Genomic DNA, 42,064 nt, shown 5'->3' on the forward strand with positions numbered 1-42,064 from the left:
TCAGTTCATTGAAGGAGGCGCTGGTTAATGCCACGCCGTTAAAGGTCTGTTCGCTCTCGACCCCAAGCAACCAGCCTGCGCAATGGAGCGTTTCCGGCAGCATCTGCAGCTGGTCCGGCGTCACGGTCATCACCTGAGTGGGTTGCAGATTCAGCGTATGCAGCACGTCGCGCATCAGCGGTTCGTGCAGGCCGGGCGGTGTGTCAGCCACGATAATCAGCTGCGTGTCCGGCGCCAGCGTGACCGCAATTTCGCCCTGAAGCACGCGCGGGCGGCGCAGCTGGTACTGCGTAATTCCCATTTGCTGTAAAAGCCAGTCGCGCCTGGACGTCATGGTGTTACCTGTTCTGCTGCCTGAATGCGACGCTATGCTAGCAAACCCATCGAACATGCGCCAACAAACCACTATAATCGCCGCTCAGATCTTACAGGAGCCCTACATGTCTGCTTTTACCCCGGCCAGCGAAGTCATTCTGCGCCACAGTGATGAATTTACCGCCCGCCACGTTTTGTTTGCTGGCGATCTGCAGGATGACCTGCCCGCTCAGCTGGAGACCGCCTCTTCGCGCGTTCATACCCAGCAATATCATCACTGGCAAAACCTGAGCCACCGCATGGGCGAACAGGCGCGTTATGGACTGGTTGCGCAGGCGGAGGATGTGCAGGGCTGCGATACGCTGGTCTATTTCTGGACCAAGAACAAACCCGAAGTGCAGTTCCAGCTGCAGAACCTGCTGTCGCTGCTGCCGGTGGGCTGCGATCTCTTTGTGGTGGGTGAAAACCGCAGCGGCGTGCGCAGCGCTGAAGGGATGCTGGAAGAGTGGGTCACGCTGGAGAAGATCGACAGCGCACGCCGCTGTGGCCTTTACCACGGTCGCCTCGACAAACAGCCTGAGTTTGATGCCAGCACCTTTGGTCATACTTATCAGCTCAACGATCTGACCATTCATACTCTGCCTGGCGTCTTCAGCCGTGACGGTCTGGATAGCGGCAGTGCGCTGTTGCTGTCGACCTTTACCGCACATACCAAAGGTAAAGTGCTGGATATCGGTTGCGGTGCGGGTGTGCTTGCCGCGTCGCTGCCGGCGCGTTCGCCAAAAGTGCGTCTGTGGCTGTGCGACGTCCACGCCGCGGCGATTGAAGCGAGTAAAGCGACGCTGGCTGCCAACGGACTGGAAGGCGAAGTGTTCGCCAGCAATGTCTTCTCTGATGTGACCGGTCGCTTCGACATGATCATCTCAAATCCGCCGTTCCATGAAGGCACCCAGACCAGTCTGGATGCAGCACAAACGCTGATTCGCGGCGCGGTGAAGCACCTCAACACCGGCGGCGAACTGCGTATCGTGGCTAACACCTTCCTGCCCTATCCACAGGTGCTGGATGAAGCGTTCGGCAGCCATGAAGTCATCGCACAAACCGGTCGCTTTAAAGTGTATCGCGCCGTCTATGGTCGCGGAGCTAAAACGCGCTAAGGGCTTTTCCCGCCGTTAACCGCGTTGCCGGGCTGAAAACGTCGTTTTTTGCAGCGATCGTTTCAGCCCGACGAAATAGTTGTTGACGCAAAGAGTAAAATCTCTAGAATGCGCCTCCGTGGTTGTAACATTCTCAGGATGTTACGGGTATGCGAAGGTGGCGGAATTGGTAGACGCGCTAGCTTCAGGTGTTAGTGTCTTAACGGACGTGAGGGTTCAAGTCCCTCTCTTCGCACCAAAATCACAAGTTTCATATCGCGAGCACTGCGCGAAGGTGGCGGAATTGGTAGACGCGCTAGCTTCAGGTGTTAGTGTCTTAACGGACGTGAGGGTTCAAGTCCCTCTCTTCGCACCATTGCGGTGATATGAACAGACAACACGATGCGAAGGTGGCGGAATTGGTAGACGCGCTAGCTTCAGGTGTTAGTGTCTTAACGGACGTGAGGGTTCAAGTCCCTCTCTTCGCACCAACGTTGTCATCTTCCTGCTGTAATCCTGTTCTGTCCATCCTGCACTCATTTTATCTCGCGGTTTCCTGCACTCAATTCAGATGAAAATTCACCGATACCGCCGCCAGTCCGCCCGCTAATGCCAGGCATGATGGCAGCAGCAGATAGTGGCGTAAGCGCTGATTAAACAGCATCACAATCGTCATCAGTAGCGCAACAATCATCACCAGCCGCCACTGACTGAAGCTCGGCCCCCACAAGGCAAATAATGGCATGGCGGCACACGGCAGCAGCACGCCCCAGGCACTGTCCAGTTTCTTCCCCATCACCCAGCTAAATCCCCACAGGCCGCAGGCGGCAATGATAGCCATCCCCATGATCCACACCTCAAATGATAAGCATTCCCATTATCATATGACACTTTTGTGCCTTATGCAGCCTGTTTTCGTCAGGTCCGGTCCGGAAGATGACAGACCAGTTGGAAAATGCTAGATTGCGGCCGATAACACTTTTAATAACAGCAATAATTTGCTCACTGTCCGGTAAAACTTTTGCCGACTTGCGCTTTGATATTTCAGGGCCGTAACGAGTATTTATAATGAAATTACACACTTATGAAGAGCTGAAACACAGCAAATATCGACTTTCGCTCATGCTTTTGTTGTTCCTTAACGCTGTTATCTCGCTATTTTGCCTGACGCCGATAAAGCAGAATGAAATGACGTTACCGGTAATATTGATTGCCATCTTTAGCAGCGTCATTTTATGCCTTTGCTTAATTCGCCCTAAAGTACAATTACCGCTATTAAATCCGGTCGCGTTTATACTGGGCGCACTATGGGCCTGGCACATTAACTATCGCTTTAATCAGATCTTTTATTTTGATGGCGGTTTTCTGATTATCAGTTTGCTCAGCGTCTTTTTTATCAGCGCCATTGCCCTCAGCGATCATCTGCTGGCATTTTGCCTGCATATCACGCCGCCGGTGTTAACCGTGTTGCTGCTGGATAAGGGTGAACATCTGCCGCTGATCCTGCTCAACATCGCGTTGCCGCTGATTGGTTTCTCGCTCCAGCATCTGATGCGCCGCCGTGTCGATAACTTCACCCTGCGCCTGATGCACCAGTTGTATCAGGAGAAAGAAGCCTTTAGCGACCTCAGTATGCTCGATCCACTTACCGGCTTGTATAATCGCCGCGGGTTGAAAAACCGGCTCGACAATATTCTGGAAAACCATGCGGGCAGTCATTATGTGCTGCTGCTGGATATCGATCATTTCAAAGCCTACAACGACAATTATGGTCATGCGATGGGCGACCAGGCGCTGGCGCGGGTCTCTGTAGCGATTCGTGATGCGGTGCGTTCGCGTGATGTGGTGACCCGCTATGGTGGCGAAGAGTTTCTGGTATTAATGACCAACGTTAACAGTTCTATTGCGATGAAACTGGCGGAGCGTATTCGTCAGTATGTAGTTGATTTAGAAATCCCTCATCGCTTTAACGAAAAAGTATCAACCCATGTCACTATCAGCGCCGGTATTGCGCCTATTTACGATAATGAATTTGACCAGGCGGTGGCGAATGCGGACCGCGCATTATATGTGGCAAAAAATCAGGGAAGAAATACGATTCTGGCCTGGGAAGATTTACCTAAAGCTCAACATCTGCCATCCACTGAACGGGCGTAATAGTTTGCACCTGAGCCGACTATTATCGTGTCGGCGCAGCGCCCTGCCATTTTTCATTCTATTAGTTCTTATTCCTGACTTAATTTTTACAGATTGTGATCGGCCGTCGTGTGCTGTTGTTTTGCACAGCTTGTAGAGTCAATCAATAACGATTATCATTTGCTTTCTTATCTCCCTTTTTCGCGACCCGATATGGCAACCGTAACCGCACAGGAAAATCGCTTTAGCACGCAGTCGATGATCTTCCGGCAAAACGATCGTCCTCTGGCGGAAAGTTTGCAGCAGCGGCTACTGCAGCAGCCCGACTACCTGCAGCAGTCGATTAAGCTCGATCAGCCTGCCCCACCCGATTGCCTGACGCTCGCCGAATGGTCACAAACCGCCGCCTTCACCTCACTGATTCAGCGTTACAGCGACTCTCTCTATCGCGATCATCCTGATGCCGTGCGGGAAGCAAAACCGGTGCTGTCACTGTGGGCACAGTGGTATTTTGGCCTGTTACTGCCGCCGCTGATGATGGCCTTACTGCAGGAGTCGCGCGCACTCGACTGCTCACCCGGGCAGGTCCGGGTTGAGTTTCAGCAGGGTCATCCCGCCGCGTTCTGGATTGCGGTGCAGGAGGATGACGATGCGCACTATCTCAATGGGCAGCAGCGTCTCGATCGGCTGATTCAGCAGCATCTTATTCCGGTCGTCAATAGCATCACCCGCCACGGCGACATCAATGCCAGACTAATCTGGAACAACATGGGTTTCTCGTTCCAGTGGTTCCTCGGTGAGCTGAAAAGTCAGATTGGCGAACAGCAGGTGGCGCAGCTGGAACAGGCGCTGTTCTTCAACCAGCGGCTGCTGGATGGCAGTGATAATCCGCTCTACCGCACCATGATCCCCCGCAACGGCGAACTGGTCCGTCGCAGCTGCTGCCAGCGTTATCGCATTCCCGATGTGGCGCAGTGTGGCAACTGCACATTAAGCAGCAGCTGATCGCGACGCATTCTGTCACTGAATCTCCGCTAATCCCGTTTACAGGCCCGAAAGCTTGTGGCAATTTCTACGCCTTCGATCAGCCTGGAGAAAAAGATGAGCCTGGAGTCAGTACGCCAGTTCTTTGCCGAACATGCCCCTGAAATAGAAATTATTGAGTTGGCCGAAAGTACCGCGACGGTTGAACTGGCCGCCCGTGCCCACGGCGTCACACCGGGTCAGATCGCCAAGACCCTGTCGTTAAAGGTGAAAGATGAAGTGGTGCTAATCGTGACCCGTGGTGACGCCCGGCTGGATAACCGCAAACTGAAAGCGGCGCTGGGCGCAAAAGCGCGGATGCTCAGCGTCGATGAGGTGATTAACTGGACCGGCCATCCGGTCGGTGGCGTCTGCCCGTTCGGGCTGGAAAATCCGCTGACCGTTTATTGCGATGTGTCGCTGCGCAATTTTGACGAGGTGCTGCCCGCAGCAGGCGCCATCCATAGCGCCGTGCGTATCAGCCCGCAACAGATAGCCGATCTGACTGCCGCCCGATGGGTCGACGTCTGCGAGGCGCGTTAATCGGGCTGTCGGGCCACCGCGCCGGAAATTTCGATGCCGCGTGTTTCACGGCCGAACGCCACTAACAGGCAGATCAGCACCGCCACCGTACCCGCCACCATCGCCATGCCGAGTCCATAATTGCCGCCGTGTGCTTCTGCAATGCGCGATTGCAGTGTGGCGTTGACGGAGGCAATCAGATTCCCCAGCTGATAAACAAAGCCAGGCAACACGGCGCGCGCGTTAGCCGGTACCAGCTCGGTCAGGTAGGTCGGCACCACGCCCCACGCGCCCTGCACCATAAACTGCATCAGAAAAGCGCCGATGCCTATCGCCCATGAGCCACTGGAAAAAGCCCACAGCGGCAAAATCGGCAGCGTCAGCAGTGACGCCAGCATAATCGCCTTTTTGCGTCCGATGCGCTCCGACAGTGAACCAAAGCAGATGCCGCCCAGCATCGCCGCGATGTTATAACTGATAGCGATAAGGCTGACGGTATGGGCATCAAACTGGTGCTGCACTTTGAGAAACGTAGGATAGAGATCCTGGGTGCCGTGACTAAAAAAGTTAAAGCAGGCCATCAGCAGCACCATATAAAGACAGATTCGCCAGTGCTGCCGGATAATGGGCATCAGCGCTGGGCTGGTTTTACTTTGCCGTGCCGCCAGCCAGACCGGCGATTCCGGCACCTTAAAGTAGATAAACGGCAGCAGCAGAATCGGCACCGCGCCAATCAGGAACATTCCCCGCCAGCCAACGGAAGCGAAGAACAGGCCAAAGACGATCGACGCCAGCAGATAGCCACAGGGATAACCCGCCTGGAAAATACCGGACATCAGCCCGCGAGAGCGATCCGGAATGGTCTCCATCGCCAGTGAGGAGGCCACGCCCCAGATACCGCCCATCGCCACGCCGTAGATCACCCGGAATGCCAGAAACGCGCCAAAGGTGGGTGACCAGGCGGAGAGCAGTTCAAACAGCGAAAACAGCACGATATTCAGCATCAGAATTGGCTTGCGCCCATAGCGCTCAGCCAGACGACCAAACAGCAGCGCCCCGATCGGCCGTACCGCCAGGGTCAGCATAATCGCCAGCGAAACTTCCGAAACCGACGTATGAAAATAGCGCGCCAGATCGCTGAGCACAAAAACCAGAATGAAAAAGTCGAAAGCATCCAGCGTCCAGCTGGCAAAACTGGCAAAGGCCACGTTTCGCTGGGTTGGGGTCCAGTTAAGCATGTCACTATCCTGTCTGAGCGGCTTCGGCACAGTGGCCGGAAAGGGGTGAGCGCAACCCACAGCATGGTTGCGAATTTGTTAACCACTTGTATATATCATGTCAGAAAGGTTAGCGTGCTACGCAATTGTCAGCCGCTGCTTCAGGCTGTAAATAAGCGTGTCAGAAAGGGGAGTAGCGAAGAGTCGGGGCGGATTTCGCCCCGGTTTTTCAGGCTGTCAGGCGATGAAAAGCCTGTTCGATGATCGATAACAGCTGCGTGTTATCAACGCGATGCAGCACATGAACTAACGCACCACAGTTCGCCGGGATGCCGGTCGTCACGCGCAGCGGCTGACGATAACGCCAGCTTTTCCCGCGCGTCGGTCCGGCCCGTAGTTCGATATCGACCCGGTAATCGATGCCGGATGCCACCCGCTGATTCAGCAGCCAGGCGATGACCAGCGCATCATGAATCCAGCAGCCGGCCAGATGACGGGTCTGTATCGAATAGTCGATCCACGGCCGCAGCGTGTCGCGCACAAAGTGGGTCAGCGGATGATCAACCGCGGTCAGGCGGGTCAAATCCTGCTGAGTCAGCAAGGTCTGGGTCGTGACATCCATCGGCACCAGCGTCAGCGTCGCGCCGCTGTGCAACACCTGATGCGCCGCTTCCGGATCCAGACCAAAGTTGGTGTCTTTGATGTAATCATCCAGTGCGAATACCCCGCCCATGATCACAATCTCCGCCACCGATTCCGCCATCGCCGGATAACGCTGCATCGCCAGCGCCACATTGGTCAGCGGACCAATCGCCACCAGCGTAATCTCGCCCGGATTGTCGCAAATCAGTTTACCGATGGCGTCAGCCGCCTCACCCGCATCCGCCGGTAAATCGGCCGGCTGAGGCACATCCTGCCACAGCGCGCGGAGACCAGACGCGTTAACCCGTTCATCCAGCACCTCACGCCACGGCGCCGGATCTTCCTGTAAGGCCTGCGGCGCGCCCTGAACTACCGGAATGGCCAATCCCAGCCGGGTGAGCAAATCTTTGGCGACTCGCGTCCCCACCTCGCAGGGCGTATTACCCGCCACGGTCGTGATCAACTCCAGCGACAGTGCAGGAGAGGCCAGAGCCAGCGCAATTGCCAGCCCGTCATCGGTGTTAGCACCGGCGATGCCGTTGCCCGGATCGCAGTCAATAATGATTCTTTTCATGGATTTGTCAGGTTAACTCTGGCTTTGCGGCTTACAGCCGCAGGATTCACCGATTTCAAGATAGTGTGGAAACTCTTCCAGCTGTGCTTTGTCATGCTCCTCTTTCAGCATACGGATAGCGCAACGCGCCATCTCACGCAGCGGCTGACGCACAGTGGTTAATGTCGGAACGTGAAAAGCGGCGTGTTCAGTGCCATTGAAACAGACCAGCGCCACCTCCTGCGGGACGCGGATCTGATGTTCCGAGAAGGCGCGCAGCGCGCCAATGGCCTGACCTTCATTACTGGTAAACAGCGCACGCGGTACGCAACGGCGTGCAATCATGGTCTGAGCCGCGGCGTAACCGCCCTGACGGCTATAGCTGGCCGGAAAGATCAGTGATTCATCAATCGGCAGGCCGCGATCCCGCATCGCGTCACGCCAGCCCTGAATACGATCCTGCGCATTGAGCATCTCTGTCGGGCCGCTGATCATTCCCACCTGCTGATAACCGTGGCTCAACAGGTGTGACGTCACCTGCCAGGCAGCCTGACGCTCATTGACCCGCAGCATACTGACGCCCGGCTGCGGCTCTACCCGTTCCAGCATCACCAGCGGCGTACCGCTGGCTTTGATCATCTCAATGTAGGGATGGCGATCAACACTGTTATAAAACAGCCCATCCACCTGTCGGTTCAGCAACCCCTGAATCAACTCCAGCTCGCGCTTGCGGTCGTCGCCCGCATCGCCCAGCAGCATCACATGACCGTGATTCAGTGACTCCTGTAACAGCACGTGGGCCATCGAAGCCACAAACGGGTTGCTGATATTGGGAACCACCAGACCAAAGGTTTTGGTATTCCCGGAGGCCAGCGCGCGCGCTGCGGCATTGGGCCGGTATCCGGTCGCCTGAATCGCAGCCAGCACCCGCTGACGTGTCGCATCGGCAACCGGACGTGGACCGTTATTAATCACATAACTGACCACCGCCACCGAGGTGCCTGCCGCTTTCGCGACCTCACTGCGGGTGACTTTTCCTGTTAACGACTTAGCCACATCCCTTTCCTCCATAAACAAAGCAGGCCGTATTACACGGCCTGCTGCACTTTTTTGTCCCGGCTATATCGCATCATCGGGCAGATTGAGATCCCGCCCTCGCGTCTCCGGGGCCACAAAGGTGGTGAAGAACCCGATGGCGGCCATCGCCGAGAAGTAGACCGCAATCGGCCACCAGTGGCCGCTGTAGGAGAGCATCGCCGCCGCGACAAGCGGCGCCGTACCACCAGAGAGAATCGAACCCAGCTCTTTGGCAAACGCCATTTTCGTGTAGCGATGATGGACACCGAACATCTCTACGCCCCACGCCGCCTGCACGCCATAAATACCCAGTGACGCCAGCGCCATCCCCACCACAATGACCGGAATGATCAATGCCGGTTCGCGGCTATCCAGCAGCGTAAAGGCAGGCCAGGCATAGACCATCAGCAGCAGGCAGAACACGCGGTAGACCACCCGGCGGCCAAAACGGTCCGATAGCCAGCCCGCACAGGGGATAATGATAAAGCCTAGCAGCGACGCCAGAAAAACGGCGGTGGTCGGCACTGATTTATCCACCATCAACACTTTAGCGACGTAGCCAACAATGAATCCCTGCGCCAGATAAGAAGGGCCATTTTCGCCGATACGCAGGCCGACCATGGTCCAGAAGGCGCGGGTGCGCTGAAAGAAAGGACGCGAGTCAACCGCGGGCTGGGTTGCCATCATGCCCGCACGCTCCGCCGCCATCTGCGCTTTTTTACGCTCAAAGACTGGCGTTTCACGCAGGTTACGTCGAATCCACAGTGCGACCAGCGCAATCAGGGCGCTGCTGAGAAACGGGATACGCCAGCCCCACTCCAGCAGGCTTTGCTGATCCATCTGCACCACCACCAGCCAGACCAGCGAGGCCAGCAGCGTCCCGCTGTTAGACCCGAGCGCAATGACCGACGAAACCAGGCCGCGGCGTTCAACCGGCGCATATTCGCCCAGCATTACCGTACCGCCAGAGAGTTCGGCTCCCGCACCAAAGCCCTGAGTGAAGCGCAGCAGCACCAGACAGGCAGGTGCCCAGACGCCAATCGACGCATAGCTGGGGATTAAACCGATAAAGGTGGTGGAGACACCCATCAGGATGATAGTGGCAATCATCACCACTTTGCGCCCTTTGCGGTCACCGAGCCAGCCGAAGAACAGAGCTCCAATCGGTCGGGCAATAAAGCCGACTGACCAGGTGGCGAAGCTGGAGAGCAGCGCCATGGCCGGGGTCGATTCCGGGAAGAAAACGTCACCAAAAATAATGCCGGCGGCAAGGCCGTAGAGCGCGAAATCCGCGTACTCCATCGCCGTGCCTAACCAGCATGAGAAAGTGGCGCGCCAGAAATCTTTGCGGCCTGAGGGGGTATTAAACCGCTCGTCGGCGGCTGAAGTGGAAGGCAGTGATGCCTGCTGCTTAACGGTGCTGTGTGCCGTCATAACCCGGTCCCTGTATGAGTATGCAGATCGAAAAACGCCCGTCCATGGGTCGGTTCCCTGATTGTTAGCGGAACATCCCAACGGCGACGTTCGGTTGACTAACCATGATGAAAGGTTAAGGGATTCCCTGGTGTTGGAATCGTTCTCCTCGCTCGTTTTCGCCGATCTTTTTTGACCGGTCGCTTTAATGGAGCGAATGTAACTTCACAATCAATGGTGCCTGCCGTGCATCGTGCACCGTGAGCAATCACTGGGGACGTAGTGTATCTACGCGCGTAGATAAATCAATAGATCTTCAGGTAACGCGTTAGATAAATTTCATTATTACATTGCGTCACCAGCGATTTTTATCACCAATTCAGCCTGTTACACGACTTCTCCTGCACAAAAAAAATACACTGCACTCTGTAAATTAGCATTTTCTCTTATCATTAAGCTAAATCGATAAGCGATACCTTTCATCGCGATCTGTTATCGCACAGCGCTGTTACCCCCTTATGACAGCCTGAGCATTCTCCTAAAAAAGAGGCGGGGATTGGCAAACGCAGGCAATGCTTTACCCTGAGGTGAAGAGAGGAAAGGAGGGTTATGACGATTATTTTAATGCGGCACGGTAAGCCAGACCACCCGCCTGGCCCCCGGCACAACGTGCAGGCGCTGGCGGAGTGGTGCGAAGCCTACGATCTGTCACAGGTCAGCGACGGTCCACCGCCGCGTAGCCTCTCCATTGCGCGTCAGGCAACGGTAGTGGTTTGCAGCCCGTTGCCCCGTGCCCGCTCATCACTGAGCCAGCTCGGTTTGCAACCGCATGAGGTCGATGCGCTATTCAGTGAGGTCGCGGTACCGCTGTTACCTGGCAGTCAGCTCCAGTTACCGACGCTGCTCTGGCTGGCGCTGCTGCGGGTATTGTGGCTGTGCGGCTATGCCGGTCAGTCGGAATCGCTGCGGCACGCACGCCATCGCGCCTCGCTGGCCGCCGATCGCTTAATAGAACATGCCCGACAGGGAACAGTGCTGCTGCTGGGGCACGGCATCATGAATAAAATGATCGCCCGCGAGCTGCGCAAACGCGGCTGGCAGGCGGAAAAACATGCCAGCAGCCGTCACTGGAGCTCGGCGATTTATCATCGGCCGTTTATCTGATCGCGCGAAAAGTAGCTTAACACTTCACAACCGGTCCCCACCCGCGGCGTGGCAATCACCTTCCGCTGTGCCAGATCAATCACGCTTAGCGTGCCATCGCCCTGATTAGCGATCAGCAACAGCTGCTTGTCAGGGCTGAAGCAGCCATCCATCGGCGTGTTGCCGACCGCAATATCGCCGAGCGGATTCAGCAGGTCGTCAAACAGGGTAATGACCGGCTCCCCCTCACCTATCGCTACCAACAGCTCGCCATCGGCGCTGAACCGCACCACCTGACATGCACGCTGATGACCCGGCAGCGCCAGTCGCTGACGAATCCGGTGACTCTGCCGATCAATAACGTAGAGCAGCGGCGCATCGGCGGCACTCGCCACCAGGTAAGGATGTTTGGGTGACGCGGCGATACCGGCAATCGGCCCTGGCAGCAGAATAGTATCGATGATCCGCCCTTCCGCTTCGCACAGATCGACCACCGTGATGGTCGCGTCCTCTTCGTTATCAGTAAATAACTTGCGACCGCTGGGTGACAGCGTCAGGCGATGCGCATTATGGGAAGGGATCGGAATCACTTTTTCCAGCTGGTCAGTGATCGGATCGATCACCGCCACCGCGGCACTCTCCTCACAGCAGAGATAAACTTTGCCGTCGCGGCCCAGCTGACCACTGTGCGGCGCCCGCAGCGGCGACAGGTCAATGAAGCCGCTAATCTCCCGCCGCTGTAAATCAATAATCGCCACTTTATGACCCGGATGCGGATTGTTACCGTGAACGCCATCGCCATAAATCGGCACATAGGCTTTGCCCCATGCCGTTAACATCACCAGTTCGTGCGGCCGCGGCGGAAAGGCGTTAAGTTCCCGCTGCACCGCAAATGTCTCCGGGTTAAGAAACAGGACGCGGTTACCCTGTTTGTCCACCGCCAGTAAACCGTGAGATTCACTCTGCATGCGCACTCCTTTCTCAGTAAGACCTTCTTAAGCGTAGACAATCGTCGACGCACGACACGATGTTAGCGATTGATGAGCGGAGCTAACGCGGCCATTTAAGCGCAATCCGGCAGCGGCAAGGCAACCTGGCCACGGCACAGGCTATTCCTCTGCGGCGTGATTCAGAATTTCCTTATAAAGCGATTAAAGCGAGGCGAAATAAAAGATTAAGGCTGATTAACGTATTATATTTATCGGCTGGCCGGTTTATTTCCGTATTATCCGAAAGTCGAAAAAAGAAATAGCTTATGTGTAAATAATGTTTTATTAAAAAGGTGCAGTGCAATTTAAAACAGCCGTGAGGAAACTATCGCGCGCTTTTACACTGCGCCACCATCAGGGAAACCCTTTAATAATTCCCGCACTCATTGAAACTGCAGCCAGGCTGCAACGCCCCGCTATGTCATTAATTATCGGGCGCGCTTTCTGCAATATGACGGGAAAATAAAAACAACAGGTGCACCATGAGTTTACATCGCCAACGCCCTGCGCATAAGATCTGGCGCAACTGGAAAAGAATATCATTCAGTAGTCAGATGTTATGGAATAAAAAGCGACACGGCCTCTTTAGCGCACCGGAATATGATCCGGAGCAGGAAGAGAATGTGGTGCTGATATCGCAGCAGAAAAGCCTGCCGGAGATTCCGAAGATTGTCTGGATGTACTGGCATAACGATCAGCTGCCCACCTCAATGGCGCTGAACATCAGTAAAATCCGTCGGGATAATCCCGATCACCAGGTTTATCTGATTACCCGGCATACCCTGTCGCAATGGCTGCCCGATCTCGACTTTATCACTGCCGATCTGACGCTGGCCCATAAAAGTGAAATTATTCGTCTTGAACTGATTCACCGCTACGGCGGCATCGGCATTGATTGCAGTACCCTGCTGTTTGAAGATCTTGCCTGGGTGCATCGTGTTCACCAGGAGCGATCGATGGATGTGATCGGCTATTACCGCGAACAATGGACCCTGAACTTTCTCGCGCCGGTGATTGAAAGCTGGTTTGTCGCCGCGGCGCCACAAAACCTGTTTATCCGCGAGTGGCTGAAGCAGCTGGCGCCGGTTAAAAATGTCGGCATCCAGAACTATTTTCAGGATCTGAAAAAGCGCGATGATTTCCCGATGATTGTGCAGAATATGGATAATCCATCGCGTCAGTTGCTGTCGCTGGCACAGCAGGTGGCGATGCGCGAATACCGTCGCGCCAATCTCTATCTGCGTAAAGGGGAAGCCAATGCTTACTTTTACCAGCGCCTTCACGCCGACAGCAGCAGCGCCTTCGCCCATTCCGTGCTGTTTCAGCAACGGCCGCAATCACCACCGCCGATCATTAAATTAACCGGGAACGAGCGGCTGCATCTCGACTTTAATCTGCGGCTGGGATTGTATAATCGCCGCAGCCTGATGGGTGAGATGATGCAGCAGACCGCACCGACGCTGGCACTGCCGCTAACCGTCAAAGCGCGCGCGTAACCAGTGGGTAAAGGTGGTGACGGCACGTGGCACCTGTGCCGCCCAGGGCCGCACAATCCACAGGCGGGCGGCGAACGCCTCGACCGCCTGCCATTCTGGCAGCACCTGTTGCAGTGCACCGTCCGCCAGCGCCGCCCTGGCGCTGAAGTCGGGCAGCATCGCAATGCCTAAACCCTGCAGCGCCGCATCACGGATCGACTCACTGTTATTGGTGGCAAAACAGCCCTGAATCTGCACCTGAATCCGTTCATCACCGCCGCCGCTCACAAAGCTCCAGCGTGGCGCTTCCACCCCGCGTGGATAGTACAGGCAGTTATGCCGGGCCAGATCCTGTGGCATAACCGGCAGCCCGTGCGCAGCCAGATAGGCCGGTGAGGCCACCAGTAGCGTACGTGTATCACACAGCGGCAGTGCCACGTGGGTTTCTGGCAGCCTGTCACTGTGGCGTATCGCCAGATCAAACCCTTCACTGCTCAGCGACACAATACGGTCAGTGACGTCCAGCTGCAGGCGAACCTGCGGATAGTCATGCAGAAACTCGCCAATAAGCGGCACCAGCTGCTGACGGGCAAAGGCTACCGGCGCGGTGACCCGCACCAGACCACGCACCGGACCGGCGGTATCACGCACGCTGAAAAAGCTCTGTTCGATGCGGGCAAACGGTTCGCGCAGCTCCTCCACCAGCTTTTCACCCGCTGAGGTCAGCCGCATGCTGCGGGTGGTGCGCTGAACCAGCAATACGCCCGCCATCTGCTCCAGCTCTTTGATTTTCTGACTCATCGCCGCTTTGCTAACGTCGAGACGCTCTGCGGCACGGGTAAAACTGCCCTGCTCCGCCAGCACCGTCAGCCAGTGCAGATGATCCCATAGCGTATCGGTCTTCATCTCTTTCATTTACATTGTTCAATATAATGAATAATCAGTTCAGGCTACGCGCTTTTTCACGGCAGATAAAGGGGTCACTATAGTCGTAACAGACACGCTTTTTTACCGCGAGGAACCGCCAATGCCACTGCTGCAATTTGATGTTATTCAGGGTCGTTCAGAATCAGAACTGCGCACGCTGCTGGATGCGGCACACCGTGCCGTACTCACCGCTTTTCAGGTGCCTGAGCGCGATCGCTACCAGATTATTCAGGAAAACAAGCGGTATCAGATGGTGTTTCAGGATACCGGGCTGGGATTCAGCCGCAGCGATAATCTGGTGATGGTGCGGGTCTACACCAGCCCGCGCAGCAGCGAACAGAAACAGTATTTTATGGCCGAACTGGCGCGTGAACTGCGGGAGAACTGCGGCGTACAGGGCAACGATTTGATGATCAGCTTTATTACCAATGACAAAGGCGACTGGAGCTTTGCCGATGGCGAAGCACAATACCTGAACGGCAAACTCTGAAATTGCGGTCCACTTTGCTTCACTGACGGTGCGCGCCAGCCGCCGTCAGGGCTGATCCCCCTCTGATACCCGCTTTCACCAATATGATCCTCACCGCACAAATCTGGCTGGATATGTTGCAGCCGGATTACAGCCAATATAGATTGTCGAAAAACCATCCCCCCGAAGGTGGCCGGCAATTCTGAAGTGCCGCGTACTCATATCAAGAGAGGATTTGCCGTTGTCCGAATTAGCGTCACTTGGGCTGTTTCTGGCCGCCATTGCTATCTATTCCTGTAAAGCCGGGCGTAACAAATTTTGGTTCTTCGTGGTGTTAATCCTGCTGGTGTTGTTTGTGGTGCTGAATGCGACGCTCTATGCCAGCAACTATTTCACCGGCGATGGCATCAATGATGCGGTGCTCTATACCCTGACCAACAGCCTGACCGGTGCGGGCGTCAGTAAATACGTGGTGCCCGGCATCGGGCTGATCATCGTGCTGTTTTTGCTGTTCTGCCTGCTGTCGTGGATATTGCGACGGCGTGAACGGCCGCATCATATCGGCTGGTCGCTGCTGGCGGTCGCCTGCGCGCTGGGTTCAGTGCAGACCACGCCTGCGTTTCGTCAGGTAACGTCGCTGATCGTGTCGCATACCCAGCTGGCTGATTCCGATTTTGACGCCTTTTATAGAGTGCCGCGTAACCGCATTGCGCAGCCTCACCTCAACGTGGTCTATATCTACGGCGAAAGTCTGGAACGCACCTATTTTGACCAGCACGCCTTTCCCGGCCTGGCACCGGAACTCAGCCGCCTGAAAGAGCAGAGTATCGATTTCAGCCAGACCGAGCAGCTGCCAGGCACCGACTACACCATCGCGGGTATGGTTGCCTCAATGTGCGGCATTCCGCTGTTTGCGCCGTTTGACGGCAATGCCTCAGCCTCGCTCTCCAGCTTCTACCCGCAGAACGTCTGCCTGGGTGACATCCTGAAAAATTCCGGTTATCAGAACTGGTTTATTCAGGGCGCTGACCTGCGTTTCGCCGGTAAAGATGTGTTCCTGAAATCGCACGGCTTCGATCCGGCCAACCTGTATGGCGCGCAGGAGCTGAAAAGCCGCGTTGCCGATCCGACCTATCGCAATAACTGGGGTTACTACGACGATACGGTAATGGATGAGGTGTTTGAAAAGTATCAGGAACTGTCACAATCCAATAAACCTTTTGCGCTGTTCACCCTGACGGTCGATACCCATCATCCCGACGGCTTTATCTCCCGTAGTTGTGAACGCAAGAGCTACAGCTTTGAGGGTAAACCGAACCAGTCATTTAGCGCGGTCGCCTGTTCGCAGGAGCACATCGCGCGGCTGATTGAGCGGATCAAAGCCTCGCCGTGGTTTAAACAGACGGTGATTGTGGTCACCTCCGACCACCTGGCGATGAATAACACCGCCCATCAGTACCTGATTAAGCAGCCGCGCCACGATCTCTTTATGGTGATCCGCGGCGATAAACCGCAGGCGGAAGTGATTGATGCGCGCCGCAGTACGCTGGATAACGGCGCGACGCTGCTGGATATTCTCGGTGGCGATAACGCGATTGGCCTGGGGCGCAGCAGCCTGAGCAGTATCTCGCTCTCGACCCAGTTTGAAGAGATGAAAACCAAAGTGGTGAGCTGGAAGCCCGACATTATCCAGCTGTGGAATTTCCCGAAGATGATGGACAGCTTTACCGTTGATCAGACGAAGAATACCTTCAGCTTCTCGGGCACCACCTTTAAATTACCGATCCTGTTCCGCATCAGCGATAAGCACGTGGAGCCGATGCCGGAAGGCGAATATTCAGCGCCGCTGCGCTATCAGCTGGCCGATTTCACCTCGACTGATAAGTTTCTCTGGGTCGATCGCTGTTTCAAAATGGCGCGCCTGTGGCAGCCGTCGCTGGCGCTGTCAGGTGATTTTTGTGTGGCCATGGGCCAGCTTGGCGCAACACCCACGGTGACGCTTATCGATCAGCCACAGTGGAAAGGCAAAGTGAAATTCCCGACCGCAGCCACCAGCGATGCGGCTTATCAGCGTAATCTGGCGCAGATCCGCATCGAGGATAATGACATTCGTTACAGCGCCGACAGCTTCAGGCTCGACGTGCCGGGTGCACCACAGAGCATCAAACGTTTTAGCGGCATCTCGCGCCCGGAAAGCTGGGGCCGCTGGTCCAACGCCAATCTGGCACCGGAAGTGAAGATTGAGTACGTCGACCCGTTACCCGCGAAGTTTGACCTGGTGATTACCGCGCGCGCCTACGGGGCTAATGCCCATCGCCAGATCCCGGTGCGGGTCGGGGATCAGCAGCAGCTGTTGTCGCTGGGTGAAACCTTGTCGACCCATACGCTGCATTTTGACAACCCGACCGCCACGCATGAGCTGATCATTGCGCCGCCGGAGCCGCAGCTGAGTAATATCGGCAACATTACCGGTCAGGACCCGCGCAAACTGGGTATTGGCATGGTGGAAATCAGGATCGTGCCGCAGTCGTAGCCTCTGCTTTTTCTGATCTCCGCTGCGGCGTCACGCAGCGGAGATCATCCCGCCCTCAACGTAAAAGTTTGCGAGATCGCTCGCAACCCAATTCACGTTACTTGTTGAACTAATTGATATTTTCATGCAAGGCGCGCAAAATAACACCCGCTTTGTGGCGCCCTTTGCTGGACCTGTCATCATGCCGCTATCACCGTATTGCCGAAGGAGAGGCAACCATGACCCGCGCTATGATGAATACCCACAAAGCCTTCAAAGCCCTGCAGCGGGCAGGGATCGACGACCAGCAGGCGGAGGTGATGGTGGAGATCTTTACGGAGTTGCAGCAAGGGAAGCCGGGCGAGCAGAATGATAAACAACTCAGCCGGGTTGAACGCAAAGTTGATCAGGTGGATACGCGCACCGGCAACGTTGAAAAAAAAGTTGTTCAGCTGGATGAGCGCGTTGGCCAGGTTGAGAAAAAAATCGATCAGATGGATAAGCGCCTCGGTCAGATTGAACGCAAAGTCGATCAGGTCGATGAACGTCTCGGCCAGGTTGAGCGCAAAGTCGGTCAGATCGATGAGCGTCTCGGGCAGGTCGAACGTAAAGTCGATCAGCTTGATAAGCGTCTCGGGCAGGTCGAACGTAAAGTCGACCAGATCGATGAGCGTCTCGGGCACGTTGAAAGGAAGGTCGATAAGCTGGGCATCCGGCTTAATCAGCTTGAAGTCAAAGTCGATAAACTGGATGCAGGCCTCATCAGCCTGGCCCGGACGACAGAGACGCTCAGGGATGAAATGGTGACCGTTAAAAACGACATGCGCTGGATTAAACGACTGTTTATGGTGATGACCACCACCCTGCTGGTGGCGGCCATTAAGACCCTGTTTATCTGACTATCTGGCAACCGGTCAGGGCCGCTCGCGCAATGTTTCCAGCTTCTCGCGCTGCTGACCCCCGGCAGTAAAGTTGTCGCTGGCCAGCCAGCGCTGCAGGCCCTTTTTCACCTGCGGCCATTCGCCGTCAATAATCGACAACCAGCGGGTATCGCGACTGCGGCCTTTGTAAACAACCGCCTGGCGAAAAACACCTTCGTGCCGGAAACCAAGACGTTCTGCCGCCCGGCGTGACGGCGCATTGCAGCTATCGCATTTCCACTCATAGCGACGATAACCCAGCGTCTCAAAGGCGTAATGCATCAGCAGGTAATGGGCTTCTGTTGCCATTCGGGTCCGCTTCAGCTGCGGTGAAAACGCCACATGCCCGACTTCGATTACCCCATGCTCCGGCTGAATCCGCATCAACGCCAGGCTGCCTGCCGCCTGCCCGGTCGCAAGATCGATCACCGCAAAGTGCAGTGGATCGCGACTGGCCTCCAGCTGCGCCGCGTGATCCTGCCACGCCTGCCGGTCATCAAACGGCCCGACAAACATATAGGTCCAGTCGCGGCCATCATCCGCCGCTGCGTAGGCTTCGAACAGCGCCTCACCATGACGCGCCACGCTGAAGGGTTCAAGGCGGCACACCTCGCCGCTGAAAACCTGCGGCTGGGGGAAAGGACGTGGTTGCCAGTCCGGCAATGGATGCCCGACTGGCTGACCATACTGATTAGTGTGTTGTGACATATCGCCTCCTGGCTTCCGTTGATGTCTGCAGATTGCCACTATCCTGGTGGGTTAAAAAGTACCACAATGTTTGAAAATGATAGATCCACAGGAGCAGGTGATGAAACCAGAGAGCCATCCGTTGTTGCTGGCACCGTTAACGCCAGCCGCTGGCACCACGCTGCAACAGCAGCTCTATCAGCGGATAAAGCAGGGCATTTTACGGGGCCAGCTGGCGGCTGGCGCACTGTTACCCGCCACCCGACAGCTGGCCGCTGAGCTACAGGTTTCACGTAATACGGTGCTTAACGTCTGGACGCAACTGCAGGCGGAAGGCTATCTGATGAGCGATCGGCAGGGCAGCCGTGTCAGCCTGCTGGCGTTACCGACGGCCCGGCCGGATGACAACGGATTAGCCCACTGGCCGCTGGCAAAACGGCTTGCTGCCCTGCAGCTCAGCCAGCGTTTCGACACCGGCACACTGCCGCTACGTCCCGGCATCCCGGCACTGAACCATTTCCCGCTGACCGCCTGGCGTCGGGCACTGAATCATGTACTGAACCACACGCCACCGCGCCAGCTGGGTTATGGCGATCCGCTGGGTGACCCCGAACTGCGCGCCGCGCTGGCGCAGCAGTTACGCATCACGCGCGGCGTACGATGTGACGCCGGACAAATTGTGATTACCGAAGGGGCACAGCAGGCGCTGACGCTGTGTGTCACCCTGCTGAGCGATCCGGGCGATTATGGCTGGGTTGAAGATCCGGGCTATCGCGGGGCCAGAACGGCGATGCAGGCTGGCGATCTGCGGCTGGTTCCGATCCCGATCGATCAGCAGGGGCTGGCGCCGCAGCCGCAACACTGGCAACAGACGCCGCCGCGCCTGATCTACACCACACCGACCCATCAGTATCCCACTGGCGCGGTGATGAGCGCAGCCCGGCGGCTGGCGCTGATTGCGGCTGCACGGCAGCAGCAGGCGTGGATTATCGAAGATGATTATGACGGCGATTTCCGGCACCACGGCGAGCCGATTACCGCTATGCAGGGGATGACCGATAATGCGCCGGTGATCTATCTCGGATCCTTCAGCAAGACGCTGTTTCCTGCCCTGCGTATCGGTTTTATGGTGCTGCCCGCGCCGCTGGTCAGCAATCTGCGACCGGCGTTGCATCAGCTGCTGCGCGGCGGTAATCCGCTGGAGCAGCAGGCGCTGGCGCGCTTTATTCTCAGCGGCGACTACAGCCGGCATCTGAGTAAGATGCGCCGCCTCTATCGCCAGCGTCAGACGCTGCTGCGCAGCGAGCTGCAGCAGGCGGCAGGCCAGCCGATCCCCTTACTGGGCGGCGACAGCGGGATGCATCTGGTGCTGCCGCTCAATGCGGCTCAGGACGAGATAGCAATTGTCCGCCAGCTGCTTCAGGCAGGTTACGCGCCCGCAGCGCTCTCAACCTTTTATCTGACTGAACCGGCGCAGCGTGGTTTAGTGATGGGCTACGGCAACAGCAGCAGTACGCAGATCAGCGCGGCGGTGCGTCAGCTGCGCCGGCTGCTGGGCTGGCCGGGTTAGCGGCTTGTTACCTGCCGCTGGCCGGCGCGGCAATGGACTGGCGCACTACCAGCCGGGCATCAAAGCGCGGCATCGGACCGGCCGCTTCGCCACGTATTTCAGCAATCAACCGGCGTGCCGCTTCACGGCCCATCTCGTATACCGGTTGCGCCACCACCGTCAGCGGCGGCGTCACGATCTCGCTCCACGGAAAGTTGTCATACATCACGAACGAGAGATCTTCAGGTATGCGCAGCCCGCGCTGTGTCACCTCACGCAGCAGCCACATCGCCACCACGCTGTCAGAGGCCACCAGCGCGCTGGGTGGCTGCGGGCGCTGCCACAGCTCGGCCACGATGCGGGCGATTTGCGCTTCATCCAGCGCATTCACTTTCACCAGCGACGGATCAAATTCCACGCCCGCCGCGACGAACGCCTGCATCATGCCACCGACGCGCTGGGCAACCGGCGTCAGGCCAAAATCGTCCGGCGCACGATAGTCGTCAGCCAGCGCCATGCTGGTGACATAAGCGATATGGCGGTGGCCGTTCTGCAGTAGCCGGCGGGTGGCGTCAGCCGCCACATCGGTGAATTCACAGCAGATCGCTTCCACATCCAGCCCGGTCACTGCGCGATCGAACAATTTCAACGCCCTCCCCTCTTCCAGCACCTGCATCAGATGGCTGTTTTGATCGCGCGCTGAACAGCTGGGAGCGACGATAATGCCATCGACCCGCTTCTCCAGCATCACCCGCACCGCATCCTGCTCCGCCTGCAGCTTTTCGTCGCTGTTGCTGAGCAGCAGGTGGTAACCGGCGGTGCGCGCCACATCCGCCATGCCGCGCAGGGCAAGGCCGAAGTGGGGATTCTCGATATCCCCGACAATCACGCCGATGGTGTTGGAACGCCCGGTATTCATGCTGCGCGCCAGCTCATTCGGCCGGTAACCCAGCGCGGCAGCAGCACTGTTTACCCGCGCCTGCACCTCATCACTGACCGCGCCATAGCCACCAAGCGCACGTGCCGCCTGGGCCTTGGAAACCTTTGCCGCGCGCGCCACATCTGCCACGGTAGGTGCTTTAGATCGTAATTTCTGGCTGGTCATAATTATTTTGAATCACAGGTTGATGACAGGAAGATTGACGCCGAAAAAAGGCTGTGCTTAAACTCATTGTAACCCTTTGAGACCGGTCTCACAACGTCCGCGTCCCTAAGGTGTCCCCTGCGTTGAGACCGGTCTCAAATAATTACCGGCTCAACAGTCTCTGATGTTTAAACCTGCAAAACGGATGAGCTATGAAATCGCAAACCACGCCGGGCAAACGGCCCGGCACCCTGTTCGGCACTCTGCTCACACTCTGTGCACTTTCGTTCTCTACGCTGGCTGCCAGCAATGACAATCCCTATGGCCTGATCGAACCCGGTCAGTTACGCGTCGCCAGCGTTGGCGACTCTAAACCCTATACCTTCACCGATGCCAGCGGTCAGTTCACCGGCTTTGACGTCGAATTTTTCAAAAAATGTCGCCCATCGCATGGGGATCGATAAGGTCGATTTTATTGGTCAGGACTTCTCCGCCATCATGCCGGCGGTCGCCAATGGTCAGTATGATGCGGCGGTCGCGGCGATCGGTATCACCCCGGCACGTGAAAAAACCGTCGACTTCTCCACCGGCTATCTGGCGGGCTTTCTCACCGTGCTGACCCGCAGCGACAGCGGCGTGAAGAATGTCGCCAGCCTGACAAAGCGGCGGCTCGGGGTGGTTCAGGGCACGCTGCAGGAGAACTATGCGGTCGAACACTTCACCCAGACCGACATCGTGCGCTTCCCGGATAACAACAGCGCAGTCTCGGCACTCAACAACGGCACGCTCGACGCCATCTTCCTCGACTATGAGGCCGCCAAAAGCTACGCCGACCGCTTTAAGCTGGTCTCTGCCGCCGATATCCCCTCGTTTGACGCCCCGGCCGGTATCGCCATCGCCAAAGGCAAGCCCGCCTTCAAGACCGCACTGGATAGCGCCATTAAAGCGGCGATGCAGGACGGTACCTGGCAGCGGCTCTACCAGAAGTGGTTCCCCGGCTCGCCAATGCCCAAACAGTATCTGCCTGGCGGTCAGTAAAGCGGCGGACGTTCGCGTCCTGAGTTAACCGGGGAATACCCCGCACTGCATGGAGACGGCGATGGACTTGCTCACCATTCTTTCCCGCACCTTCTTTGATTTTTCCTCAATGAGGGAAGTGCTGCCGCAGATGCTGACCACCGGGCTGGTGAATACGGTGATTATCTCGCTGGCGGCCACCCTGCTTGGCACGCTGTTTGGCCTGCTGCTGGCGCTGATGGGCATTTCGCCCTCGCGCTGGCTGCGCCTGCCCGCCCGGCTTTATACCGATCTGTTTCGCGGTCTGCCGTCGATTCTGACTATTCTGCTGATTGGTCAGGGTCTGGCGCGGTTCAGCTATCAGCTGTTCGGCCCGACGCCCTATCCTCTGGGGATCTTCGCCCTCAGCCTGATCGCCAGCGCCTACATGGGCGAGATTTTTCGCGCCGGTATTCAGAGCGTCGAACGCGGCCAGATGGAAGCCTGTCGCGCACTGGGGATGAGCTATGGCCGGGCGATGCGGCTGGTAGTGATCCCGCAGGGGATCCGCCGGGTGCTGCCCGCCATCGTCAATCAGTTCATCGCTATCATCAAAGACTCTTCGCTGGTCTACCTGCTGGGACTGATGACTCAGCAGCGCGAGCTGTTTCGCGTCGGCCAGGATGCGGCAGTGCTGACCGGCAATCTGTCGCCGCTGATGCTGGCCGGGCTGTTCTATCTGATCATCACCGTGCCGCTGACGCACATGGTCAACTACGTGGATGTGCGTTACCGCACCGGCCGCCGTCGTCTGACCGCGCCGCAAAGTGGCTTAAAAGAGGTGGAGGAAGTCAGGCAGCCCAACGGCGCACTGGCCACTCACCCGCTGACCGGAGGCAACCATGACTAACCCTGCTGCGACAGCCAACTGGCACGGCGCCAGCCTTGAGCTGCGCGATCTGACGCTGGCCTATGGCCCGATTGAGGTGCTGCGTAACGTCTCGCTGCGGGTCGCCCCCGGCAGCACCACCTGCATTATCGGGCCATCCGGCTCGGGCAAATCGACCCTGCTGCGCGGCATCAACCGACTGCATGAACCGAAATCGGGTGATGTGCTGCTGGCCGATCGATCGGTGCTGCGCGACAAACCTGACGCGCTCCGGCTGCGGATCGGCATGGTGTTTCAGCACTTCAATCTGTTTCCCGATCACAGCGCGCTGGAGAACGTGGCGCTGGCTCCGTGGCGGGTTAAAGGCCTGCCCAAAGCGCAGGCGATGGCAATTGCCCGTCAGCGGCTGGAAGAGGTCGGCCTGGGTCCGCGCGCCGACCATCGGCCTCGCGATCTCTCCGGCGGTCAGCAGCAGCGGGTGGCGATTGCCCGCGCGCTGGCGATGGACCCGGAGGTGATGCTGTTTGATGAGGCGACCTCGGCGCTCGATCCGGAACTGGTGAAAGGCGTGCTGACGCTGATGGCCGATCTCTGTCGGCGCGGCATGACGATGGTGGTGGTGACGCATGAAATGGGCTTTGCACGCAAAGTGGCGGATCAGGTGGTGTTTATGGACGAAGGGGAGATTGTCGAAGCCGGACCGCCCTCTGCCCTTTTCGATGCGCCGCAGTCGCCGCGCCTGCAACGTTTTCTCTCTGAAGTGCTGTAACTGAGTAAGGAACCTGATAATGGCGGTAAAAACTGAAATGAAAGTGGTGGTGCTGGGTGGTGGCGTGCTGGGTGTCTCAACGGCGCTGGAGCTGGCAAAGCGCGGCGCGGCGGTGACGCTGGTGACTGAAGGCGCGCTCTGCTCCGGTGCCTCGGGCCGTTCGCTGTCGTGGCTCAACTCCGCGGGCGAGCGGTCGCAGCCGTATCATGCGCTGCGCATGGCGGGTATCGATCGTTATCGTACCCTGTTTGCCCGCCACCCCACGCTCGACTGGCTGCGGTTTGACGGCGGGATCTGCTGGTCCGATAACGACGTGGCCGGCACCCAGGCGCGTCATGCCTATGAGAAAGCCCACGGCTACGATTCACAGCTGATTACGGCGGAAAACGTGGCACAGGCGGATGCCGCGGTCGATCCCGATGCGCTGCCGCCACAGGCGATATTTAATCCAGGTGAAGGTTGGGTCAGCCTGCCGCATCTGGTGGAGTATCTGGTCAATCAGTTGCGCGCGCTGGGCGGAGAAGTTATCGAACATGCCGGTAAAGCACGCGTGATCACCGATCGGGGCCGGGCCTGCGGCATCATCAGTGACAAAGGCGAGCTACGCGCCGATGCGGTACTGGTCGCCTGCGGTCCCTGGACGCCGGAGGTGGTGGCACCGCTGGGTGTCACTATCCCCAACGGTTCGCCGGTTTCGATGCTGGTGCTCACCGAACCCTCGCCGCATCAGCTGAAAGCGGTGCTGAACACGCCGCGCGCTGCCGTTCGCCCCAACCCCGGTAACCGTTATGCGATCGACCACGACTGGTATGAGGCGGATATCCAGCCGCTGACCGGCGGGGAATACCAGATTGACGAAGAGATCGTGGCGCAGCTGGCGCAGGAAGCGAGCCGGTTGTTACGTGGCGATCAGCCGCTCAAAGCAGAAAGCTGGAAGATCGGTCTCAAGCCGATTCCGGGCGATGGCGATCCGGTGCTGGGTGAGTTACAGCAGGTGCCGGGCTGTTACGTGGCGTTCAGCCACTCCGGTGCCACGCTGGCATTGATCGTCGGAGAACTGCTGGCAGATGAAATCGTCAGCGGAGAAAAACATCCGATGCTGGCCAGTTTTGGCGCAGAACGTTTCCGCTAAAAAAAAGCCGGTCGCAATGACCGGCTGATTTTTTATCCGCTGTTTTTAACCGCGGAAGAAGATATCGCCCGATTTCCCCATAACAATTTTACCGGTGTCATTGGTGATCAGGATGTAATTGGCGTTGATGTAGGCCCAGTGAGTATTCTCCTGCGGCGCAGGCAGATTACGTTTTTGCCACTCAACGATGGTGTAAGTTTTATCGGTGTATTTTTCTGGCACCGTGTCGCCGACTTTGTACTCTTTGTAGTCGATGATGATGGTGCTGAGATCGTAGTTCGGTTGTCCGCCATTGGACGGCGACGGCGTGGTCGGTGTAATGCCATCATTCGATTGTGAGCTGGACGGCACCTGCGTCTGCGCGGCACCGGCATCCGGCTGAGCGTTAGCAGCATCGGGCTGCGTTGCAGGATTGGCGGGCTGAATCTGAGGCGGCGGCGGAACGGTATCCGTTGCTTCACCGGCGGCCTGCACAGCAGGGATCAGGCTCAGCGAGCCAACCAGTAATCCCATCGAGAAAAGTACACGTTGAGTCCTGCGCATAATGATTTCCACGTTAAATTGATTTTAGTGACAGTAGACAGGCTAAAGACAATCTTTATAGCGAGACAGTTCCCCTCTCGTCAAAGCTAAGTGTAAGGAAAGACGACGCTATTCGTTTCACCGCGCACCGGTTACTGTCCGACCACTCTATCCTTAGTTGCCAGATCGACCAACAACGCAATGCCTGAATAGTTGCTCCATTTTGCAGCACCACAATCGCATTACCATTGGCTCTATCGTAGCCGATAAAGCTGGCATAGCCGCCAATGTAGCCGACCTGCCAGGTGATTTGCTGCCCCGCTACCCGATCGGTCACGCCATAGGCGTAAAATTGTGCCGGGCCGCGACGATGAATGATCGCAATACTGATGCCGGGAACCTGCTTTTGCTGCATGTAGTGACGCACAATGTCGTCAACGTTTTCACGGAAGGTGGTGTGAGTCAGGTAAACGCGATCGCCGACCAGTGCTGAGGTCTGCGACAGCGTGCCGCAATCCGCGAGGCTCAGGGTGATGGCAGGCCACAGCAGGATAAGCGATCTGCGCCTGCGGCCGTGCGCTGTCCTCCCGCGGCGTAACGCCATTGTCCGGCGGGAGAAAAAATCTGTTCTCATTTTTATTATAATAATCAGTCAATTAATTTTAGCAGTCGTTTCTCAGACCTTCATATTGCGCAAAATCTATCACAAAGCAGCCAGCGGCTATAGCACCCTCAGCTGGTTAAAAGTGGCGCTAAACGCGGATTAACGGCCGCCGTATCCGGGTGATAACCTGCCCGGAAAAAAGCCCGTCAGGGCGGAGGTAAGCTGTGTTGCGGCGAGCAAGGGTGTACACTGCTGCGGCTTTATGGCGTGAACGCCGTGCTCACATTTTTGAAATGCCCGGGAGGCAACCGCATGAAAGAAGGCCCACTGTCCGAGAAAGAGCTGCAATGGCTGGAAGATATGCTGGAAAAATATGGCAGCGAAGCGTCGATTCTCGATGTCTCCGAGCTGGACGGGCTGCTGACTGCGGTGCTGTCCGGCCCAACCACCGTCGAACCGAGCAAATGGCTGGTGGCGCTGTGGGGTGGCGAGAAGCTGATCCCAAAATGGAGCAACGAACGTGAAATGACGCGTTTTATGGAGCTCTGTTTCCAGCACATGAATGACGTGGCTGACCGGCTCTCTGAGTTTCCTGAGCAGTTCGAACCGCTGTTTGGCATCCGTGAGATGGAAGGACTGGAATTTACCGTGGTGGAAGAGTGGTGCTTTGGCTACATGCGCGGTGTGTCACTGACCGACTGGTCTGCCCTGCCGCAGGATCTGCAACCGGCGCTGGATGCCATCGCCCTACACGGCGTGGAAGAGAACCTCGAAAAACTGGATGCGATGACGCCGGACGAGATGGAAGCCAGCATTGAGGCGATCCGCCCGGCTGCGCTGGCACTGCACGATCACTGGATCTCCCAGCCCGAAGCGGTGCCGGAGCCTCAGAAGCCGATCTCAGTAGAAAAACTGCCAGGCCGCAACGATCCCTGCCCGTGCGGCAGCGGTAAAAAATATAAGCAGTGCTGCCTGCATTAATAGTTCGCGGGGCTGCGGTAAGCGGCCCTTAACTGCTTAAACATGATGACTGCTGATTCGCTGCATTAGGTTATTATCACCATACCCTTACTCATCGGGCTTTACTTATCCTTCTGAATTACTGATATTTCCCATCAAAAAACAATGAATTTTATCACTCTCCCATTTTCATCGCGCACTCTATAGAATATTATCTACAAATATTAAATTATCAGGGATGTAATATGCCTTTTTTGAAAGAACTAAAGAGGGTTACCCAGCAATACAGATTAGATCTGATTATTTTATTCACTTTAGTCACTATCATAGGATCTTCCGGCTTTGAAAAAAACATTAAGGAAATAGTAGGTTCAACAGGCTTGATAATTATCATTTCATCTATAATTTTCCTGCCTCACAGAGCATTAGCGATATTTCATACCTTTATTTTCAAATATCAGAATCGCACCCTGAACAAAGTCGCCGGTACACTATCGTTACTCTCGTGGTTAGTATTTGGGTTAACTTATATAGCACTCCCCCTGGGCTTTGTTTTTACAGGCAGAATTCTGTTTCTTACCTTTATTTTATTAACGCTTGCGGGCGGCATTCTGACTTTCTATGATTTAGAAAAAAATGGAAATCTCTCCTTGCGTAAAATCAGGTTGACGCTCTGGTTTTTCCTGCCGCTCTGTTTTATTTTAACTAATGCACTGGCATCAAGTTATTTTACCCAATTCAGCGCATTGAGTATTTCCTCCGTACCTTATACGGAATTCATCTGGAAGTTTGTTTTTTCAATTATGGCACTGGCATTGCTGCTCCAGCCGGTAAGCTACCTGATTTTCATTACTCAGGCAGACAAAACCGAAGGTTATCAGACCGCAACGTTAATCGCTTTTTTTCTGGCGGTATCCGTAGTACTTTTCGCGATTCCACATTGGGGAGCAAACATCCTCTCCTCAGTTTTAGATCACGCAACCCGATTTGAATGGCGTGATGAGGCGAAGTGTGGAAAGTTAATAATAAAAAGGGAGGATGAGAGATACTTTGGCTTCAATAGCGATAAATACACTCTCTATTTCTCTAACCCTGGCTACTGGGGATTTTACGAATTAAATTGTGCTAAAGATAAATATAATAACGATACGTTTCGTCTGACACCCGTAGATATCGAAATCAGAAAACCCTGGTTTGGAAAGGATAACGTGCGTTAAGGATATCTGGCTCGCTAAAAATGTGCCTGCTTGTCCATATGGCTCACTGCTGTCTAAGCAGGACCCGGGTAATACGTGACTCTCCCGGAGATCGTTCAGCCAGACAGTTCAGCCAGACAGTTCAGCAACATAGCCGAACAGGTAAAGTCGTGATGATCGCCCCAATCCCACCAGGATCACCATCCCGCCACCGTTCACGCGACAGACTGCTCACGACTTGAACAGCCATGCGCTTATCGCTAAGGTAAGCGCGAATTTACCCGCCAGGAACGCATCATGATTACCATCGCGCTTATTGACGATCACCTGATCGTCCGCTCCGGGTTTGCCCAGTTGCTGGGGCTGGAACCCGATTTTCAGGTTGTGGCTGAGTTTGGATCGGGCCGTGAGGCGCTGGCGGGTTTACCGGGACGCGGCGTTCAGGTCTGCATCTGCGACATCTCAATGCCCGATCTCTCCGGGCTGGAGCTGCTGAGCCAGCTTCCCAGCGGGTTAGCCATCATCATGCTGTCGGTACACGACAGCCCGGCACTGGTTGAACAGGCGCTTAACGCTGGCGCGCGCGGTTATCTCTCCAAACGCTGTCGCCCCGATGAGCTGATCGCTGCAGTGCGCACGGTCTCGGCCGGTGGCTGTTACCTGACGCCAGAGATCGCCCTTAAACTGGCCGCCGGACGTCAGGACCCGCTGACCCGCCGCGAACGCCAGGTGGCCGCGAAACTGTCGCAGGGGATGCCGGTAAAAAGCATTGCGGCCGAGCTAGGGCTGTCGCCCAAAACCGTTCACGTTCATCGCGCCAACCTGATGGAAAAACTCGGCGTCAGCAACGACGTCGAGCTGGCGCGCCGCATGTTTGACGGCTGGCAATGACGCCGCTTCTGTCGCGGCTGATATCGGTGGCCGCCAGCGTCTGCATCTTCTCGGCGGCCTGGTTCTGCCTGTGGAGCATCAGTTTGCATCTGGTGGAACGGCCCGAGCTGGCGGTGCTGCTGTTTCCGTTTGGCCTGCGGCTGGGGCTGATGTTGCAGTGCCCGCGCGGCTACTGGCCGGTGCTGGTGATCAGCGAGTGGATGCTGCTGATCTGGCTGTCGCACGAAGTGGCGCTGGCGCATCTGCCGCTGCTGATGCTCGGCGGCTTGCTGACATTACTGCCGGTGGCGCTGATCTCCCGTTACCGCCACCAGCGCGACTGGCGCACGCTGCTGCGTCAGGGTGCCGCGCTGATCGCCGCCGCACTGCTGCAATCGCTGCCGTGGGCCGGTCAGCAGGCGATGCTGAACGCCCTGCTGCTGACGCTTACCGGCGGCCTGACGCTGGCTCCGACCTGCCTGGTTATCTGGCACTATCTCACCCGCACCCGCTGGCAGCCGCTGGGCCCGGCGCTGATCTCCCAGCCGGTTAACTGGCGCGCCCGGCATCTCATCTGGTATCTGCTGCTGTTTATCATCAGCCTGGGGTTGCAGCTTGGCCTGCCAGCGGAGCTGTCGCGCTTTACCCCGTTCTGTCTGGCGCTGCCGATTATCGCGCTGGCGTGGCACTACGGCTGGCAGGGCGCGCTGATTGCCACCCTGATGAACGCCATCGCCCTGATTGCCAGCCAGACCTGGCACGATCATCCGGTCGATCTGCTGCTGTCGCTGCTGGCGCAAAGCCTGACCGGGTTGCTGCTGGGTGCCGGTATCCAGCGGCTGCGTGAACTGAATCAGTCGCTGCAGCATGAGCTGGCGCGCAACCGGCGGCTGGCTGAACGTCTGGTGGAAACTGAAGAGAGTGTGCGCCAGGAGGTGGCGCGTGAGCTGCACGACGACATCGGCCAGACCATCACCGCGATCCGTACCCAGGCGGGCATCGTCCAGCGGCTGGCACCCGATAATGGCCGGGTGATCCAGAGCGGCGCGCACATCGAGCAGCTGTCGCTGGGGGTGTACGATTCGGTGCGGCGACTGCTGGGACGGCTACGACCGCGTCAGTTAGATGATCTCTCGCTGGAGCAGGCGGTCCGCTCGCTGATGCGTGAGATGGAACTCGACGATCGCGGCATCGTCAGCCATCTCGACTGGCACGTTGATGAGAACCTGCTCAGCGAAGGCCAGCGCGTCACGCTGTTCCGCGTCTGCCAGGAAGGACTGAACAATATCGTGAAGCACGCCAGCGCCAGTGCGGTGACGCTCAAAGGCTGGCAGCAGGATGAACGCGTAATGCTGGTGATTGAAGATGATGGCTGCGGCCTGCCGTCCGGTTCCGGCCTGCAGGGTTTTGGTCTGGCCGGGATGCGCGAACGGGTAACCGCGCTGGGCGGCACGCTGGCGATATCCTGTACCCACGGCACCCGCGTCAGCGTCCATCTGCCGCTGCGTACGGTGTGAGGAGTGAATGTGTTTAGCTTTCTGAAAACCCCGGCCAACGCCGTGCCACTGCAGGATAAAGCGGAGATCGATCGCCGCTATCGCTACTGGCGACGGCATATCATGGTGACCATCTGGCTGGGCTATGCGCTGTTCTATTTCACCCGCAAAAGCTTCAACGCCGCCGCCCCGGAGATCCTCGCCAGCGGCGTGATGTCCCGCACCGATATCGGCCTGCTGGCGACGCTGTTTTACATCACCTACGGCCTGTCAAAATTTTTCTCCGGCATCGTCAGCGACCGTTCCAACGCCCGCTACTTTATGGGGCTGGGGCTGATTGCCACCGGGGTGGTGAACATCCTGTTCGGCTTCTCTACCTCGCTGTGGGCTTTTGCCCTGCTATGGGCGGTTAACGCCTTTTTCCAGGGCTGGGGCGCGCCGGTCTGCGCCCGCCTGCTGACCGCCTGGTATTCGCGTAACGAGCGCGGCGGCTGGTGGGCGCTGTGGAACACCGCACACAACGTCGGTGGCGCCCTGATCCCGATTATGATCGGGGCGGTGGCGCTGCACTACGGCTGGCGCAGCGGGATGATGGTGGCGGGCGGATTAGCGATTCTGGCCGGCTTGTTTCTCTGCTGGCGACTGCGCGATCGACCTCAGACCGTTGGCCTGCCGGAGGTTGGCGACTGGCGGCAGGATGAGATGCAGATGGCGCAGCAGCAGGAAGGCGCGGGCCTGAGCCGCAAAGCGATCCTCACCCGCTACGTGCTGCTGAACCCCTACATCTGGCTGCTGGCGCTGTGTTACGTGCTGGTTTACGTGGTACGCGCGGCGATCAACGACTGGGGCAATCTCTATATTTCAGAGACGCTGGGCGTCGATCTGGTGACCGCCAATTCAGCAGTGACGATGTTTGAGCTGGGCGGGTTTATTGGTGCGCTGGTGGCCGGCTGGGGATCGGACAAACTGTTTAACGGCAACCGCGGCCCGATGAACCTGATTTTCGCCGCCGGGATCCTGCTGTCGGTGGGATCGCTGTGGCTGATGCCGTTCAGCAGTTACGTGATGCAGACGGCGTGCTTTTTCACTACCGGCTTCTTTGTCTCGGGGCCGCAGATGCTGATTGGCATGGCGGCGGCCGAGTGCTCTCACAAGGATGCGGCAGGTGCGGCGACCGGCTTTGTCGGGCTGTTCGCCTATCTGGGCGCGTCGCTCTCCGGCTGGCCGCTGGCGTGGGTGATCGACAGCTGGCACTGGAGCGGCTTCTTTGCGGTGATTGCGATTGCGGCCGGGATCTCCGCGCTGCTGTTGCTGCCGTTTCTCAATGCGCAGGCGCCACGTCCGGTCGACGAAGCGTGATGCGCCTCTCCTTTTTGCCTCATCCGGGGCAAAACTAAGACATTTTCCTGGTTTCGCCTGGCGGTTGTCTCAGGCCAGGCGGGTGGCTGCTTTTTACAATGCCAGCCATTCGCTGCCCGTTGCAGCTTTTCCAACCAGGAGAACCCCCATCCATGCTGGCCTTTCTCAAACAGGTGCGCAAGCCGACCCTGGACCTGCCGCTCGACGTACGGCGCAAGCTGTGGTTCAGACCTTTTATGCAGTCCTATCTGGTGGTGTTTATCGGCTACCTGACCATGTATCTGATCCGCAAGAACTTCAACATTGCGCAGAACGACATGATCACCACCTACGGGCTGAGCATGACGCAGCTGGGGATGATTGGCCTCGGCTTCTCGATCACCTACGGCGTCGGTAAAACGCTGGTCTCCTATTACGCCGATGGCAAAAACACCAAGCAGTTCCTGCCGTTTATGCTGATCCTGTCGGCCATCTGTATGCTGGGCTTCAGCGCCAGCATGGGCACCGGATCGGTCAGTTTATTTCTGATGATTGCGTTTTATGCCTTGAGCGGATTCTTCCAGAGTACCGGCGGCTCCTGCAGCTACTCCACCATCACCAAATGGACCCCGCGCCGTAAGCGTGGCACCTATCTGGGGATGTGGAACATCTCGCACAACCTCGGCGGTGCCGGTGCGGCAGGCGTGGCGCTGTTTGGTGCTAATTATCTGTTCGACGGTCACGTGATTGGAATGTTTATCTTCCCGTCGATCATCGCGCTGATCGTCGGCTTTATCGGCCTGCGTTTCGGCAGTGATTCGCCGGAGTCCTATGGGCTGGGCAAAGCCGAAGAGCTGTTTGGCGAAGAGCTGAGCGAAGAAGATAAAGAAGCCGAAAATGAGTCGATGACCAAATGGCAGATCTTTGTTGAGTACGTGCTGAAAAACAAAGTGATCTGGCTGCTGTGCTTCGCCAACATCTTCCTGTATGTGGTGCGCATCGGCATCGATCAGTGGTCAACCGTTTACGCGTTTCAGGAGCTGAAACTCTCTAAAGAGGTGGCGATTCAGGGCTTTACCCTGTTTGAAGTCGGCGCGCTGGTCGGCACCCTGCTGTGGGGCTGGTTATCCGATCTGGCCAACGGTCGTCGCGGGCTGGTGGCCTGTGTAGCGCTGGCGCTGATTATCGCCACGCTGGGGATCTATCAGCATGCCAGCAACCAGTATATCTATCTGGCTTCGCTGTTTGCGCTCGGTTTTCTGGTGTTTGGTCCGCAGCTGTTAATCGGCGTCGCCGCGGTCGGCTTTGTGCCGAAAAAAGCCATCGGCGCAGCAGATGGCATCAAAGGCACCTTCGCCTATCTGATTGGTGACAGCTTCGCCAAACTCGGCCTGGGCATGATCGCCGACGGCACGCCGATTTTCGGCCTGACCGGCTGGGCCGGCACCTTTGCCGCACTGGATGCCGCCGCTATCGCCTGTATCTCTCTGATGGCGATGGTGGCGGTGATGGAAGAGCGCAAAATCCGCCGCGAGAAACGGCTACAGCGGCTGAAGATGGCGTGATGTGGGTTAGCTGATAAGGTAATCGCAACGGCCAGCGTGGCGGAGAAAAGAACTCTCTGCTGCGCTGGCCGCTTCTTTCATTAAAAGGTTAGTTAACAGGGTGGGTGCCGCGCAGATACCTGCATTTCACCGGCGCACCGTTCGTTGCTTCACTATGTGAAGCAAAAAAACGATTCAATCTTTGCTCCACCTCACGCAATCCTCGCCCGTTCCGACATGCTCCGCCTAAAGCTCATACGCTCATTCCATCAGCTAAACGATGCAGTCATCGTTATCACCTTCAGGAGAGCGTATGGATCATTCAGCCCGCCAGTACGGTATTGAGGTCGCGCCGACGACAGTTAAACGTTCGCCCAGACGCACCGCCAAAATTATGATGTCTGCCGGGATAGGTCACTTTATCGAGTGGTTTGACTTTGGCTTGTACGGCACCCTGGCGGCGATTATCGCCAGCAACTTTTTTGTCAGCGCCGATCCGGCGACCGCACTGTTAAAATCTTTTGCCGTGTTCGGTTCCGGCTTTCTTATGCGTCCATTGGGCGGGCTGTTCTTTGGCTCAATGGGCGATCGTCTGGGCCGACGCAAAGTGCTGGTCACGGTGATTGTGATTACCTCACTCTCAACCTTCGTGATGGGGATTTTACCGACGTGGCACCAGGCGGGCATTATCGCCCCTATCCTGCTGGTGATAACCCGACTGGTGCAGGGCTTTGCGGCGGGCGGTGAAAGCTCCGGCGTTATCACTTATCTGGCCGAAAGCGCCGAACCGAACCGGCGGGCTACCCTCACCTGCTGGAGTGAAAACTTCAGCTTTATGGCCTTTGTTTGTGGCTCAGGGCTGGTACTGCTGCTGACCCATACGTTAGGCGACGCTGCAATGAACGACTGGGGATGGCGTATTCCCTTCCTGCTTGCCGCCCCGCTCGGCCTGGGTGGGCTGTATATGCGCCGCAATATGGAAGACTCGGCTGCGTTTCATAAGCTGCAGGCCAGCGGAAAGATCGAGAAATCGCCGCTGCGTAAAACGCTCAGCTCATCCGGGCGCGCCCTGCTTTTCTGCGTCGGCTTTGTGGTGGTTAAAGCGGTCAGCAGCTGGGTGCTACAATCCTTTATGCCGGGCTACCTCTCCACCCACCTGCATTACAGCCGGACCGACTCTTATCTCATCACCACGCTGGGCTTGCTCAGTGTCGCTGTCTGTATGCCGCTTACCGGCTATCTTTCCGATCGCTGGGGACGCCGTCCGTTGATGCTGATGGGATGTGGCGGCTTCATTCTGCTCACCTATCCCGCCATGTTGCTGATGACGCAAGGCTCGGTGATGACGTCGATAGCGGCCATGAGCCTGCTGGGGGTGTTTGTCGCCATGTTTAACGGCGGCTGTGGCGCAGCGATGGTGGAGCTTTTCCCCACCGCGATTCGCTACGGCGGCATTGCTGTCGCCTACAACCTGACCGTCGCGGTGTTTGGTGGCGTAACGCCTCTGGCCTCAGCCAGCCTGATTGCCTGGACCGGCGATCCGCTCTCTCCCGCCTGGTATGTGATGATCACTGCCCTCGTCTCTTTTATTGCGGTGTGGTTCGCCAAAGAGACCGCCGGCAAAATCCTTGATTAATCTGAACCGGAGTTACTATGCAAATCAGTCAGGTTGAATGCTTTCCGCTGAAAATTGCCGCTGACCAGATCTATCTGGGCGGCAAGGCCACTGGCGATGAAGCGGATTATTATTATCGCCCTGAATACCGCTGTGTCTATTCCCGCAAGATGGAAACCTGCCTGGTAAAGATAACCACCCGAGACGGCCACGTCGGCTGGGGCGAGGCGCTGGCACCGGTGGTGCCGCAGGTGATTGCTGAACTGATCAACCAGCTTTTCAGGCCGTTAATTATCGGTCGATCGCCGTTCGATAGCGCTGTGCTGAATTCACGCATGTACGATGCGATGCGCGATCGCGGCCATATCACGGGCTACCATATTGATGCGCTGGCCGCCGTAGATATTGCCCTGTGGGATCTTAAAGGCCAGATCCTCAATTTGCCGGTGTATCAGCTGCTCGGGGGAGCCTACCGCGAGACGATTCCTTGCTATGTCTCCGGCTTGCCGGAACCGGATCTGGAATCCCGTGCGCTACTGGCCAGACGCTGGCAGGAAAAAGGATTCAACGCCTTTAAGCTGGCATTGGGTTATGGCGTCAGCGAAGACATCCACAATGTAAAAGTTATCCGTGAAGCGCTCGGGCCGGAAGCACAACTGTTCGTTGATGCCCACTGGAATTACAGCGTGGCCGAAGCAAGTGAACTCTCACAGCGCCTGCATACGCTTGGTGTCGGCTTCCTTGAGGCGCCGCTGCTGCCTGAAGATGTTGCCGGTCATCGTGAACTGCGCGCCAAAAGCCCGATAGCCATTGCGCTGGGTGAAACGGAACGCACCCGCTACCAGTTTAAGCCGCTGATTGAGCAACGCGCCGCAGACATTCTGCAACCTGATGTAGGCCGTACCGGTATCAGTGAACTGATGCATATCGCCGCGCTGGCGGAAACCTGGAACCTGCGTATAGCCCCTCATCTGAGCGTAGGCCAGGGGCCGTGTATCGCCGCCTCAATTCATGCCGCTGCCGCTATTCCTAATCTGTTTATGCTTGAGTACCAGCCTCCGGTTTTCAACGTGGCTAATCAGTTACTTAAACAGCCGCTGGTCTGTGAACAAGGCGCGTATCAGTTGCCACAGGGTGCCGGACTGGGGATTGAAATCGATGAAGATCGTCTACGCAAACATCTGACGGAGGCAACATGCTAAAAGGTAACGTACCCATTCTGGCAACCGCATTTACTGAACAAGGCGAGCTGGATCTTGCCTCGGTTGAACGCCTGGTCCGCTTTCTGTTGCAGCAGGGTGTTGATGGCCTGGCGCTGTTTGGCAATGCTTCTGAAGGCTATGCTCTGACGCAGGATGAGAAGCAGGCGCTTTTTTACTGCGTCAAAAAACAGGTCGGCGATTTGCCGCTGGTGGCGGCGGCGGGCGGTGCCTCTTCAGCCGTCGCGATTGATGAGATCAACCGGGTACAGCGTTGGGGTGCCGATATCGCCATGGTTAATCCACCCGCCGTGGTTAAACCCGGTCCGGAAGAGCTCTACCGCTTCTGGCGGGATATCAGTCAGGCGTGCAGCATCGATATCATGATTCAGGATGCGCCGCTGATGACCGGCGTGACCATGCCGGTGACGACGCTGGTCCGTGTTTGCGAAGATTTCCCGACCATCAAGTACATCAAAGTTGAGCAGCCACCGACGACGCTAAAAATCAGCGCACTGAAACAGGCATTAGGCGATCGGGTCGGCCTGTTTGGCGGCCTGAATGCTGGCTTTCTGTTTGAAGAGCTCTGCCGGGGGATAACCGGCACGATGCCCGCCTGCGAATTTCCGGACGTGATTAATACCATTCTTCACTGCTGGCATCAGGATCGAAAAGCAGCCCAGAGCCATTTTTACCGTTACCTGCCCTTTCTTCGCTACGGTGTCCAGCCCGGTATCGGCGTGGCTATTCATAAAACCGTGCTGCACCGGGCGGGTATTTTTGCCAGTGATTACGTCCGCGAACCGGCAAAGAGTCTGGATGAGATAACCCGTCAGGAGCTGAAGGAACTGACCGATGCGCTGCCGCTGGCGGTACTGGAGAGGCAGGCATGAACTATATCGCGGTCGACTGGGGCACCAGTAATTTTCGGGCGCTGAGCGTACGAGATGGCAGGATGATCAAAACGGTCGAGGCGGACTGCGGGGTCGGTAAATGCCAGCGCGATGCTTTGCCGTTGATATTGCAGCAGCAGCTGTTAAGGCTCGGCGAGGCCTACGACGAACAGCTGCCGGTGATATTGTGCGGCATGATTGGCAGCAATATCGGCCTCGCTGACGCGGGCTATCTCACTCTACCGCTTAGCTTCAGCGCGCTTTTCGGTAAAGGCCAGCCGCTGCCGGGGATCATCCCGAACCCGGTGAGTCTGCGTCCGGGGATCTGTGACCGACGGGTGAATGAAATCTGCCGTGGAGAAGAGATGCAACTGGCCGGCGCGTTGATGCTCTCTACTGTAAAGAACTTTGCCGCTGTTGGCACCCACAGCAAGTGGCTCAGAATCGATCGACAACAGCAGCAGGTAACCCGCTTACAGACGCTGATGACCGGTGAGCTCTATGCGCTATTGCTTAATCACTCGGTGCTGGGCAAAGGATTGCCCGAGCAATGCTGGTCAGATGAAGCATTTCTAAGCGGTATTGAAACGGCGCAGACTATTCAGCATCAGCAAACCGATTTGATTAGCGAACTATTTCGCTGTCGGGGTCGTTATATCCTTAATGCTCTTGCGGCAGAGGCGGCCTCTGCATGGCTATCCGGGTTACTGATTGGCCATGAAGTTTTATTGGGTGCTACCGGCCCGGAGACGATCTGTTTTATCGGTAGTGAAAGCCTGTTAGCGCATTACCGGCTGGCCTGTGAGGCGCTTAATCAGCCGGCAGAATTTCTGCCTGCGGAAACCGCCTTAATAGCCGGTCTGAATGAGGTGTTCCGCCATGACTATTAGCTCACAGGTTATCGCTATATTACGCGGCATTCGTCCTGAAGAGGTTAATCAACATATCCGCTGCCTGCTGGATAATGACATCAGCCAGGCAGAAATCACCACTAACTCGCCTGACTGGCAATCCAGTATTCAGAGAGCGGTTAAGCACTTCGGTCCCCGCCTGAATATTGGCGCAGGAACGGTGGTTAATCGCCGCCAGGTCGATGAAAGCCTTGCCGCCGGAGCCCGGTTTATTCTCACACCCAATCTTAATCCGCAGGTGATAACCCAGGCGAAAAAGCAGGGATTAGCGGTGTATGCCGGAGTGTTTAGCGCCAGCGAAATTTTCCTTGCTGCGGAACTGGGCGTGGAGGTGATGAAAATATTTCCGGCCTGCGCATTGCCGGTTAATTATCCGCAACTGATCAAAGGTCCGCTTTCTCAGCCGGTACGGTTTTCAGCGGTCGGCGGGATAACGGTCGATAATGCGGCTGACTATCTGGTTCACTATGACAGCGTCGGGATAGGTTCGTCGTTGTACAGGCCCGGGCAGTCGGTTGCCGAAACGGCGAAGCGCTGTAAACTGTTAATTTAAAAGAGGCAGCGGTTCGCCACTGATTTTTTTCGCGGCAGATATCAGGTATAAACTTAACATCTCAACATCCATCTTTTCACTGTTGATATTGGATAAGGCGATGGCCGCTGGCATGCCGGGGATATTACATGCCAGTCGATAATCATGCTGACCATAGGCTTTGGCGAACACCTGATGTCGGCGTGCCTGTTCGATATCGTTTTTAAGTAGCCGATAATCATGAATACCAATTTGACTGATAATTTCCTCATCACTCATCGCTGATAATAATTTGATGCCAATCACCGAGTCATGAACCGGATAGGATTGATAATTCCCGATAGCACGGGCAATACTTTCTCCTCCGCGTGTATGGATGATATAGACCACATTGGTGCCGCTCAGGACGCCGATAACAATAGAAATAGCCGGATTTCCGCTCTCTTCCAGAATGCCGATCACCGCATTATAAAACGCTGAATTATGGATAGCGTAGGCCGAGAGACGATGGATACCGATGCCAAGGCTGTATTTGCGCCGCGCATCGCGATGCACCATATCCAGCGCCAGCAGCGTTTTCATCAGGCGCGTTATTTTGGCCGAGTCGAGCGACAGTTCACGTCCCATTTCGCGAATGCCTTGCGGCCGGCTCGCTGAAGCGAGCAGCTCCAGGCAGCGGAAAGCGTCATAGACGGTACTGTTCATGATGAGCTCCGGGTCCGGGCGTGAGTAATACCGTTATTCTCCAGCCTTTGCTGATGCAAGCAACCCGCAATGGTCAGATCTGGAACCTGTTTCAAATGCTGAGAGGAATGGGGCTTTTAAAGCTGGTTCTGTGAGGAGCGGGTCAGCACCTGAATGATTGGTAAAAGCGCTACGGTTGAGAGATCAGCGTTTAGGATGCAAATGAGCATTTCGGGATAACGAAATTAGCTAACCCGCCTACAACCCGCTGGAGCTGATTCAATCGGCATACAAAGTGTCAAAGAACACGACCAGACATGCTTTTATAACGGGCACTGGCCCTGCCAGATACACTATTATTGCTCCAGGCAGGCAGTTGAAAATCAATATTCGCTGAAAAACTCATCCATCAGTTCGTCGACTTCTCACACATCCAATTACATATCCAGCTCAGCTTCGGATATGAGTAATCGTTTCAATTCCTCATTATTGAATAATTAAAAGCCTTTATGACTTCTGGATAATGCGAAAATGCGTTACTTAATTTCATCTACCATGATTTTTTCATTACCTTTCTTTATACGATTAAAATCACCTAAAGAGCCATAATTGATCTGCCATGGCGTCACAGAAAATAACAAACAGTATTCTGAGCCATTATAGTTGGATACCCTGCATAAAATCAGGTTCCGTTTAGTTCTTCTGGCGTATACGTTACAAAATCCCTATAAGCTTGTGTGGGATTTTTTTAGTTATGCCAGAGGGCATCCGGATAACAGAATTGTTAATGCTTGTTGTAGTGCTGAGAGGTTGTAATTGAATATCTCATTACAACCCTTCATCTCTTGCCGGATGCTTCAGCGCTAAAAGTGAGCTCAAGCATCTGTAACCAAAATTCTTCAGGTCCGTACATTCCAGTCATCTGTGTACTAATTTCAATACTTCCTTCACGTTCCTGAACATCAACTGAACCTTTGATGTCAGCACCGCCGTCATCTTTGAGCCACATATACGCGGGAACAGGCATTTTACAGACTCCTTTTGAATGTCATTTTCTTCGTGATTAAGCTGTAGCAGGCAATCGTCAATAGCAGGTTTAAAACGACCAATGTCGCCAGAGTAAATGCTGAAAACACCTCTTCTTCTGGAAAAAAAACGTGATAAGGCAGGCAGCGGAACAGCATCCAAAAAATGAATGTGAACGTGAATATCTTTGCTAACCGGCGTAATGTTGAAAAAGCCCACTCTTCAGGAAGACGAGCCAGCTCAATATTATGCGCCACGCCCTTAAAAACAGTGAGAACCACGCTCATGACAGGAACACTGATCAGTGTGTTTATTAAGAGACTAAAGTAAACCTGTAACGCTTCCCAGGACTCCGGGTCAGGCTCACCCAGAATGAAATGGGTAAATCTCTCTGCACTTTGAAAATCAAATAATGCCGTTATCGCGTCAACTAAACCATCATAGGGAACCACTTTAGCTACCAGCAGCATAATCGCAGTAAACAGCGCTATTTTGATAAAAAGATTAAGGGCATGTTTTGCCATTGGCAATTACCTCAATCGTTCCGTAGGCCATTAGTTGCTTCATACAAGGAACCGCTATCTTTTGCGTTCTCAGTAATGCGTTACGTAACATGGCATAATCAGAGTCATGCGGAAGCGTAATACATCCTTCAGATAGTGCGCCCGGATGCAAACGAAAGTTACCTCGTTTAACGTTCTCTACCCATGTGTAATCATCGATCGTCCAATCATCCCGCCATATTGCGAACCATTCGGAATGCCTGAACGTAGCGCCGCTGGCAAAGCGGTTATAAATATCCCTGACACCTGCATTTAATTGTGATTTGAGCCCTCCCTGAGGCCGGTCAACAATCCAGTATTTACCTGCTGGTACAGGCCCCTCTCCGGAAATCATTCCACAGGCTCCACGGTTGCGGTAAGCGCCATTGCCAGAGAACGCTAAGAACGTTCCCACGCCCGGAAAAGATAATGGTGAATAGTACGCGTCATTGATTATGAACTTTCCATGTAAAGCCATAAGCATCCTTTATTCAGGCTGGTTGATTGATAATGCTACAGACTATTTTCTAACCTTTATAGGCTTTGTTGAATAAATC

At 56.1% G+C, this 42,064-nt stretch carries 38 protein-coding genes, 3 tRNA genes and 3 pseudogenes; 28 read left to right on the plus strand and 16 right to left on the minus strand.

Annotated features, from left to right (window positions below):
- Positions 1–334 (minus strand): DNA polymerase III subunit psi (locus HA41_RS12940; RefSeq protein WP_094121166.1); only part of this gene is annotated, 334 nt, incomplete at its 3' end.
- 106 nt (positions 335–440) lie between these two features.
- Between HA41_RS12940 and rsmC the strand changes: the two genes are divergently transcribed.
- The 4 genes from rsmC (at position 441) to HA41_RS12960 (ending at position 1,942) form a co-directional block, all read left to right on the plus strand.
- Positions 441–1,472, plus strand: coding sequence for a 16S rRNA (guanine(1207)-N(2))-methyltransferase RsmC (gene rsmC, locus HA41_RS12945; RefSeq protein WP_094121130.1), 1,032 nt, complete (start codon positions 441–443; stop codon positions 1,470–1,472).
- 151 nt (positions 1,473–1,623) lie between these two features.
- Positions 1,624–1,710, plus strand: a tRNA-Leu gene (locus HA41_RS12950).
- A 30-nt stretch (positions 1,711–1,740) separates the two neighbouring features.
- Positions 1,741–1,827 (plus strand) — tRNA-Leu (locus tag HA41_RS12955).
- 28 nt (positions 1,828–1,855) lie between these two features.
- A tRNA-Leu gene (locus tag HA41_RS12960) sits at positions 1,856–1,942 on the plus strand.
- A gap of 71 nt (positions 1,943–2,013) precedes the next feature.
- On the opposite strand, the gene HA41_RS12965 is transcribed toward HA41_RS12960, so the two are convergent.
- Positions 2,014–2,298 (minus strand): DUF1435 domain-containing protein, encoded by a 285-nt coding sequence (locus HA41_RS12965; RefSeq protein ID WP_094121131.1) that lies wholly within the window; start codon positions 2,296–2,298, stop codon positions 2,014–2,016.
- A gap of 221 nt (positions 2,299–2,519) precedes the next feature.
- Between HA41_RS12965 and HA41_RS12970 the strand changes: the two genes are divergently transcribed.
- The 3 genes from HA41_RS12970 to HA41_RS12980 all read left to right on the plus strand — a co-directional run bounded on the left by HA41_RS12970 (position 2,520) and on the right by HA41_RS12980 (position 5,153).
- Positions 2,520–3,608, plus strand: a complete 1,089-nt coding sequence (locus HA41_RS12970; RefSeq protein WP_094121132.1) for a GGDEF domain-containing protein — start codon at positions 2,520–2,522, stop codon at positions 3,606–3,608.
- A gap of 192 nt (positions 3,609–3,800) precedes the next feature.
- Complete coding sequence (fhuF, locus tag HA41_RS12975; protein ID WP_094121133.1) at positions 3,801–4,592, plus strand: siderophore-iron reductase FhuF; 792 nt, start codon at positions 3,801–3,803, stop codon at positions 4,590–4,592.
- A 96-nt stretch (positions 4,593–4,688) separates the two neighbouring features.
- The gene (locus HA41_RS12980) at positions 4,689–5,153 is read left to right on the plus strand and encodes a YbaK/EbsC family protein (protein ID WP_094121134.1); all 465 of its coding nucleotides are present in this window, start codon (positions 4,689–4,691) and stop codon (positions 5,151–5,153) included.
- Here HA41_RS12980 and HA41_RS12985 read toward each other — a convergent pair.
- From HA41_RS12985 to HA41_RS13000, 4 genes are all read right to left on the minus strand, one after another.
- Positions 5,150–6,370, minus strand: a complete 1,221-nt coding sequence (locus HA41_RS12985) for an MFS transporter (RefSeq protein WP_094121135.1) — start codon at positions 6,368–6,370, stop codon at positions 5,150–5,152. The two genes, HA41_RS12980 and HA41_RS12985, sit on opposite strands and share 4 nt — an antisense overlap.
- 208 nt (positions 6,371–6,578) lie before the next feature.
- Positions 6,579–7,565, minus strand: coding sequence for a nucleoside hydrolase (locus HA41_RS12990; protein ID WP_094121136.1), 987 nt, complete (start codon positions 7,563–7,565; stop codon positions 6,579–6,581).
- A gap of 12 nt (positions 7,566–7,577) precedes the next feature.
- Positions 7,578–8,600, minus strand: coding sequence for a LacI family DNA-binding transcriptional regulator (locus HA41_RS12995; protein WP_094121137.1), 1,023 nt, complete (start codon positions 8,598–8,600; stop codon positions 7,578–7,580).
- Between the two features lie 63 nt (positions 8,601–8,663).
- Positions 8,664–10,055: an MFS transporter gene (locus HA41_RS13000; RefSeq protein WP_094121138.1), complete on the minus strand. Its 1,392-nt coding sequence runs from the start codon at positions 10,053–10,055 to the stop codon at positions 8,664–8,666.
- A gap of 588 nt (positions 10,056–10,643) precedes the next feature.
- Here HA41_RS13000 and HA41_RS13005 point away from each other — a divergent pair.
- A complete protein-coding gene (locus tag HA41_RS13005) occupies positions 10,644–11,198 on the plus strand; it encodes a histidine phosphatase family protein (protein ID WP_094121139.1) in 555 nt (184 codons plus the stop codon).
- On the opposite strand, the gene HA41_RS13010 is transcribed toward HA41_RS13005, so the two are convergent.
- The gene (locus HA41_RS13010) at positions 11,180–12,145 is read right to left on the minus strand and encodes a beta-propeller fold lactonase family protein (protein ID WP_094121140.1); all 966 of its coding nucleotides are present in this window, start codon (positions 12,143–12,145) and stop codon (positions 11,180–11,182) included. The genes HA41_RS13005 and HA41_RS13010 overlap by 19 nt on opposite strands.
- 503 nt (positions 12,146–12,648) lie before the next feature.
- Between HA41_RS13010 and HA41_RS13015 the strand changes: the two genes are divergently transcribed.
- Positions 12,649–13,662: a capsular polysaccharide synthesis protein gene (locus HA41_RS13015; protein WP_094121141.1), complete on the plus strand. Its 1,014-nt coding sequence runs from the start codon at positions 12,649–12,651 to the stop codon at positions 13,660–13,662.
- On the opposite strand, the gene HA41_RS13020 is transcribed toward HA41_RS13015, so the two are convergent.
- A complete protein-coding gene (locus tag HA41_RS13020) occupies positions 13,639–14,556 on the minus strand; it encodes a LysR family transcriptional regulator (protein WP_094121142.1) in 918 nt (305 codons plus the stop codon). The genes HA41_RS13015 and HA41_RS13020 overlap by 24 nt on opposite strands.
- 112 nt (positions 14,557–14,668) lie before the next feature.
- Between HA41_RS13020 and HA41_RS13025 the strand changes: the two genes are divergently transcribed.
- The 3 genes from HA41_RS13025 (at position 14,669) to HA41_RS21400 (ending at position 18,448) form a co-directional block, all read left to right on the plus strand.
- Positions 14,669–15,058: a tautomerase family protein gene (locus tag HA41_RS13025; protein ID WP_094121143.1), complete on the plus strand. Its 390-nt coding sequence runs from the start codon at positions 14,669–14,671 to the stop codon at positions 15,056–15,058.
- A 220-nt stretch (positions 15,059–15,278) separates the two neighbouring features.
- Complete coding sequence (gene opgB, locus HA41_RS13030) at positions 15,279–17,570, plus strand: phosphatidylglycerol--membrane-oligosaccharide glycerophosphotransferase (protein WP_094121144.1); 2,292 nt, start codon at positions 15,279–15,281, stop codon at positions 17,568–17,570.
- 218 nt (positions 17,571–17,788) lie between these two features.
- Positions 17,789–18,448 carry a hypothetical protein gene (locus HA41_RS21400; RefSeq protein ID WP_244175122.1) on the plus strand — a complete coding sequence of 220 codons (660 nt, stop codon included), beginning with the start codon at positions 17,789–17,791 and terminating at the stop codon, positions 18,446–18,448.
- Between the two features lie 15 nt (positions 18,449–18,463).
- Here HA41_RS21400 and HA41_RS13040 read toward each other — a convergent pair whose 3' ends face one another.
- A complete protein-coding gene (locus HA41_RS13040; protein ID WP_094121145.1) occupies positions 18,464–19,177 on the minus strand; it encodes a GNAT family N-acetyltransferase in 714 nt (237 codons plus the stop codon).
- 100 nt (positions 19,178–19,277) lie between these two features.
- On the opposite strand from HA41_RS13040, the gene pdxR reads away from it, so the two are divergent.
- A complete protein-coding gene (pdxR, locus tag HA41_RS13045) occupies positions 19,278–20,726 on the plus strand; it encodes a MocR-like pyridoxine biosynthesis transcription factor PdxR (RefSeq protein WP_094121146.1) in 1,449 nt (482 codons plus the stop codon).
- Between the two features lie 7 nt (positions 20,727–20,733).
- Here pdxR and HA41_RS13050 read toward each other — a convergent pair whose 3' ends face one another.
- On the minus strand, positions 20,734–21,810 hold the full coding sequence (locus tag HA41_RS13050) for a LacI family DNA-binding transcriptional regulator (protein ID WP_094121147.1): 1,077 nt from the start codon (positions 21,808–21,810) through the stop codon (positions 20,734–20,736).
- A 191-nt stretch (positions 21,811–22,001) separates the two neighbouring features.
- On the opposite strand from HA41_RS13050, the pseudogene HA41_RS13055 reads away from it, so the two are divergent.
- From HA41_RS13055 to HA41_RS13070, 4 genes and pseudogenes are all read left to right on the plus strand, one after another.
- A pseudogene (locus HA41_RS13055) lies at positions 22,002–22,827 on the plus strand (ABC transporter substrate-binding protein).
- Between the two features lie 61 nt (positions 22,828–22,888).
- Positions 22,889–23,695 (plus strand): amino acid ABC transporter permease, encoded by an 807-nt coding sequence (locus tag HA41_RS13060; RefSeq protein ID WP_094121148.1) that lies wholly within the window; start codon positions 22,889–22,891, stop codon positions 23,693–23,695.
- The gene (locus tag HA41_RS13065; protein ID WP_094121149.1) at positions 23,688–24,443 is read left to right on the plus strand and encodes an amino acid ABC transporter ATP-binding protein; all 756 of its coding nucleotides are present in this window, start codon (positions 23,688–23,690) and stop codon (positions 24,441–24,443) included. Before HA41_RS13060 ends, HA41_RS13065 begins: the two co-directional genes overlap by 8 nt.
- Positions 24,444–24,462: 19 nt before the next feature.
- Positions 24,463–25,575, plus strand: a complete 1,113-nt coding sequence (locus tag HA41_RS13070; protein ID WP_094121150.1) for an NAD(P)/FAD-dependent oxidoreductase — start codon at positions 24,463–24,465, stop codon at positions 25,573–25,575.
- Positions 25,576–25,620: 45 nt separating this feature from the next.
- Here HA41_RS13070 and HA41_RS13075 read toward each other — a convergent pair whose 3' ends face one another.
- Positions 25,621–26,118, minus strand: coding sequence for an RcnB family protein (locus HA41_RS13075; RefSeq protein WP_094121151.1), 498 nt, complete (start codon positions 26,116–26,118; stop codon positions 25,621–25,623).
- Positions 26,119–26,401: 283 nt separating this feature from the next.
- Positions 26,402–26,701 (minus strand): annotated as a pseudogene (locus tag HA41_RS13080) (hypothetical protein); the annotation flags it as partial.
- Positions 26,702–27,013: 312 nt separating this feature from the next.
- Here HA41_RS13080 and HA41_RS13085 point away from each other — a divergent pair.
- The 11 genes from HA41_RS13085 (at position 27,014) to HA41_RS13135 (ending at position 39,276) form a co-directional block, all read left to right on the plus strand.
- The gene (locus HA41_RS13085) at positions 27,014–27,682 is read left to right on the plus strand and encodes a YecA/YgfB family protein (protein ID WP_094121152.1); all 669 of its coding nucleotides are present in this window, start codon (positions 27,014–27,016) and stop codon (positions 27,680–27,682) included.
- A gap of 224 nt (positions 27,683–27,906) precedes the next feature.
- Complete coding sequence (locus tag HA41_RS13090) at positions 27,907–28,878, plus strand: hypothetical protein (RefSeq protein ID WP_094121153.1); 972 nt, start codon at positions 27,907–27,909, stop codon at positions 28,876–28,878.
- Positions 28,879–29,154: 276 nt separating this feature from the next.
- A complete protein-coding gene (uhpA, locus tag HA41_RS13095; RefSeq protein WP_094121154.1) occupies positions 29,155–29,748 on the plus strand; it encodes a response regulator transcription factor UhpA in 594 nt (197 codons plus the stop codon).
- Complete coding sequence (gene uhpB / locus HA41_RS13100; protein ID WP_094121155.1) at positions 29,745–31,244, plus strand: signal transduction histidine-protein kinase/phosphatase UhpB; 1,500 nt, start codon at positions 29,745–29,747, stop codon at positions 31,242–31,244. Before uhpA ends, uhpB begins: the two co-directional genes overlap by 4 nt.
- A 9-nt stretch (positions 31,245–31,253) precedes the next feature.
- On the plus strand, positions 31,254–32,582 hold the full coding sequence (uhpC, locus tag HA41_RS13105; protein WP_094121156.1) for an MFS transporter: 1,329 nt from the start codon (positions 31,254–31,256) through the stop codon (positions 32,580–32,582).
- A gap of 152 nt (positions 32,583–32,734) precedes the next feature.
- A complete protein-coding gene (gene uhpT, locus HA41_RS13110) occupies positions 32,735–34,126 on the plus strand; it encodes a hexose-6-phosphate:phosphate antiporter (protein ID WP_094121157.1) in 1,392 nt (463 codons plus the stop codon).
- Positions 34,127–34,499: 373 nt separating this feature from the next.
- Positions 34,500–35,741: an MFS transporter gene (locus HA41_RS13115; RefSeq protein ID WP_244175125.1), complete on the plus strand. Its 1,242-nt coding sequence runs from the start codon at positions 34,500–34,502 to the stop codon at positions 35,739–35,741.
- Between the two features lie 17 nt (positions 35,742–35,758).
- The gene (locus tag HA41_RS13120; protein ID WP_094121159.1) at positions 35,759–36,922 is read left to right on the plus strand and encodes a mandelate racemase/muconate lactonizing enzyme family protein; all 1,164 of its coding nucleotides are present in this window, start codon (positions 35,759–35,761) and stop codon (positions 36,920–36,922) included.
- Positions 36,916–37,812 (plus strand): dihydrodipicolinate synthase family protein, encoded by an 897-nt coding sequence (locus HA41_RS13125; RefSeq protein WP_094121160.1) that lies wholly within the window; start codon positions 36,916–36,918, stop codon positions 37,810–37,812. Before HA41_RS13120 ends, HA41_RS13125 begins: the two co-directional genes overlap by 7 nt.
- Positions 37,809–38,702 carry a 2-dehydro-3-deoxygalactonokinase gene (locus HA41_RS13130; RefSeq protein ID WP_094121161.1) on the plus strand — a complete coding sequence of 298 codons (894 nt, stop codon included), beginning with the start codon at positions 37,809–37,811 and terminating at the stop codon, positions 38,700–38,702. Before HA41_RS13125 ends, HA41_RS13130 begins: the two co-directional genes overlap by 4 nt.
- Positions 38,692–39,276, plus strand: a complete 585-nt coding sequence (locus HA41_RS13135; RefSeq protein WP_094121162.1) for a beta/alpha barrel domain-containing protein — start codon at positions 38,692–38,694, stop codon at positions 39,274–39,276. The genes HA41_RS13130 and HA41_RS13135 overlap by 11 nt, the downstream gene beginning before the upstream one ends.
- Here the strand turns inward: HA41_RS13135 and HA41_RS13140 are convergent.
- From HA41_RS13140 to HA41_RS13155, 4 genes and pseudogenes are all read right to left on the minus strand, one after another.
- Positions 39,268–39,960 (minus strand): helix-turn-helix domain-containing protein, encoded by a 693-nt coding sequence (locus tag HA41_RS13140; protein ID WP_094121163.1) that lies wholly within the window; start codon positions 39,958–39,960, stop codon positions 39,268–39,270. The two genes, HA41_RS13135 and HA41_RS13140, sit on opposite strands and share 9 nt — an antisense overlap.
- 874 nt (positions 39,961–40,834) lie before the next feature.
- Positions 40,835–40,966 (minus strand): annotated as a pseudogene (locus tag HA41_RS13145) (type VI secretion system tube protein Hcp); the annotation flags it as partial.
- A gap of 1 nt (position 40,967) precedes the next feature.
- Positions 40,968–41,489: a hypothetical protein gene (locus tag HA41_RS13150; RefSeq protein ID WP_094121164.1), complete on the minus strand. Its 522-nt coding sequence runs from the start codon at positions 41,487–41,489 to the stop codon at positions 40,968–40,970.
- Complete coding sequence (locus tag HA41_RS13155; RefSeq protein WP_094121165.1) at positions 41,470–41,985, minus strand: DUF2778 domain-containing protein; 516 nt, start codon at positions 41,983–41,985, stop codon at positions 41,470–41,472. Before HA41_RS13155 ends, HA41_RS13150 begins: the two co-directional genes overlap by 20 nt.
- Positions 41,986–42,064: the final 79 nt, after the last annotated feature.

The sequence above is a fragment of the Pantoea conspicua genome (assembly GCF_002095315.1).
Taxonomy (GTDB): Bacteria; Pseudomonadota; Gammaproteobacteria; order Enterobacterales; family Enterobacteriaceae; genus Pantoea; species Pantoea conspicua.

What these genes read in the sequence shown, in the direction of transcription:
- rsmC (WP_094121130.1), top strand. Translation starts at nt 441, where the DNA reads ATGTCTGCTTTTACCCCGGCCAGCGAAGTCATTCTGCGCCACAGTGAT.
- HA41_RS12965 (WP_094121131.1), bottom strand. Translation starts at nt 2,298, where the DNA reads ATGGGGATGGCTATCATTGCCGCCTGCGGCCTGTGGGGATTTAGCTGG.
- HA41_RS12970 (WP_094121132.1), top strand. Translation starts at nt 2,520, where the DNA reads ATGAAATTACACACTTATGAAGAGCTGAAACACAGCAAATATCGACTT.
- fhuF (WP_094121133.1), top strand. Translation starts at nt 3,801, where the DNA reads ATGGCAACCGTAACCGCACAGGAAAATCGCTTTAGCACGCAGTCGATG.
- HA41_RS12980 (WP_094121134.1), top strand. Translation starts at nt 4,689, where the DNA reads ATGAGCCTGGAGTCAGTACGCCAGTTCTTTGCCGAACATGCCCCTGAA.
- HA41_RS12985 (WP_094121135.1), bottom strand. Translation starts at nt 6,370, where the DNA reads ATGCTTAACTGGACCCCAACCCAGCGAAACGTGGCCTTTGCCAGTTTT.
- HA41_RS12990 (WP_094121136.1), bottom strand. Translation starts at nt 7,565, where the DNA reads ATGAAAAGAATCATTATTGACTGCGATCCGGGCAACGGCATCGCCGGT.
- HA41_RS13000 (WP_094121138.1), bottom strand. Translation starts at nt 10,055, where the DNA reads ATGACGGCACACAGCACCGTTAAGCAGCAGGCATCACTGCCTTCCACT.
- HA41_RS13005 (WP_094121139.1), top strand. Translation starts at nt 10,644, where the DNA reads ATGACGATTATTTTAATGCGGCACGGTAAGCCAGACCACCCGCCTGGC.
- HA41_RS13010 (WP_094121140.1), bottom strand. Translation starts at nt 12,145, where the DNA reads ATGCAGAGTGAATCTCACGGTTTACTGGCGGTGGACAAACAGGGTAAC.
- HA41_RS13015 (WP_094121141.1), top strand. Translation starts at nt 12,649, where the DNA reads ATGAGTTTACATCGCCAACGCCCTGCGCATAAGATCTGGCGCAACTGG.
- HA41_RS13020 (WP_094121142.1), bottom strand. Translation starts at nt 14,556, where the DNA reads ATGAAAGAGATGAAGACCGATACGCTATGGGATCATCTGCACTGGCTG.
- HA41_RS13025 (WP_094121143.1), top strand. Translation starts at nt 14,669, where the DNA reads ATGCCACTGCTGCAATTTGATGTTATTCAGGGTCGTTCAGAATCAGAA.
- HA41_RS21400 (WP_244175122.1), top strand. Translation starts at nt 17,789, where the DNA reads ATGACCCGCGCTATGATGAATACCCACAAAGCCTTCAAAGCCCTGCAG.
- HA41_RS13040 (WP_094121145.1), bottom strand. Translation starts at nt 19,177, where the DNA reads ATGTCACAACACACTAATCAGTATGGTCAGCCAGTCGGGCATCCATTG.
- pdxR (WP_094121146.1), top strand. Translation starts at nt 19,278, where the DNA reads ATGAAACCAGAGAGCCATCCGTTGTTGCTGGCACCGTTAACGCCAGCC.
- HA41_RS13050 (WP_094121147.1), bottom strand. Translation starts at nt 21,810, where the DNA reads ATGACCAGCCAGAAATTACGATCTAAAGCACCTACCGTGGCAGATGTG.
- HA41_RS13060 (WP_094121148.1), top strand. Translation starts at nt 22,889, where the DNA reads ATGGACTTGCTCACCATTCTTTCCCGCACCTTCTTTGATTTTTCCTCA.
- HA41_RS13065 (WP_094121149.1), top strand. Translation starts at nt 23,688, where the DNA reads ATGACTAACCCTGCTGCGACAGCCAACTGGCACGGCGCCAGCCTTGAG.
- HA41_RS13070 (WP_094121150.1), top strand. Translation starts at nt 24,463, where the DNA reads ATGGCGGTAAAAACTGAAATGAAAGTGGTGGTGCTGGGTGGTGGCGTG.
- HA41_RS13075 (WP_094121151.1), bottom strand. Translation starts at nt 26,118, where the DNA reads ATGCGCAGGACTCAACGTGTACTTTTCTCGATGGGATTACTGGTTGGC.
- HA41_RS13085 (WP_094121152.1), top strand. Translation starts at nt 27,014, where the DNA reads ATGAAAGAAGGCCCACTGTCCGAGAAAGAGCTGCAATGGCTGGAAGAT.
- HA41_RS13090 (WP_094121153.1), top strand. Translation starts at nt 27,907, where the DNA reads ATGCCTTTTTTGAAAGAACTAAAGAGGGTTACCCAGCAATACAGATTA.
- uhpA (WP_094121154.1), top strand. Translation starts at nt 29,155, where the DNA reads ATGATTACCATCGCGCTTATTGACGATCACCTGATCGTCCGCTCCGGG.
- uhpB (WP_094121155.1), top strand. Translation starts at nt 29,745, where the DNA reads ATGACGCCGCTTCTGTCGCGGCTGATATCGGTGGCCGCCAGCGTCTGC.
- uhpT (WP_094121157.1), top strand. Translation starts at nt 32,735, where the DNA reads ATGCTGGCCTTTCTCAAACAGGTGCGCAAGCCGACCCTGGACCTGCCG.
- HA41_RS13115 (WP_244175125.1), top strand. Translation starts at nt 34,500, where the DNA reads ATGATGTCTGCCGGGATAGGTCACTTTATCGAGTGGTTTGACTTTGGC.
- HA41_RS13120 (WP_094121159.1), top strand. Translation starts at nt 35,759, where the DNA reads ATGCAAATCAGTCAGGTTGAATGCTTTCCGCTGAAAATTGCCGCTGAC.
- HA41_RS13125 (WP_094121160.1), top strand. Translation starts at nt 36,916, where the DNA reads ATGCTAAAAGGTAACGTACCCATTCTGGCAACCGCATTTACTGAACAA.
- HA41_RS13130 (WP_094121161.1), top strand. Translation starts at nt 37,809, where the DNA reads ATGAACTATATCGCGGTCGACTGGGGCACCAGTAATTTTCGGGCGCTG.
- HA41_RS13135 (WP_094121162.1), top strand. Translation starts at nt 38,692, where the DNA reads ATGACTATTAGCTCACAGGTTATCGCTATATTACGCGGCATTCGTCCT.
- HA41_RS13140 (WP_094121163.1), bottom strand. Translation starts at nt 39,960, where the DNA reads ATGAACAGTACCGTCTATGACGCTTTCCGCTGCCTGGAGCTGCTCGCT.
- HA41_RS13150 (WP_094121164.1), bottom strand. Translation starts at nt 41,489, where the DNA reads ATGGCAAAACATGCCCTTAATCTTTTTATCAAAATAGCGCTGTTTACT.
- HA41_RS13155 (WP_094121165.1), bottom strand. Translation starts at nt 41,985, where the DNA reads ATGGCTTTACATGGAAAGTTCATAATCAATGACGCGTACTATTCACCA.